This window comes from Frankiales bacterium (assembly GCA_016125335.1).
GTDB lineage: Bacteria > Actinomycetota > Actinomycetes > S36-B12 > CAIYMF01 > Longivirga.
The window spans coordinates 1-57671 of sequence record WGLY01000017.1 but is presented as its reverse complement, the minus strand read 5'-3'; the positions used below and the strand labels follow the sequence as shown (position 1 = coordinate 57671).

Genomic DNA, 57671 nt, shown 5'->3' with positions numbered 1-57671 from the left:
GGCCCAGGCCGCGGGGTAGCGCGCGCCGGCGGCGGCCCACATGTCCGACGCACGGCGGTGCTCGCCGGTGAGGCAGAGCACCTCCGGCTCGCGCATCCCCGGCGGTGGGCCGTCAAGGTGCCCGGCGCGCCAGGCGAGCAGCCCCAGGCGCGCGATCCAGTCCCGATCCCCGGCCTCGACGGCGCGCTCGTACCACGGCAGCACGAGGCGGGCCACGGCGTCGTCGTCGCCCTCGAGCAGGTGCGCCTCGCCGCGGGCCATCGCCACCGTGCCCTGGTAGTCGAGCGTCTGCGACTTCGCGATCCACGCCTGCATCTCGTCGAGCAGCTCCCACACGTCGTCGCGGTCGCCGCGTCGGGCGCCCACGAGCGCGAGCACCGAGAGCGGCTCGATCCGGCTGGCCCGGCCGGTGTTGCGCACGTAGAGCAGGTCGTGCGCCTCCGCCACGGCCTCGTCCCAGAGACCCATCTCCGCCTTGAGCGTGACCGTCGAGGCCAGCGCGCAGAGCAGGTCGCCGTTGAGGTCGTGGTCGTCGGAGTAGCGCGAGCCCTCCTCGAACGTCGCCAGCGCGTCCTCGTGGCGCAGCGTGAGCCAGTCGAGCCCGGCCACGGTCTGGTAGAGGCGCGAGGCCATCTCCACCTGGCCGTAGGCCGTGGCGTGGTCGAGCGCGGCGCGCGCCTCGGCGCGGCCCCGCTCCTCGTCGCCGAGCAGCAGCCGCACGATGGCGCCGTTGCCCCGGGCCCGCGCGACCACCGCGTGCTCGCCCACCTGCTCCGCGACCTCGAGCGCCCGCTCGAACCACGGCAGCGACTCCTGAAGGTGCGCGGTGAGCAGCAGCCGCCGCCCGCGTGCCTGCATCGCGCGGGCCAGCTGCGGCGTGGCGACGTCCTCGTCGAGCAGCGCGAACGCCTCGTCCACCAGCTCGCCGCCGCGGCTGGCGTCGCCGATCGTGTAGAGCGAGTAGTCGATCCCGATGAGCGCGTCCACGATCTCGAGGTCGCGGCCGCGGCCGCGCAGCAGCTCGATCTGCTGCGTCCACGCCTCGATCGCCTCGTCGTGCTGGTCGTTGATGCTGCACTCGCGGCCTCTCGCCGCCAGCAGCTCGATCCGGTCGTCGACGTCGAGCAGGTCGGCGTACGGCATCACCTGGCCGTACTGGTACGCCGCTTCACGGTGCGAGCCGAGCGCGGCCGCGGCGTCGCCGGCGGCCCGGGCGTACTCCACGATCGCGGCGGGATCGCCCGAGTGCACCGCGTGGTCGGCCAGCCGCGTGTAGGGCGCCGGGCTCATGGGCATGTCCCGCAGCCGCTCGAGCACCTGCCAGTGCAGCGCGCCGAGCCGCCCCGGCGAGATCCCGGAGAGCACCGCCTGGCGGATGAGCTCGTGCCGGAAGCCGTACGTCGGCGCGTCGAACCCGAGCATGCCGGCGTCGACGCACTCGTCGACGGTGAGCGCGGTGACGCCCGGCATGCCGTGCAGCAGCGACGGCTCGCAGCGCGCGCCGATGACCGCGGCCGACTCCAGCGACAGCCGGGCCTGTGCGCTGAGCCGGTGCACCCTCGCGAGGACGGCGTCCTGCACGGTGGGCGGCAGGGCGTCGCCCCCGGCGGCGATCAGCTCGGTGACGAAGAAGGCGTTGCCGCCGGTCTCGCGGTAGAGCCGCTCGGGGTCGATCTCGGTCTCGTCCGCGAGCGTGGCGACTGCCTGCACGGACAGCGGCAGCACAGGGACGCGGCTCACCGTGGCCAGCCCGCTGATGTCGCCCACCATCACCCGCAGCGGGTCCGCGGCGGCGAGCTGGTCGTCGCGGTAGGTCGCCACCACGAGCACGTCCGTGCCGCCCACGCGGCGGGCGAGGAAGCGCAGCAGGTCGAGCGTGGCGACGTCGGCCCAGTGCAGGTCCTCGACGACGAGCACCACGGGCCCGGCGGCGTCGAGTGCCTCCAGCGCCGCCTCGAACAGCCCGTCGCGCTCCCCGGACCCCAGGCGCTCGCCGACCACCGGGTCGAGGTGCGGGGCGACGTCGGCCAGCGGGCCGAGGGGGCGCGGCGACGACAGCGGGTCGCAGGCGCCCCACAGCACACGGGCGCGCTCGCCCACGGAGGCGGAGAAGGCACGGGCCAGGGCGGACTTCCCGACACCGGCCTCGCCGTGCACCAGCACGAAGCGGCCGTCCCCGGCGACGGCGTCGTCGAGGAGTCCGGTGAGGGCGGCGAGCTGGTCGGCTCTCTCGAGGAGCGCCACGGGCCCAGGGTAGGCGCGCCCCGTGGGCGCGGCGGGCAGGAACGTCGAGATGCCGATGGTCTCCAGCGACGGGTCCTGGGCCAGGATCAGCCGCTCGAGCTCCTGAAGGGCCGGGCCCGGGTCGACGCCGAGCTCCTCGGCCAGGGTCTCCCGGGCGCGCTGGTAGGAGGCGAGCGCGTCGCCCTGGCGGCCCGCCCGGTACTGCGCGGCCATGAGCAGGGCCCAGAACGACTCGCGCATCGGGTGCCACCGCACGAGCGCCTCGAGCTCGGCCACCGGCGGGGCGACGCCCGGCCGGGCCAGGTCGGCGGAGATCCGCCGTTCCAGCGCGTCGAGCCGGATCGCCGCGAGGCGCTCGGCCTCCGCCTCGAGCGGCTCGCAGCCGGCAAACTCGGCGTACGGCGTCCCGCGCCACAGGCCCAGCGCCGCGGCGAGGATCTCGCTGGCCTCCTCGGGCCGGCGGTCGAGCAGCGCGGCGCTGCCCCGGGCCAGCTCGGCCTGCAGCAGCAGGGCGTCGACGTCGTCGGGCGCGACGTCGAGCACGTAGCCGTGGCGCCCGGTGCGCACGACGTCGGCGGGCAGGTCGCGGCGCAGCCGGGCCACGTGCGACTGGAGCGTGGCCGACGCCCCCGGCGGCGCGTCCTGCCCCCACAGCCCGTCGACGAGGGTGTCGGCGCTCACCTCCCGGCCGGGCGAGAGCGCGAGCAGCGCGAGCAGCCGCCGGGGCAGCGGGCCGCGCACCTGCACGGGACGTCCGTCGTGGCTGACCTCGAGCGTGCCGAGAACCCAGATCTCCATGCCGACGACAGTAGGGAGCCTGCCCACGCGCGCGTGAGGGGAGAAATCCCCAGATTCGGGCCTTGCAGCGCCGTTGCAGCAGACCGGGGAGGCCGCCCCCTGTGCCCTCCAGCCCGCTGCCAGCGCCCTCGGCGAGCGTCGTGGCGTGCCACCGACCGGGTGGCAGCCCCCCGGACCACCGCTCCGGTCCCCGCCCCGCCCCAGCCGAGGAGAGCCCCCCATGACCACCACCCTGAGCCCCCGCACCAGCACCGCCACCGAGCCGACCACGACGCCGGCCACCACGACGTCCGGCCCCGGGCCCGTCGCCCCTGTGGCGCCCGGCACGGCGTCCTCCTCCCGTCGGCCCGGCTCGCCGGTGCCCGGGGCCGGTCACCTCACCGCCCGCTCCGCCGGCTGGATCGTGGCGGGGATCGTGGCCGTGGCCGCGACGTCCGCGGGCTTCGCGTGGGGCCAGCGGTCCGCCGAGACACCGGCCTCGGTCGGCTCCGCCGTCGTGGCACCGAGCACCACGGACGCCCAGGAGTCGCTGCACGGCTCGGGCACGTCGCTCTCGACGGGTTCCGGACAGCGCGTCGAGCTGCCGGCCGCCGAGTCGCTGCCCGCGTCGCTGGTCGCCGGCGACAGCGTGGGCATCGCCCACGGCCAGGCCGGCAGCCTCGTCTCCAGCCAGGGCCTGGCCATCGACCCGCACGCCGCGCCCGCGCCCCAGCTGGTCGCCGGCGACAGCGTCGGCATCGCGCACGGCGACGCCGGTGCGGTGACGTCGTCCACCGGCACCCGCGTGGCCACCGCCCCCACCGGCCCGCTGCCCCCGATGGCCGCGACCTCGCCGGCCGACTCGGTCGGCACCGCGCACGGCGGCGCCGGCGCGATCGCCGCCACCGACGGCACCCCGGTGCGCCGCTGACGCCCCCACCCCGCCGACGTCACTGGTGACAGGGTCGCTTCTCACGCCGGGAAGCGACCCTGCCGCCGGTGACATCGCGTCTCCGGCGGGGCGTTACGTCGTCGGGGCCGCCGTTGCTCCGTTCGGAGTCGGTCCGCAGGCCGATTCCGCCGCCGTCGTCCGCCTGCGAGGCTGGACCGCGGACGGGGGGTTGCGACGATGACGAGGGGACGGCGATCGGTCGGGGCATGGGCCTCGGCCGCGCTCGAGACCGTGCTCGGCGAGGGGCGGACGCCGCGGCTGCCGCGCGACGAGGACGCCGCACCGGCGCTCGACCCGCCGGGCAGCCTGTGCCGCTACGCGCTGCCGGGGCACGGGGCGCACCCGGTGAGCGCCGAGCGGGCCCGGTCGCTGCGGGCCGGCGGCCACGGCGACCGGATGAGCCTCGTCGGGCACCGCGTGCTCGACGCCGGCACGCTGGCGTGGTCGGACCGCTCGGTGGCCGGCGCGGACCCCACCCGGCCCGTGCTGAGGATGGAGCTGGCCCGCCAGGACGGCAGCACCGCTGGCCTGCTCACCCACCGCACCCACGCGGCCGCGGCGCTCGACGCCTGCGGCGGGGTGGGGCTGTGGTGGGTGCCGCAGTACTCGCTGCTGCTGGTGCCCTCGTGGGACCTCGACCTGCACGACGGTCCGCACCACGTGGGCGAGCCGACGAGCTGGACGAGCATCAGCGTCGCGTCCTGCGACGAGCCGTGGATCCCCTGCCCCATCGCCGCGGCCTGACCGGACCGGGCCGGCGGACCGGATCCCGGTCCCGACGCCGTCAGCCGGCGGCGCGCCACACGAGCTCGGACGGCGTCACCCGCGACAGCGGTGCGCACACCAGCACCCCGCCGGCGGTGTCGTGGGCGATCTCGCCGCGCACGTCGCAGGTGTCGCCCGCGGTCTGCGGCGCGCTGGGCACCACCCAGCTGTCGTCGCCGACGGGATTGCGCTCGGTGGAGCCCCCGCCCAGCACGGTGAGCACGAGCCCGGCCAGCAGCATCCCCACGCACACGATCAGCAGCACCCCGGCCGGGGTGCGCAGGAACGAGGGCCGTTCGGAGTACGCCGGGTCGTCGGCGTAGAAGCGCCCCGGGGGTGCCGGCCGGTCGAGCACCGGCGTCGACGTGCGCCGCGACAGCTCCAGCGCGGGATGGCGCGGCCGCGACACGGCCCCGGCCGAGCCGGACCTGGCCATGACGGGCATCCGGGTGAAGGTCTCGCGCTCCGCCGCGATCCGGCGCCGCACCGCGTCGCGGTCACGGTCGGCGTACCACCACTGCAGCCCGGTGTCCTGGTCGAGCGCCCACAGCGGCTCCCCGTCGGCCGCGACGGCGTAGACGAGGTCGCGGCCGTCGGCGAGCTCGCGCACGAAGAGGACGTCGTCCATGCGACCTCCCTCCGCGGCCGTGCCTGCGTAGTCCCACTGTGAGGCCATCGGCGCCCTGACGCACGCAGGATCGGCGCCGACTGCCCTGACCTCGCACGACGCTTGCCGCCCCTCCCAGGCCGGGACGGTCGTCACCGCGGCACGGCGCCCCCGCGGTACGGGTCAGCCGGCGAGCAGGTCGAGGAGGCGCCCGCCGTAGCGCTCGACCTTCACCGGGCCGATGCCGTTGACGGCGAGCAGCGCCTGCTCGTCGCGCGGGCGGGAGGCGACCAGCTCCCACAGCGTGCGGTCGGGCAGCACGACGTAGGCCGGCACCCCCTCGGCGTCGGCGAGCTCGCGGCGCAGCGTGCGCAGCCGCTCGAACAGCGCGCGGTCCTCGTCGGTGGCCTCCACCGGGGCCGCCGGCCCCCGCGAGGACGACCGCGAGCCGCGCACCCGCGGCGCCGGGGCCGTGGGACGCCGCAGCTGCACGGTCTCGGTGCCCTCGAGCACCGGCCGGGCGGCCTCGGTGACGATGAGCGCCCCCATCCGCTCAGGGTCCGGCACGAGCAGCCCGCGGGCCACCAGCTGCCGCACCACGCCGCGCCACTCGGCCTCGCCGACGTCGGCGCCGACCCCGAACGTGGGCAGCTCGTCGTGGTGCCAGCTCGCCACCTTGTCGGTGCGCTTGCCGCGCAGGACGTCGATCACGTGGCCGGCGCCGAAGCGCTGCCCCGTGCGGATCACCGCGGAGAGCACCTTCTGGGTGGGCACCGTGGCGTCGTAGAGCTCCGGCGGGGTGAGGCACGTGTCGCAGTTGCCGCAGTCGCCTGACTCCTCCCCGAAGTAGGCGAGCAGCACGCGGCGCCGGCACGTGGCGGCCTCGGCGTAGCCGAGCATCGCGTCGAGCTTCATCCGGTCCACGCGCTGGTGCTCGGGCGAGGCGCCGCCGCCGGCGATGAACGACCGCTGCTGCACGACGTCGGCCAGGCCGTAGGCCATCCACGCCACCGACGGCTCGCCGTCGCGCCCGGCCCGGCCGGTCTCCTGGTAGTAGCCCTCGAGGCTCTTGGGCAGGTCGACGTGGGCGACGAAGCGCACGTCCGGCTTGTCGATGCCCATGCCGAACGCGATGGTGGCCACCACGACGACGCCGTCCTCGCGGCGGAACCGCTGCTGCACGCGGGTGCGCTCCTCGGCGCCGAGCCCCGCGTGGTAGGCGACGGCGTCGAAACCCTTGCCGCGCAGCAGCTCCGCGAACTCCTCGGTGCGCTTGCGCGACTGGCAGTAGACGATGCCCGTCGAGCCGCGCAGCGAGGCGCCGTCGTCGCCCTGCTCGAGGAAGCGCAGCAGCTGCGCGCGGGCGTCGGCCTTCTCCTCGACCAGGTAGCGGATGTTGGGCCGGTCGAAGCTGGTGACGAACTCCTGCGCCCCGGTCAGCCGCAGGCGCTCGTGGATCTCGGCGCGCGTGAGCGCGTCGGCGGTGGCGGTGAGGGCGATGCGCGGCACACCCGGGAACCGGTCGGTGATCTCCGCGAGGCGCAGGTACTCGGGCCGGAAGTCGTGGCCCCACTGCGACACGCAGTGCGCCTCGTCGATCGCGAACAGCGCGATGCCCGACGTCGCCGCGACGCGCTCGAGCACCTCGAGGAAGGAGGGCACCATGAGCCGCTCGGGCGCGACGTAGAGCAGGTCGAGCCTGCCCTCGGCCAGGGCCCTGCGGACCTCCGCGACCTCGGCGGCGCTGGACGTGGAGTTCCAGTACGCCGCGCGGACGCCGATGAGGCGCAGCGCCTCCACCTGGTCGTGCATGAGCGCGATGAGCGGCGACACCACGATGCCGACGCCGGGGCGCAGCAGCGCGGGCAGCTGGTAGCACAGCGACTTGCCGCCGCCCGTGGGCATGAGCACGACGGAGTCGTGGCCGGCCACGGTGCGCTCGACGATCGCCTGCTGCGCGCCGCGGAACGCCGAGAAGCCGAAGACGTCGTGCAGCACCCGCAGCGCCTCGGCGCGCCGACCGTCGTCGACCACCCGAGGGTCGTCGGCGCTGCGCTGCTGCCCGTCCATGTCCCGACGACCCTAGCCGCTGCTCCCGACGCGGCCGGCGGGGCGCCCGGGCGGTCGGCGCCGGCTCGCGGCCGGCTGCCGGTCCCCGGGCCGGACGACGCTCACGCCCGGCCGGCCTGCGCGGCGTCGAGCAGCCGTAGCAGCGCCACGGCGCGGATGGCGGCGAGGAAATCCCGCGCCTGCGCCACGTGCGACGGCGCGACGTCGTCCGGGGCGGTGTGCAGCGCGCAGATCACCGCGTTCGCGTGGTCGAGGTGCAGCTCGGCGGCGCTCCAGGCGTCCAGCGCCGCGCCGGTGAGGGCGCCGGCGTCCGCGCGACCCTCGACCGCGGCGACCGCGGCCCGGCCCGAGGACCGCACCAGGTGGACCCACGCGCCGCGCAGGCCCGGGGTCGCGTCCAGGGCGGCCCTGATGGAGACCGCGTCCCGCAGCGCAGCACCCGCCTGCACGGCCACCCACAGCGACGACGACGCGTTGCCACCGGACGGGTCCAGCGCGAGGGACTCGGCCGCGGCGTCGCGGGCCCCGGCGGCGTCGCCGGCCAGGTAGCGGCACAGGCCGAGGACCCGGGAGTACCACGTGCGCATCATGACCAGGATCGACGGCTCGGCCCGGTGCGCCTCGATCTCGGCGAGCAGCCGGAGGGCACCGGGCGGGTCGCCCCGCTGGGCCAGCAGCATCGCGCGGCTGAGCGCCAAGCCCTCCGCCTCGTCGACGACGCCGGACGAGAGCGCCTCGGACTGCGCGAGCGCCTCCTCGGCCGTGTCGAACTCGCCGAGGTCGGCCGCGCCCTCGGCGACGTTGCTCAGCGCCAGGGCCTCGCCCTGACGGATCCCCGCGACCCGGAGCAGCCGCGCGCTCTCCAGCATGGCGGCGAGCGCGGCCTTCGGGTCGTCCTCGTTGGTGGCGACGCCATGCTGCATCAGCGCACGGGCGAGCGAGGCGGCGCTGCCGCTGCGCCGCGCCAGCTCCAGGGTCGCCTCCTCGTACAGCTGCGACTCGAGGTGCCGCCCGGCCATGTGCAGCGCGAACGCCCGCCCGCTGAGCACGTCGCGCAGCACGAGGTCGTCCTCGACGTCCACGCTCTGCACGAGCACGAGCGCGCGCTCGGAGTACTCCAGTGCCTGGGCGTGCTCGGCCGCGTGCGCGTGACCCGCACCCACGCTGGCCAGGCAGAGGGCGCGCTCGACGACGGCGTCCTCGGGCAGGCGCCGCTCGACGTCGAGCAGCAGGTCGGTGATCTCGAAGGTGTTGCTGCCGAGGGAGCCGACGCTGTAGACGAGCAGGGCCTCGTCGACGGGTCGCCCCAGGGCCTGGTAGTCCGCGCAGGCGGCGCGCAGGTGACCGAGGCAGGTCTCGACCTCGCCGGCGGCGAACGCGCTGCGCACGGCCCGGTCGAGCACCTTCACCCGCTCCTCGGCGTCGGAGACGAGGGTGAGCGCCTGCTCGGCATACGCGAGGGCCTGCTCCGGCGCGCCGAGCGACGACGCGCGCTCGCTCGCGCGCAGCAGCCACGCCGACGCGCGGCCCGCGATCTCCTCCGCGTCGGCCGCACCCGGCTCGGCGCGGTAGGCCTCGAGCCAGTGGCTGGCCACCACGCCGGACAGCTCCTCGTCGCCGATGCCCTCGAGCCAGCGCGCGACCGCCACGTGCTTCGCGCGGCGGGCCGCCTTCGACAGCGTCGAGTACGACACCTCCTGGATCACGGCCTGCACGAAGCGGTACTGGCCGCGCTCGGCGGATCGGGGGTCGACGTCCTGGTCGAGCACCTCCTTGCGGACGAGGTTGCGCAGCAGCGGCTCGACCTCGGACGTGGCGCGGCCCGACACGGCGGAGACGGCGCCCACGGTGAAGCTGTGCCCGGCGACCGCGGCGTCCTGCACGAGCGCGCGCTCCTCGTCCGGGAGGCCGTCGAGGCGCGCGGCCACCAGCGCGTGCAGGGTCTCGGGGATGTCGATCTCGTCGCCGAGGTCGCCGACGGCGACGTAGGACTCGCCCGTCTGCTCGAGCACGCCCCTGCTGGCCAGCATGCGCACGGTCTCGACCGCGTACATGGGCACGCCCTCGGCGCGGGCCACGAGCCGGCGCATCCCCTCGGCGGGCAGCCCGTCGACGTAGCCCTCCACCATCGCCTCGATCTCGCCGTCGGCGAGCCGGTCGAGGTGCAGCGTGGTGGAGGTGCGGACGCCGGAGCCCCAGGCGGCACGCCGGTCCGCGAGCTCCGGGCGCGCGAGGGTGAGGACCAGGATGGGCGACGAGCGGCTCCACTCCAGGAGGGACTCCACGAAGTCGAGCAGGCCGGCGTCGGCCCAGTGGAGGTCCTCGAAGACGAGCACCACCGTGCCCTGGTCTGCCACGTGCTCGAAGAACCGGCGCCAGGCCCCGAACATCTCGTCGCGGTCGCCGGCCGCGCCGTCGAGGCCGATGAGCTGCTGGAGGCGCGGCTCGATCCAGCGGCGCTCCTCCTCGTCCGGCACCAGCCAGGCCAGCGTCTCGGCGAGGTTGGCGCGCGCGGTGGCGTCGTCGTCGGTGTCGGCGATGCGCGCGCGGCTGCGCACCATCTCGGCCAGCGCCCAGAAGGTGACGCCGTCGCCGTAGCTGGGGCAGCGCCCCTGGTGCCACAGGAAGGTCTCGGTCAGCCCGTCGAGGTACTTCTGCAGCTCCCACACCAGGCGGGACTTGCCGATGCCGGCGACGCCGGTGACGTGCAGGAGGCGCGGGCGGCCCTCGCGCCCGGTCGCGTGCAGCAGCTCCTTGGCCAGCCGCAGCTCCTCGTCGCGCCCGCGGAACGGCGGCTCCGGCGCGGCACCGCGGTTGGAGCCGCGCATCTCGCTGATCACCCGGACGGCGCGCCATGCACGGACCGGCTCGGCCTTTCCCTTCAGGCTGAGCGGCTCGACGGGGACGCAGGCGATCGACTCCCCCACGGAGCGGTAGGTGCGGTCGCCCACGAGCACGGTGCCGGGCTCGGCCGCGCTCTGCAGGCGTGACGCCGTGTTCACCAGGTCGCCGGTGACGATGCCCTGGTCGACCGCACCCACGACGGCGACCGCCTCGCCGGTGAGCACCCCGGCCCGGGCGTCGATCGGCGTCCCGACGCTGGCCCCGAGGGCGCGGACACGGTCGACGATCTCCAGCGCCGACCGCACGGCGCGCTCGGCGTCGTCCTCGTGCGCGACGGGTGTCCCCCACACCGCCATCACGGCGTCGCCGATGAACTTCTCGACGCGCCCGCCATGGCGGGCCACGGCGTCGGAGGCGGCGTCGAAGTACCGCGTCAGCATCGCGCGGACCTCCTCGGCGTCGCGCCCCTCCGAGTAGGAGGTGAAGCCGACGAGGTCGACGAACAGCACCGAGACCAGCCGCCGTTCCGTGGCCGAGCTGTCCGTGTCGGTGCGGGTGACGGTCGGATCCCGCGGGGCCGCCGCGGCGGTCGCGGGGGCGGTGGACGAGGTGAGCACCGAGCCGCACTCGCCGCAGAACTTGTCGTCCGGGGCGTTGGCCGAGCCGCACGCGGGGCAGGCCAGGGCGAGGCGGGCTCCGCACTCCTTGCAGAACTTGCGGCCGACGTCGTTGACGACGCCGCACGCGGCACAGGCCATGGCTGCCTCCCCTTGCGGCGAGGGTAGTGCGTGCACGCGGCCGGCACGGTCCACTCGGACGCGTGGCCTGGCGCGTCCGGTGCGCGGAGCGGGGCCCGCGGGCACTGTCGGAGGGCGCTGCTGGGATGACAGCCTGAACGTCATGACCCTCGGCGCTCGGCCGCCGGGTCGAGGAGAGGAGATCCCATGGGCCGGGTGGTGCACTTCGAGATCCAGGTCGACGACATGGATCGCGCGAAGGAGTTCTACGGCAGCGTCTTCGGCTGGCAGTTCCAGGACTGGAGCAGCTCGGTCGGCGGCGCCGTCTACTGGGGCGCGATCACCGGCCCCGACGACGAGATGGGCATCAACGGCGGGCTGCTCATGCGCCCGGCGGCCACCCCCGGCCCGATGCAGGGCACCAACGCCTATGTGTGCACGATGGCCGTCGACGACTACGACGCCACCGAGAAGAAGATCCTCGACGCCGGCGGCGTGGTCGCGCTGCCCAAGATGGCGCTCACCGGGATGGCGTGGCAGGGCTACTACCTCGACACCGAGGGCAACACCTTCGGCATCCACCAGCCCGACCCCGAGGCGAAGTAGCGGCTGTGCCCGTGCAGCGGCCCGCCCCGCCCCGGCCGACGGTGGTCGCGTCGTGACCGCCGTCGGCTACGACCAGGTCGAGCACCTGGTGCGGATCCCGGTGGAGGTCGACGGCGTCGGGCCGCTGCCCTTCCTGGTCGACACCGGCATCGGCGTCTCCGTCGTCTCGCCCGTGGTGGCCGAGCGGCTCGGCCTCGAGCCGACCGGCGAGCAGCACACGGGGCGGCGCATGTCCGGTCAGGCGGTCACCACGCCGCTGGTGCGCCTGCCCGCGCTCTCGGTGGGCGGCCACGCGATCACCGGGCAGGTGGCCGGCTCGATCGACCTGGGCATCCCGCCGGACGTCGCGGTCGGGATCCTCGGCCTGCGCGCGCTCCCCCGCTTCGTGCTCGACGCCGGTGAGCGCACGCTCACCGTGCTGGCCGGCGACGACCCGCTCTCCTGGCCGCCGGACGACCACCGGGACGCGGCCGCCACCGCGGACGTCGAGCCCGCCGCGGACGGCGCGGGGGCGGGCCCCGCCGCCGCGGCGCGGGGCTGGGCGAGCGTGCCGCTGCACGTGGAGGACGACGGCCCCTCCACGGACCCGTTCGTCGACCTCGAGCTGCCCAGCGGGCGCGTGGTGAGGGTGGAGGTGGACACCGGGTCCGAGGCGCTGATCCTCGACACCCGGTTCCTGCCCGACTGCGGCATCGACCCGGACACCGTCGAGTTCGTCTCGGGCACCGACCAGACCGGGGCACCGTGGCGGCGGCACATCGCCGACATCGCGGGAGCCGTCGCGCTGGCGGGAGCCCCCGGCACCCGGCAGGAGTCCCCTCGCGTGATCTTCCAGGAGATCATCCACGACGGCCTGGTGGGCACGGCCTTCCTGCTGCGCACGGCGCTGGCCGTGGACGTCCCGGGCCGGCGTCTCGCGCTGCGGGTGCCGGCGTCCGGCGCCGAGCCGGACGCCTAGGGTCGCGGGTGTGACCGCGTACGACGACCTCGGGCAGGCGATGGAGCTCGCCCGCCCCGTGCGGCGGATCGTGTCGCTCGTGCCGTCGCTGACGGAGGCGCTCGCGGCCACCGTGCCGCAGCTGCTCGTAGGCGCCACCGACTGGTGCACGTACCCGCCCGGCCTCGACGTCGCGCGGGTGCGGGGCACGAAGAACCCGAACCGTGCCGCGATCGAGCGGCTCGAGCCGGACCTCGTCGTGGCCAACATGGAGGAGAACCGCGAGCTCGACGTGCGCCGGCTCCGCGATGCCGGCGTCACCGTGTGGGTGACCCGGATCGAGACCGTCGCGGACGCGTTCGCCTCGATGTCGCGGCTGCTCACCGAGGCGGTCGGTGTCGAGGAGCCCGCGTGGCTGGCGCAGGCGCGCGCGCTGTGGGACGCACCCGTGCAGCCGCTCGGGCTGCGGGTCGCCGTGCCCGTGTGGCGCGACCCCTGGTTCGTCGTTGGCGCCCGCACGTTCGCCGACGACGTGCTGCGGCGGATCGGCGTCGTCAACGTGTTCGGCGACTCGGCCGAGCGCTACCCGAAGGTCGACGTGGCCGCACTCACCTCGCGCGACGTCGACCTCGTGCTCCTGCCCGACGAGCCCTACGTGTTCACCCCGGACGACGGCCCCGACGCCGTCGCCGTGCGCACCGCGCTCGTCCCGGGCCGCGCCCTCACCTGGTACGGCCCCTCGCTGCTCACCGCCCGCGAGGAGCTGCTCGCCCCCATCCGCGCCGCCCTGGCCTGAGCCCGCCGGGTGAGCCCGCACGTTACTGCCCGAAAGCACGGATCCTGGGCCCGGATCCGGTCGTTCGGGCAGTAACGACGGAGGGGGTCCGGGCGGCTGGTGGCGCAGCGGCGGCATCGGCGTCGGGTGTGATGCCAGGATGCCGGGCGTGGCGACGACGACACGGCGGCTGGGGCGCGGCACCTACCTGGGCTACTCGCTCGGCTCGCTGGCCACCGGCACGTTCGGCACGGTCCCTGGCCTGCTGCTGCTCTACTTCCTCACCGACACCCTCGGGGTCGCGGCCGGCGTCGCCGGTGTGACGGTGCTGCTGCCCAAGCTGTGGGACGTCGTGTGGAACCCGCTCGTGGGCGGGTGGTCCGACCGCACCCACACCCGCTGGGGCGCGCGACGGCCGTGGATGCTCCTCGGCGCCCTGGTGCTGCCGGTGTTCTTCGTCGGGATGTTCGCCGCGCCGACGACGCTGTCCACCGGGGCGGCCGCGGTGTGGACCGGCGTCGCGTTCCTCGTGGCGGCCGCGTCGTACGCGCTGTTCCAGGTGCCCTACGTCTCGATGCCGGCCGAGATGACCGACGACTACCAGGAGCGGACGACGATCGTGTCGTACCGCATCGTGGCGCTCACGATCGGCATCCTCGCGGCGGGCGCGCTCGCGCCGGTGCTCGTCGAGGCCGCCGGCGGCGGCCGCACCGGATACCTCGTCATGGCGGTCGCGATCGCGACGTTCATGGCCGTGTCGATGGTCGGCACCGTGATCGGCACCGCCCGCGCACCGCGCACGTCGCGCCCGTCGGGCGCCGGCTCGCTCGCCGTCGCGGTGCGCGCGGCCCGCCAGAACCCGTGGTTCCTCAGCCTGTGGGTCACCTTCGTCATCCAGGCCCTCGCCTCGGCCGCCACGCTGGCCGCGATCCCCTACTTCGCCACCTACATCCTCGACCGCAAGGGCGCCACGACGATCCTGTTCGCGGGGCTGGTGGCGCCGGCGATCCTGGTGATGCCGCTGTGGACCCGCTACGCAGCCGGCGCGGGCAAGAAGCGCGCCTACGTGATCGCGTCGCTGCTCTACGCCGCGGCCTCCCTCGGCCTCGCGGCCGGCCGCGTGATCGGGATGGGCGGCGTGCTCGCGCTCGTCGTCCTCGCCGGCGTGGGCTACTCCGGCATGCAGCTGTTCCCGCTGGCGATGCTGCCGGACACGGTGGAGGCCGACGAGGCGCGCGCCGGCGTGCGCCGCAGCGGCCTGCTCACCGGGCTGTGGACCGCCGGCGAGACGGGTGCGTTCGCCATCGGGCCGGCCCTGGTCGGCGCAGTGCTCGCGGTGACCGGGTTCGTCTCCAGCGAGGGAGACACGGTGGTGGCCCAGAGCACCACCGCGATCACCGGCATCGTCGTCGCCTTCAGCCTGCTGCCCGCCGCGGCGATGCTGCTCTCGCTGCTGGTGCTGCGCCGCTACGACCTCTCGGCCGAGCGGCTGGCCCAGGTGGTCGAGGACGCCGGCACCGGCACCGGCGTCGCGCCGGTCGTCCCCGAGGACGCCGGCGCAGCGGGCGCCGCCGCCACGCACGAGTCGACCACGGAGGGGACCACGCCATGAGCCTGCCCGAGCACGGACGACCCGGCCCCGAGGTGCTCGACGACCTCACCGCGCGGCACAGCACCGACCTGCCGACCCACGGCGGCCGCACCTGGGCCTACGTCTACGACAGCGGCCTGGCCGGCCTCGACCCGGTGATGGACGCCGCCCGCGCGATGTACGGCGCGGTCAACATGCTCGACCCCACCGTGTTCACCTCGATCGTCGCGCTGGAGAACGACGTCGTGGGCACGGTGCTCGACCTCGTGCAGGCACCCGCCGGTGCGGTCGGCACGTTCACCTCCGGCGGCACCGAGTCGTGCATGCTCGCCGTCAAGGCCGCGCGCGACGCGCGGCCGGAGGTGGAGCGGCCCAACCTCGTGGCCCCCACCACCGTGCACGCGGCGTTCGTGAAGGGCTGCGAGTACTTCGGCCTCGACCTGCGCCTCGTGCCGGTCGACCCGGTCACCTTCCGCGCCGACCCGCAGGCGATGGCCGACGCCGTCGACGACAGCACAGTGCTCGTGGTGTGCTCGGCGGTGTCGTACGCCCACGGCGTGTGCGACCCGGTGCCCGAGATCGCCTCCGCCGCAAGCGCTCGCGGCGTCGCCTGCCACGTCGACGGCTGCATCGGCGGCTGGGTGCTGGCCTGGTACCGGCGCCTCGGCATCGACGTGCCGGCGTGGGACTTCGCCGTCGACGGCGTCACGTCGATCTCGGTCGACCTGCACAAGTACGCCTACGCCGCGAAGGGCGCCTCGACCCTGCTCTTCCGCGACCCGGCCATGCGGCGCGCGTCGTACTTCGCGTCGGCCGACTGGCCGGGCTACGCGATGATCAACACGACCATGCAGTCGACGAAGTCGGCCGGACCGCTCGCGGCGGCCTGGGCGGCCTTCCAGCACCTCGGGGCCGACGGCTACTCCGAGCTCGCGCGCCGGACCCACGAGGCCACGGTGGCGCTCGTGCAGCGGATCGGGACCGTCCCGGGGCTCGAGGTGCTCGGCGTGCCGGACGCCTCGCTCGTCGCCGTGCGCTCGACCGACCCGGACGTCGACGTGTTCGTCGTCGTCGACGAGATGCGCGAGCGTGGCTGGTACCTGCAGCCGCAGTTCGCCTACCTCGACCTGCCGCGCAACCTGCACCTCACGGTGACCGCGGCGTCGCCGGCCAACGTCGACCCGCTGCTCGCCGACCTTGCCGACGCCGTGGCCGCCGCGCGGTCCGCGCCGTCGGCCGCCCCGGCGCCCGAGCTGGTCGCCGCGGCGCAGTCGATCGACCCGGACGCGCTCACGCCGGAGGAGTTCGCCGGCCTGCTGGCCTTCGCCGGCATGGACCCCGCCGCCGTCACGGGTGGCGGCCTGCCGACGCGGATGGCCGGCGTCAACCACCTGCTCGAGTCGATGCCGCCGCGGCTGCGCGAGCGCGTGCTCAGCGAGTTCCTCGGCCTCCTCTACACCCCGCACCGCTCCTGACGCGGTCGCGCCGAACGCGGCCGGCCCGCGGGACCGGACCCCGGGGACGCGCAGGAGGCCACCCCTGGAGGTCAGCCTGCCGCGAAGAACTCCTCGTCGGCGCTCGGGTCGAGAGAGAGGTGCCAGTGCTCGGTGATCTTGCCGTTGCTCAGGTGGTACACGTCGACGTACTTGTTGCTCAGGGTGCACTCGCCCATGGTGCCGGTGGTCTCGTGAAGGATGACGGCGTGCTCGTCGTTGGCCAGGACATCGTGGACGTCGATGCTCATCTGCAGGCCGGACTCGACGAAGACCTGGCCCATGAATGCCAGCACCTGGTCGCGTCCGCGGTACTCGCCCTGCATGCCAGGCGTCGACTCGTGCCAGATGACGTCGTCGTCCAGGAGCGCCGCGTAGCCGATCGCGTCCCCCTTGCCCATCAGTTCGTACGCCGAGCGGATGATCGAGGCGTTCGGGTGCTCGTAGGTGGCCATCGGGTTCTCCTCAGTTCGTCGGGGCTGACGGATCTGAGTGTTGGTCGACCCCCGCCACGGCTCCAGGGGGAGTTCTCCCCTACCCGGAGACGGCCGAGGGCTGCAGCAAGCCGTGCTCGAGTGCGAACAGCGTGGCCCCGGTGCGGGTCGAGACTCCGATCTTGGGATAGATCCTCTGGAGGTGCCCGTCGACGGTCTTCGGCGCGATGCCGAGCTGCTTGGCGAGCTGGCGCATCGACCCGCCTCGTGCGGCGGCGACCAGGATCTCGAGCTCCCGTGCGGTGAGACGGGAGTCGGCGCCTGGGCGTGTCGAGCCGACTGCTGCCAGCACGGCGTCGACCGCGAGCCGGTCGAGCCGCCCTCCGTCGGCCTCGGCCCTGAGGTGGGCCGCCGCGTCCTGCGGGGCGAGCGCTGCCCGGTGCGGTCGGTCCTCGATCTTGGTGTGGTAGGCGTCGGCGGCAGCAAGGATCCTGGCGGGCGCACCCAGGGCCTGACCGGTGGCGCCGCGGAAGTAGCCGCTGCCGTCCAGCCGCTCGTGGTGGCAGGAAGCGACCTCGCTCAGCGAGCGCAGGTACGGCGAACGCCCCAGCACCCGTTGGGTGTAGTACGGGTGCATACGCACCTGCTCCCGCTGCTCCGCGGTGAGCGGCTTCGCGCTGTTCCAGACCCCCGCGGACACCGCCACCCGCCCGAGGTCGTGCACGTACCCGGACCTGCGCACCAGGTCGACCTCGGCGGCGGGCAAGCCGTACGCCTCGGCGGCGGCGCCTGCGAGGCGGGCCACGCCGCTCGAGTGCCCGACCAGGCTGGACGCGTGGAGGTCGGCGAAGTCGGCCATCGCGGCCAAGGCGCTGTCGATGTCGGCCGGGGCGGGGGTCGCGGCGGGCACCGGGTCGGCGGCCAGGACGGCCTCCCACAGCGACTCGGTCGCCGACAGCGGACGCAGGATCTCGTCCAGATTGTCGAGCAGCACGTCGACGATCGCCGGCGACAGGGCCCGGCCACGGCGGGCCCGTACCAGCTCCACAGCCGCCTGGGCGCCGAGCATCCGCTCGGCGTTCACAGTCAGAGTGGCCACCTGGGCCACCTGCACCGGTACGGGGATCTGGTCGCCCGCCAACCTGCCCGGCGTCCCCGACCCGTCCCAGCGCTCGTAGACCGCCTCGAGGTCGGCCAGGCACTGCGGGTCGTAGCCGCATCGCGCGCCGAGCATCCGGCCGGCCTCGCACACCTCCTCGGAGTTCGCCGCGATCCGTCCGGCTCCCACCACCATCCGTGCCATCGCCATCGGCCGCCCCGGCAGGGTGCTGACCCTGGCGGTGTGAGCGAACATGAAGCGCACCATGGCTCGCGGGTCGGTGAGGTCCAGGAGCGGGGTGTGCTCCCGCAGGACGAGCTCGTCACCCATCACGGCGGCGTTGTCCGACGACGAGGCCGTGCAACCGATGTGCTCGAGCAGTGAGACCGCGTACGTCCGGGACAGCTCGCCGTCGTCGAGCCCCGCCGACCGGGCCAGCCGCATCGCCGCGAGGCAGATCGCGAGTCCGGTCTCGAGCGGCAGAGCCATTGCGGTGTCGCAGGCAAGGGACATCGCTGCCATCAGTTCGGGCCAGGAGACGGTCGGTACCTCGGCAGGGTCTGACCGACCTTCGCTCACGCGCACACCCTAGCGGCGTGAACGGTCGCTGAGCCGGGCCCAGCTGCGCCGATCTCCCGCAGGTTCGCACCGTGTCGCCGTCACGGGCTACCGGGGCCGGCCCAGGGATCGGGGGCGGGGGGGGAGAACTCCCCCTGGTGGCCGACGACGGCCGGCGCCAAGGTCGACGAGGGACAGTTGACCAGCTCGTCTCCACCCACTCGGCAAGGAGTCGACGATGCTCATCTACCAGCACATGCAGCAGCGGGTCGTCCCGGCGGCAGCGAAGGCGGTCTTCGACGTCGTCGGCGACCTCGCACAGCACCCGCGCCTGGCCGGCAGCGGCGAGGTCAAGACCGTCCGGCTGCTCGGCGATCGCGTCGTCGGCGTCGGGTCCCGCTTCGAGGCGGACGAGGAGATCCGGATCGCCCGGAGGTGGCAGCGGTTCACCGCCGTGTCGACCGTCGTCGAGTACGACCCGCCGCACGTGATCTCGTGGACCTCGGTCGCACCGGACGCCCCGCGTGGGAGCCGTGTTCAGTGGTGGTACGAGATGACGCCGCACGACGAGGGAACGCTGGTCACCGAACGGGTCGAGGTAGACCTCGGCCTCGGTGCCCTCAGCGTCTTGGCGCGGCTGCCCTACCGCGCGCTGCGGGGCTCGGCCATCCGTGCCGGGATGGCCAGGACGCTGCAGAACCTCGAAGCGCTCACGGCGTCCGCGGACGCGTGACGCCCCGTCGCGCCCGCGCCGCGGCGGGGAGTGCGGACACCGGCCCCGGCCGGTCGCCGCTTCCCGGAGGCCGCCCGCCAGGAGCCGATCCAGCATCCATGCCGACCGCCCCTTCCGGGCTCGGCGCCGACCACCGGAGGACGCAGTGAAGACGATCGAGGTTCGTGTCTGGATCGACCGACCCGTGGAGGACGTGTACGACGCGGTCATCACGCTGGACGACTGGCCGAAGTGGCGCAGCGACGTGGTGAGAGGACACATGCTCACCGACGGCCCGCTGCGCGTGGGGTCGCAGGCGCGGGGGGTCGGCCTGCTCCTCGGGCGCGAGATCGCCATCGACGTGGAGGTGACAGCCCTCGAGCCCGGGGCGAGGTTCGGCTACCGGCCGATCAAAGGCCCCTTGCGGACCAACAACCTCTACCGGTTCGAGAGCCAGGACGGCGGCACTCTGGTCGTCCTCACCGACGACATCAAGCTCAAGGGCGCCCTGCGGATCCTCACACCCGTGATGCCGGCACTCGTGCGATCGGGGTACCGCAGGAACCTCGCCGGTCTGAAGACCCTCCTGGAGACCCACACCGCGTAGGCGCCGGCCCGGAACAGCCTGCCGTCGCAACGCAACCGGTCCCCGATGCCGAACGGCGCGGCTCGACCGGGTCACGGTCGTGTCGCACCTCGGTGCTCGGCGCGAGTGGGTGGCCCCCCGCGGCTACGGTCGGTCGGCAGGCGTGGGGAACGCCGGCGTCCAAGGGTCCGGGAGGGGCGATGAGGTCGGTGCGCACGGCGCTCGTGGCGGGCTGCGCGGTGCTCGTCCTCGGCGGTCTCAGCGGCTGCGGCGACGGCTCGATCAGCCTGCCGACGGCGCGACCGTCGCTGTCGGTGTCGGTCCCCACCTTCCCGTCGCGCACGTCCGAGCCGGCCTCGCCGACGCCGACCAGCGAGACGCCCACGGCGACCCCGACGTCCGAGACCCCGACCCCGACTCCCACGAGCGAGACGCCCACACCGACGCCCTCCACCGAGACGCCCACGCCCACGCCGACGTCGCCGACCCCCACGCCCACCACCGAGACGCCGACCCCCACGCCCACCAGCGAGACCCCGACGCCGACGCCCACGAGCGAGTCGCCGACGCCCACCAGCGCTTCACCGTCGTCCGCCTCGCCCTCGGTCGAGCCGACCTCGGCGTCGCCGTCCGCCAGCCCCGAGGCCGGCACCGGCGGCGAGACGTCCACCGTGTGGTGGCCGTGGATCCTCGCCGCGGTGGTCGTCGTCGCGCTGATCCTGTGGTGGTTCCTGCTGATGGTGCCGCGGCGTCGCTGGGACGCCGCCTTCGCCGCGGACCTCAGCGAGGCGCGGTGGGTGATGGACTCGCTCGTGCCCTCGGTGACCGACCGCACCCTGCCGGCCGACCAGGTGGGCCGGCAGTGGCTCGACGGCAAGCGCCGCCTCGACGACCTGCAGAGCGACCTCTACCGGCTCGGCGCCAACCCGCCGAACACCGCACGCGCCACGCACCTCGGCACGGTGTCCGGATCGCTGGCCGCGCTGCAGCAGTCGCTCGAGCGCGACGTCGCCCTGCGCACCGGCCCGGAGACGCCCACCACGGCCCGCGACCTCGACGCCAACCTGCAGACCATCGGCCACCAGCGCGACACGCTGCTCGCGGCCGTCGAGAACCGTCCGACGGGCCCGGGCCACGCCGCGGCCTGACGACCCACGCCCCCGAGGCCCCGTCGTTACTGCCCGAAAGCACGGAGAATCGCGCCGGATCCGGTCATTGCGGCAGTAACGTGCGGGACGGCCGGAGCCGACGGGGCTCCGGCCGTGGGCGACCCGGGTCAGCCCCGGGCCACCGGGATCCTCGTCGGTGCCGCCTCGGCGGCGCCGACCGGCACGCGCACCTCGAGGATGCCGTCGGCGTACGTCGCCGTCACGGCGTCCTCCTGCGCGCCGTCGGGCAGGCGCAGCACCCGGCGCATGGACCCGTAGCGGAACTCGCTGCGGTAGCCGGGCTTGCCCTGCTCGCCCTCGGTCTTCTCCTCGCGGCGCTCGGCCTCGATGGTGAGCAGCCCGCCCTCGACGGTGATCTCGACGTCCTCGTCGGGGTCGACGCCGGGCAGCTCGGCCTTGACGACGAGCGTGTCGCCGTCGGTGTACTCCTCGACGCGCATCGAGAGCACGTCGCGGACCGGCAGGTCCAGGGCGATCGCGCTGAACGGCCACGTGGACCGCAGCAGGTCGTCGATGCCCAGCCGGTCGTACTTCTCGAGAGTCGTCATGGGTGACCCTCCTGTCCTCTCCTCTCGCAACCGCCCGCCGGACGGCGGGTGAGAACCCGGTCCCCCACCATGGTCCCGCCGTCCGGCCCGGGAAGGAGCCCGAGCGACGGGCTCACTCCCACTCGCTGGTGAGCTCGTGCAGCTGGCCGAGGCCGCGCCGCACCACCGCCCGGCCCTTCTCCAGCAGCGTCGCGGCCAGGATGGCCACCAGGCCCACGCAGGCGAGCGCCACCCACAGCATCGCGCCGCTCCACGCCGGCAGCAGCCGCGCCAGCGGCACGGCCACGAGCAGCAGCAGGGCGAGCAGCACCACCGCGCTGCCGCCGAGCAGCCGCCGCCGCACCTGCGTCAGCACGCCCCACACCACCACAGCGACGCCGAGGCCCGCGGCGAGCACGGCGTAGGCGATCGAGTCCGTGAACGTCTGCACGAACGACGGCCCCACCAGCACCACGACGCCGATCGTCTCCATCAGCACCATGGCGGCGTTGGACGCCGGCAGGCCGCGCGAGCGCCGGTCCCTGCGCACGAGGCCGAGCGAGGCGAACAGTGCGAGCGCGGAGGGCACGGCGAACCACTGCGGGTTGCCGTCGAGCGCGCCCGCCGCCCACGACAGCCACGCGACGCAGGCGGTCACCGGCGCGAACGCCTGGAGCACCACGGCATGCAGCGCGGTGCCGGTCACCAGCAGGTACGCCGCGGCCACGAGCCACGCGGTCGCGAAGAGCGCGGAGTCCGGCAGCGCCGCGAAGGCCACGAGCACCCCGGCCGCGGCGGACGCGCCGCCCGCGGTCACGAGCACCGGCCGCCAGGGGGCGAGCCGCGCGTCGCGCACCAGCACCCCGACCGACGCCACGGCCGTCACCACCGCCAGGGCGATCACCTGCTGCGCGGGAGTGGCCCCGGCGACGACGACCCCCTCCGCCAGGGCGAGACCGAGCAGGGCCGCGGTGCCGTAGCGCAGGACGGCCGAGCCGATCACCGTCGCCGCCACGGCGAGGCAGCACGCCGCGACCGCGAGCGACGCGACGGTCCACCACGAGAGCAGCGCGAGCTCCGAGGTGGCCCCGACGAGGGCGGGCACGGCGGGTGCGAGCACCAGCGCGGCCAGCGCGGCCCCACCGCGCACCAGCGCGTCCTGCCGTGTGCCCACCCCGAGTCGCAGCAGCGCGGTGACCACCACGAGCGCGACGGCCGCCGCGCCCACCGTGACGTCGACCGCGGTGCCGGGCGCGAGCTCGAGCCACACCAGGAGCGACGCCCACGCCCCGAGTGCCGCAGCCGCGGAGGCGGCGGTGAGCTCGCCGCGCACCACCTGCGCCCGCGGTCTGGTCGCGAGCACCCCGAGTGCGAGGGCGAGCACCGCGAGCGCGAGGGCGAGCCAGCCTGGCCCCACCAGGCCCGCGCCCCCCACCACGGCGACGGTGCCGAGCGTGCCGTAGACGGCCAGGGCGGCGGTCCGAGCCCGCAGGCGGGCGGCCACGGCGAGGGCCAGCACGCCGGTGGCCACGAGCACCTCACCGGCCTGCGTCCCGCCGGCGACCGTGCCCAGCGCGATCAGCGCCGCGAGGTGCGCCGCGGAGAACATCGCGACGTCGGCCCGGGCCCACCAGTGCCGGTCGGCGACGACGCGGGCCGCAGCCTCCGCGCAGCCGAGCAGCGCGACCGCGACACCCAGCCACACCCACGGAGCAGTGGCCAGCCACTCCCAGGCGACCCACGCGGCCGCCCCGAGCACCAGCACCGCGACGCCGAGCAGCGCCCAGGCGCGCGACAGCGCCGCCCGCAGGGCGACCACGAGCCCGGAGGCGAGCAGCAGCCGGGCGGCCGGCTCCGCATCCAGCCCGAGCGCGAGCAGCGTGCCCAGCGCCAGCTGCACGCCGCCGAGGGCGGCGGGCGGCCACAGCCAGTGCCGGGCAGGCACGAGCATCGGGGTCCAGCGGTCCAGCAGCGCGCCGGTCCCGTAGGCCAGCACCAGCATCGCGCCGCCGATCACCACTGCCGACGCGGCGAGCTGGAGCACGGTGTCCAGGCCCGCGAAGCCGGTCGACGCCGCCCGCGTCCCGAGCACGAGAGCGGGCGGGACGGCCACCCACGCGGTCCACACATGGACCACCGAGCGAAGCGCGCGCGGCAGCACCAGCACGCCGGCCACGAGGGCAGCCAGGCCCAGCGCCCGGCCGAGGTCCTCGGTCTGGAGCACCAGACCGGCCTCGCCCAGCACCGCGGCGAGCAGCGCGCTCCAGGCCAGCGTCCTGCGCAGCGCGGCCGACGCCGGCAGCCACGCGCACGCGGCGTACGCCACGGACACGACCGGGAGCACGCCGACGAGCCAGGGCACGGTCGCGACCTGCGCCGCGTCGAGCGCGGCGAAGGCCGTCACCGGCACGAGCAGCCCGACGAGGGACGGCGCGAGGTAGTGCGCGGCACCGCCGGCGAGGCGCACCGCGTCGTCGACGAACGGCGAGGACCGCACCTCGGCCAGCACGAGGGTCAGCAGCCACTCCGCGAGCAGCACCCCGAGCGCCACCGCGCCGAGCACCTCGGACTGCGTGAGGCCGAGCGCCAGCAGGGCCACGACGTAGCCGGCCCCCGCCACCGCGGAGGCGGACGACCACCGCCCCACGAGCGCGGGACGGAGATGCGCCGCGACGACGCCGAGCGCCGAGGCGGCGAGCAGCACCGTGTCGCGCGTGAGGTCGCCGAGGCCGAGGGCTGCGACGAGGGTCAGCCAGGTGAGCGCGCCGAGCGTGCTGCTCGGCCACACCCGCCACGACGCCGGGATCGGTCCGATCACCACGCCCACGGTGAGCAGGGCCGCGGACGCGACGAGCAGCCACTCGCCCGTCGACGTCGCCGGCCGGCCGACCGTGGCGACGAGCAGGGCGGCGGCCGACGCCGCGACGGTGCCGGCGTCCCACCAGTAGAGCCAGAACCCGTCACCCGACGACGCGGACACCGCGCGCCGCACGACGGGGACCCGGATCGGCAGCAGCGCGCCGACGACGGCCACGGTGCCGATCAGCAGCGTCAGCGGCCCGTCCGTCGTCACGGCGGCGACCTCGACCAGCGCCCACACGCTGAACATCACCGCGGCGAGGTCGCGCACCGGCTGCGGCACCCGGGTGCGGATCCAGCCGATCACGCGGCGCACGTGCGCCCAGCCGGCCACCACGGCGGTAGCCACGAGCGCCCAGCCGGCCGACACCCCGGAGAGCGACAGCGCCACGACCAGGCCCACGGCGGGCAGGGTCAGCTCGAGCCAGGTCGCGCCGAGCACGGCCACGAGATCGAGCAGCACCAGGAAGCCTGCCGCGGAAACCGTTGCGGCCAGGGCGATCCCGCCTGCGTCCGAGCCGAGCGCGATCACCAGCGCCATCGACGTCACGGCCCACCAGAGCGGAGCGCCGACGCCCACGACGAGCCGCGGCACGTGGCCGCGCAGCAGCTCGAGCACGAGCAGCAGGGCCGTCCCGGCGACGAGCACCGGGCCCGTCGGCCAGCCCTCGGACACCCAGGTGAGCAGCGCGAGCAGTGCCAGCACCACGGCACCCACGCGGCTCGAGGTGATGCTCGGCCCGGAGAGCGCGGCCGACGGGCGCCACCGCGCCCAGGCCAGGGTGACGACGACCGCGGCCGACATCGCCGCGACCTGCCAGGCCGTGATGGACGCGACGTCGCGGCCGGCCGGGATCTCCCGCCCCGCGCCGGTGACGGCGAAGCCGACGGCGAGCCAGGCCACCGGGGCGACCAGGAAGCGCAGCGCGGAGTCGTGGTGCCGGCGGCTCCACCACCAGTACCCGAGCGAGGTGAGCGCGGCCTCGGCCGTGAGCGCCACCACGAGCGTCGTCCCCGACGGGTCCGGCGGCACGGCGACGCCGTCGAGCATCGACGTCGCGAGCATCACGGGCAGCAGGAGGCCGCCCGCGAGCTCGAGCGCGCGCCCGGCGATCTCCGCGCCGCGGCGCAGCAGCATCCACGACGCCGCGAACGGTGCGCGCACGATGCCGAGCTCGGCCACCGGCCGCACGCCCTCGGACACGTCGCCGAACGCGAAGGCGACGAGGCCGAAGACGCCGACGAACAGCAGCAGCACGCCGATGTAGGCGAGCCCGTGCGCGGCGAGGTCGGAGCCGACGGCGTCGGTCAGCCGGTCCCACCACCGGGAGAAGCGGCTCGGCGTGGGGGCCGGGGCCGTCGTCGTGCGCGGCTGCGTCCAGCCGGCCGCCGGCGTCGTGGCCGGGACCGCAGGCCGCGGTGCCGGCCATGCTCCGCGGCTCGGACCCACGGGTGCCGCCGCCGGCGCGACGGTGGCCGCGGCTGTCGTGGCCGCAGCCGTGGCCAGAGCGGGTGCCGGCACGGGCGCCACGGCCAGGTCCTGGAGCCGCCACGCCTCCAGCAGCAGCGCGTCGAACTCGGGGGGAGGCAGATAGAGGTGCTCGCGCGCCGCGGGGAGGTACACCTCGCGGACGAAGGCGAGCGCGTCGGTGTCCGCGGCGGTGATGGGTCGCGGTCCGGCAGGGCGCGGGTCGAGGCGGGTGACGCCGTCGTCGCTGACCCAGTCGGTCAGCGCGCGGCCGTCCCAGTAGCGCAGTCGTGCACGCCCCGTGGGGTCGAGGTACCACCCGGCGGGGTCACGGTCGAAAGGGTGTCCTCAGGACGAAAGTCTCCTCGCGCGGCTCGGCCGTTGCCCGCCGCGGCGAGGCCGTGACCCGCACGTGACCGGGCCGTTCCCGGTCTGCCGTCAGCGGCGTCCTGCCCGTCCCTGCACGGCGTGCCCGCGGCGTCGCTCGTCGTGGCGAGCAGGCGCCGACCGGGCCGCTGCGACCGACCGTCGGCCGCGTCAAGAGGGCGGTCTCGCGGCACGATGGTGACCGTGCTCCCCCGCTCCCGGACGAGGGCCGCGGGCGCCCTCGCGGCGCTCGCCGTCGCCGCGCTGCTGGCCGCGTGCGGATCCGCCGCGAGCAGCGGATCTGCGTCGGGGACGCCGGCGTCGTCCGCGGCGGCCGCGGCGTTCGACCCGGCCGCGAGCGCGGACGTGCTGCTCCCCGCGCGGACGCCGGCCCCCGGCGCGTCGGTCACGCTCGTGGTGCTCGTGCCGGGCGGTGGCTGGGACACGCACGACCGCAGCGGCCTGCTGCCGCTCGCACGCACCCTCGAGGGCGCCGGCTACGCCGTGGTGGCCACGGAGTACCGCGCGCTCAGGGACGGAGTCGGCTTCCCCACGACCGTGCACGACGTGGAGTGCTCCGTGGCCTGGGCCGCGGCGCAGGTGAAGGACGCCGGCTACGTGCCCGCGCACGTGGTGCTCGTGGGCCACTCCGCGGGCGGCCATCTCGCGATGCTGGTCGGCGTCTCCGACGGCGCGCTCACCGCGCCGTGCGCCGATCCGATGCCGCACGTCGACGGCGTCGTCGGCCTCGCCGGGGTGTACGACGTGCGCAGCTTCGCCTACGCGATGCAGGACTGGTTCGGCTCCGCACCGCTCGACGCCGCGCAGGAGTGGGACTCCGGCGACCCGACGTACTACGTCACCTCGGGCTTCGCCCCCCACGGCCTGCGCGTGCTGCTGCTGCACGGCGACGACGACGCCGTGGTGCCGGTGAGCCAGTCGCGCGACTTCGCCGACGCCCTGCGCGCCGGCGGCTACGACGTCCAGCTGCAGGTGCTGCCGGGCCAGACGCACCTGAGCCTCATCGAGCCTGGGGTCTCCGGCCCGCCGATCCTGCGCTGGCTGCGCGCCCAGGGCTGGTGACGCGTCGGGCCGCCCCTCGCGACCCGACGCGCGGGCGAGGCGTCAGTCGTCCTCGCCGCCCCAGCCGCCGTGCGAGTCGCCGTGCGAGTCGTCGTGGTGGGAGCCGTCCTGGGTGTAGCCGCCCTGCGTCGACCCCTGCTGCATGCCGCCGTGGTCGTCGTTGTCGTCGCCCTGCTCGTCGTCGTAGGCGTCGTCGCCGTCGTCGTCGTAGGACGACGCCGAGGTGCTCGGCCGGGGGGCGTGCGACTCGGGGGTCTCCGAGGGCTCGGGCGACTCGGTCTCGTGGTGCTGCGGGGCGGTCGTGCTCGCGGCGGACGTCGAGGTCGCCGGGGCGGGCGTCGAGTCGTCGTCGGAGTCGTCGATGAGCACCGTGGCGGAGGTGGTGGGCTGCACCGTGCTGGGCTGGTCGTCGCCGAGGCCGCTGCCGACTCCGGTGGCCGCCATCGCGGCGGTGCCGCACAGGACGACGGTGGCGACGGCCACGGGCAGCACGACCTTGGCGTTGCGGTAGCGGGTGGCGCGCATGTGGTCCTCCTGAGGATCGACTGAGTTCACGCTACGAGTCCGTCGTCGCGGGCCCGGGCGGGGCTGACCCAAGGAACGGACAAGAACGGCCCGGATCTGGCCGGGCCGTCACCCGTTCGCCGCACGGGAGAGCGGGATCCCGGCGTCCGAGCGGCCGGCGGGACGGTTCCCGCAGGTGGTCGGCGGGCCGACGCGCCGGGGTGCGCGGGCGAGCGGCGACCTCCGGATGCTGACGTAGCCTGACGGCCCCGAGGTGAGGAGGCAGCGTGCCGCACACGACCGTCGCGTGGTCCCGGATGACCGCGCAGATCGGCGTCGCGCGGGCGCTGCTCCCGTTCGCCGCCGTCGCCGCGGCCGCGGGGCTGGTCTTCGCCGTGCTGTGCGACGCCGTCGGCGAGCACGACGGCCTCACCGTGGTCGACCGTCCGGTCGCGCTGTGGGTCGCCGCGCACCGCACGCTGGTCGAGGGCGACGTCGCGCTGCTGCTCGCGAAGGTGACCTCGCCGGCCGTGCTGGTGGCCGCCGTCGCCGTCGCAGTGCTGCTGCTCGCGTGGCGCGGCCGACGCCGCGAGGCGCTGGTGCTCGGCGCGAGCGTGGTGCTCGCCTACGCCCTCGGCGGCGCGGCCAAGTACGGCGAGCACCGGGCACGCCCCGCCGCGCCGATCAACCTGGCGCCCGAGACCGAGCCGTCGTTCCCGTCCGGCCACGTGCTGGTGATCACGACCGTCGCGTTCGTCGCGCTCCTGCTGGCCTGGCGCCACCTCGGCCGGCGCGCCCGCGTGGCCGGGGTGCTGCTCGCGGCCGCGGCGTCCACCGTGGTGGGCGTCGACCGGCTCGTCGCCGGCGCGCACTGGCTCACCGACGTCGTCGGTGCCCTCGCCCTGGCGGTCGTCGTCGTGGCGCTGGCCGCGGCCGCGCACGCCTGGCTGCTCGCGCGCGACGCCGCCCCCTCGGCGCCACCGGGCGACTGAGCCGCGTGGGCGGGCGGGCGCACGGGGCGGGCGTGGACACTGGGCGCGTGGACGAGCAGAGCGGGCCCGCGACCGAGCAGCGTCAGCAGCACTGGGACCGGCGTTACGCGACGTCGGCCGACGACGAGGTGAGCTGGTTCCAGGTGCGGCCGGACGTCTCGCTCGCGCTGCTGGCCGCCGCCGTCCCCGACCGGACCGCCGCCGTCATCGACATCGGCGGCGGATCGGGACGGCTCGTCGACCACCTCGTCGCCGACGGCCGGCAGGACGTGACGGTGCTCGACATCTCCGAGGTCGCCCTCGCGAGGGCGCGGGCTCGCGTGGGGGCGGACGCGCACGTGCACTGGGTCGTCCACGACCTGCTCACCTGGGAGCCGGACCGGCAGTACGCCGTCTGGCACGACCGGGCGGTGTTCCACTTCCTGGTCGAGGAGCCCGACCGGCTCCGCTACCGCGAGCTGCTCGGCCGGGCCCTCGCGCCGGGCGCCGTCGTGCTCGTGGGGACCTTCGCCGACGACGGCCCCGCCCAGTGCTCGGGCCTGCCGGTGGCCCGGTACTCGCCGGACGAGCTGGTCGCGGCGCTCGGCCCGGGGTTCGAGGTGCTGGAGACACGCCGCGAGGAGCACCTCACCCCGAGCGGCGCGGTGCAACCCTTCACGTGGGTCGCGCTGCGGCGGGCGTGAGCGGGTGGCAGTCCCCCTCGGGCGATCTCGTCGGGAGACGGCGGATGCCCGGTGACGCAACGGTCGGGACGAGCAGGGAGAGCACACGATGAGCAAGCCCCCGGAGCGGTCGACGAAGGCGAAGGCTGCCGAGCTGAGGGCGGCTGACGTGCGCGCCGAGCGCCAGCGGCGGACGACCGTCGTCGCCGTCACCGTCGTGGGTGCGCTGCTCGTCGTCGGTGCGGTCGCGTGGGGTGTCCGTGCGGCGGGCAGCGGCGATGCGACCCCCACGGCGTCGCCGTCGACGTCGGCCATCGCGGGGCTCACGACCTACCCGGACGAGTCGCGCAACCACGTCGACGGCCCGGTGACCTACGCGCAGAAGCCGCCGGTGGGTGGCGACCACTCCCCGGTGTGGCTCAACGCCGGCATCTACGACTCGCCCGTGCCGGACGTGAACGCCGTCCACACGCTCGAGCACGGCGGGTTCTGGATCACCTACCAGCCGGGGCTCGCAGCCGACCAGATCGCGATCATCAAGGCCGCCGTGAAGGGGCAGCCCTACGCCGTGGTGTCCCCCTACCCCGGGCAGCCGGCACCGGTCGAGGCGACGGCGTGGGGCGTGCAGCTCCAGCTGGATTCCGCGTCGGACCCGCGCCTGGCGCAGTTCATCGCGGCGTACGCCGACGGCACGAAGGCGCCCGAGCCGCGGGGCGAGGTGACGGGCGGGATCGGCACCCCGACCGGCTGACCCGCACGGTGCGCCCGGCGCGGGTGTGAGCAGCCTCACCGGGGTGTCGCCGCGCCGGCGCGGCCCCGTGTGGACTCGCCCGTCGGGCCGTCCTCTACTGGACGGGTGACCCGCACGCGTACTGCCGTCGTCGCCCTGCTCGCCGTCGTCCCGCTGGCTCTGGCGGGCTGCACCACCGTGAACGTCGCCGGGCACGGCGGCGCCATGATGGGCGGGTCCGGCACGACCGACGGCAGCGCGGTCGGGCCCGGATCGATGATGGGCTCGGGAACGGGCATGGGCGCGGGGATGGGCTCGGGCATGGGGTCCGGCACGATGATGCGCACCACGCTCACCTGCTCGGCGCCCGCGTCGCTGCCGGGCACCACGGTCACCGTCGTGCTCGGCGACATGGGCATGCGCGGCCTCACCACCGATCCCGCCCCGCTCGGCGTCCCGATGATGCTGCGCGCGACCCCGGTGTCGGTGCCGGCCGGGCAGGTGTCGTTCGTGGCCGAGAACGTCGGCTGGCGCGCGCACGAGCTCGTGGTGCTGCCGCTCGCGGCCGGGCAGGCGGCGGGCAGCCGCGTGCCGGGGCCCGACGGCACGGTGGACGAGTCGGACAGCCTCGGCGAGTCGTCCGCGCCGTGCGCGCAGGGCGCGGGCGACGGCCTCACCGCGGGCACCGTCGGCTGGGTCACGCTCGACCTCGCGCCCGGCCGCTACGAGCTGGTGTGCAACAAGTCCAACCACTACGCCGACGGCATGTGGCAGGAGATCGTCGTCACCTGAGCCCGGCGCGCGCCCATCTCCGGGCGCCGACGCGGTGCTCAGCCCTCGAGGTGGCGCAGCAGGTCGTGGACGAGGAACGCCGGCCACACCACGGACTTGCCGACCGCGGCGGCCTTGCCCTTGCCACCCTCGGCGCGCTTCCAGAAGTAGACCAGCGCGCCGATCATGCCGAGCCCGTACACCGGGCTCCCTCCCCCGCCGCGCATGGGCGTGCGCGACGTGTCCCGGCTCTCCCACTTCTCGGTCATGCTCGTGCCCGCCTCCCCGGGATCCACGATCCCCTCGGGCGAGCCGTCACTCGCGGCGGTGCGAGCGGCGACGGCTCGCGTCCACGTCCACGCTAGGCGGGTGGCGGACGCCGTTGCCCGTCGAGCCGCCGTCAGCCGCGGTCGATCGTCTCCCGGCCGTCGACGACGCCGAAGCTGCCGGCACCGGCGTAGGCGGTGGGGCGCAGCGCGGTGTAGACGGCGCCGGTGCTCGTGGTGCGGGTGGCGAGCAGCTCGAAGCCGCGCGGCGGCGCGTCGACGGGGAAGAGCCGCTTGCCCGCGCCGACAGTGACCGGGAACGTGATGAGGCGGTACTCGTCCACGAGGCCGGCCGCGTGCAGCGAGGCCGCGAGCCCGGCGCTGCCGTGCACCTGGAGCTCGCCGCCGTCCTGCTCGCGCAGCCGGCGCACGTCGTCCAGGCTGCGCAGGATCGTGGTGGGTCCCCAGTCGGCGTCGGCGAGGGTGCTGGTGACGACGTACTTGGTGCCCTCGTTGAGCACGCGGGCCACGAGGTTGTCCGGGTCGGTCACCTGCGGCCAGAACGCGGCCATGATCTGGTAGGTCGTGCGGCCGTAGAGCAGGGCGTCGGTGCCGTGGAACCAGCCGTCGACGATCTCGCCCATGTCGTCGTCCGCGTAGGGCACGAGCCACCCGCCGGCGGTGAAGCCGCCGCTGGGGTCCTCGTCGGGCGCGCCCGGGCCCTGCACGACGCCGTCGAGGGTGAGGAAGGCGTGGACGGTGATGCGCATGGCGGCCTCCTGGCTGGGTGGGGGTGTCACCCTGTGCACGAACCGGGTCGCCGGTGTTCGACTTTTCCCGACGCCGCGAACCCGAGGAACCTAGCGCGACCGTGATCTTCCGCGTCCGCCGAGGCCTGCGGTGCCCGATCCGGCGCCGGACCGGCATCGCGCGAGCGATCGGGCGAGGATGGACGGGTGCGGTTCACCGACCGCGTGGACGCGGGACGCCGGCTCGCACCGCTGCTCGAGGGCGAGCGCGGCGAGGGCACCGTGGTGCTCGGCATCCCGCGCGGCGGCGTGCCGGTCGCGGCCGAGGTGGCGCGGGCCCTCGGCGCCCCGCTCGACGTGATCGTGGTGCGCAAGCTCGGGGTGCCGTGGCGCCCGGAGCTTGCCATGGGCGCCGTGGGCGAGGGCGGCGTCACGGTGCTCGACGAGCGCATCGTGACGCAGATGGGCGTGAGCCAGGACGAGGTCGCCGCGATCGAGCTGCGCGAGCGCACCGAGGTGCAGCAGCGCGTCGGCCGGTGGCGGCGCGAGCTGCCCCCGCACGACCTGTCCGGCCGCACGGCGGTCGTCGTCGACGACGGGATCGCCACGGGTGCCACCGCACGCGCCGCCTGCCAGGTCGCCCGCGAGCTCGGTGCAGCGCGCGTGGTGCTGGCGACGCCGGTGGCGCCGTCGTCGGCGCCGGAGGAGTTCCCCGAGGCCGACCGGTTCGTCGCCGTCGCCCTGCCGCGCGACTTCGAGGCGGTGGGCTACCACTACCGCGACTTCACCCCCACGACCGACGACGACGTCACCGCGATCCTGCACGCCGCCGCGACGTAGGCGAGTCCTCGACGGGCACCCGGTTCGCGCGGCCGCGTGCCCGCGTGGATGTCCAGCGTGCGTACGTCGGTCCTGCCGGACGTCGGGCAGGTCCTGGCCCGAGCCCTGTGCACGCTGGGTCTGGGCTCAGCCGGAACGACGTGCGCGGTCGAGGGCCTGCGCCACGGCGTCCTCCGGCGTGGTCGCGGCCACCGGTGCGGCTGCGGGGTCGGGCGCCGGCGCGCCGGGCAGCGGCCAGCCGGCCAGCACCACCACGGGCACGCCGGTGCGCACCGCCAGCGCGATCTCGCTCGCCGTGCCCCAGCTGCCGCCCACGGCGATGACGGCGTCGGCGGCCCGCACGACGAGCCCGTTGCGCAGCTCGCCCAGGCCGGTGGCGACCAGCACGGTGTGCGCGGGGTGGCCCGCCTCGCGGTCGAGCCCGGGCAGCAGCCCGACGGCGGTGCCGCCGGCCGCGGTCGCCCCGGTGGCGGCCGCGCCCATCACGCCGTCGCCTCCCCCGGTCACCACCACGCACCCGGCCTCCGCGAGCAGCCGGCCGACCGCGCGGGCGTGCTCGAGCTCGGAGGCGGAGGCGGCCGACGGTCCGACGGCGGCGACGTAGCGCGGGGCCATGGCCCGACTATGCCGCCGTCGGCCGTCCGGCGTCGCGTGGGTGTGGTGGCGGCGACGCTGGATGCGCGTGCGGCCACGGCCGCGAGCGCGTCGGCGTCCGGGCGATCCGGCGTCCCCCCGGGTTACGCCCGCGACAGAGCGGGCAGACGGGTCCCCGGGCCGGAGCGGGGGCAGCCGTCGGCCCGGGGACGTGAGGGGTCAGGTGGTCGACGCGCGGTAGATGCTCGCGATGGAGGCGTCGAGCATGTGGTCGAAGTCCGCCTGGCTCTGCTGGGCGGTGAGGCCCTCGGTGAGCGCGCGGGAGAAGCTGGCGATCACGCCGGGCTGGTCAGCCAGGCGCTCGACGGCCTCGGCCCGCGGGTAGCCGCCGGACAGCGCGGCCACGCGCAGCACGCGCGGGTGCTCGACGAGCTTGGTGTGGAAGCCGTTCTCCTCCGGCAGGGTGAGCTTGAGCATCACCTGCTGGCCCTCGGGGATCCGGTCGAGGTGGTGCAGCAGCGACTCGCGGAGCAGGTCCTCCGCGGCCTCCTTCTGCGCGCTGTGGATGTCGATCTCCGGCTCGATGATGGGGACGAGACCGGCGTCGAGGATGCGCTGCGCGAGGTCGAGCTGCTGGTCGACGACGGCCTCCACGCCCGTGCGGTCGGCCAGCCGGATCACCGAGCGCAGCTTGGTGCCGAACACGCCGTGGCCGACCGCCTCGGCCAGCGTCGCGTCGAGGTCGGGGATCGGCTTCATCAGCTTCGCCCCGTGCCGCTCGCCCTCCAGGCCGAGGTCGACCTTGAGGAACGGCACCACGTGCTTGACCTGCCACAGGTACTCGGCCGCTCCCATCCCGGCCACAGTGCGCCGCATCGTGTCCAGGAACAGGATCGCGCCGAGGATCCGCTCGCCGGTGAACACCGGGCTGGTCATGATCCGGGTGCGCATCTCGTGCACCAGGTCGAACATCGCGGCCTCGTCGGCGTACGCCGTCGACGGGATGCCGTAGCACTCCAGGGCATGCGGCGTGCTGCCACCGCTCTGGTCGAGAGCCGCGATGAAGCCGTGTCCGCTGCGCATGCGTTCGAGCTGCTCGATGCTCATGCCGATCCCTCCTCACGGGTGACGACGTAGGGGACTCGACGCCGGCATCGGGACTCCGCGCACACCACCGTGGCCGACGGCCGGCAGGCCAGGACGACGGCGTAACGGTGAGCAGGGCGGGCGCGGCACCAGCGCAGGTCGCGCGGCGGGATGCCAACGGCGGCACAGGATTCCCGGCGTACGACGGTGTCGATCAGGGTCGTACGTCCCAGGCGGCCGGAGGCCGTCGTCCGGGTCGTTCCGTCAGTCCCACCACACACGCCCAGTGTCCCACCCGCGCCCCCGGCAGTCGCGGCTAGCGAGGTGGCTGACCCGTCGGTCGCAACTCATCTCGCGTGCTGTTCGCCATCGCCCCCATCGACTGCCGACCGGGTCCGTCGTGGCGCCACCTGCCGCGACCACCTCGCGTTTGGATGACTGCCCCTTGCCCGTGAAGGTCCGGCCCCAGATGCTGGAGACATGGTCTCGTTCCTTGACGCGTACCTCGTCACCTCGCCGGCGAAGGCGGAACCGCTCGGCGTCGTCCGTCGTGAGGGAAAGGTGTGGCGCGTATTTCTGCTACGCGACGGGCCCCAGCCGCGCGACGTGTTCGCCACTCGCCGCGACGCTGGGGTCTGGCTGCTTTCCCAGGCTTCGTGACGAGCGTGATCGCCCTCCGTGACGCGCACGAGGGGCGGTCACTCCCTACTTGCCGACCTGCAGGACTGCGGCTCCGCTGAAGGTTCCCGCAGCCAGGTCGGCGAGGGCCTGGTCGGCATGGTCGAACGGGTAGGGCGTGGTCGTGGTGCGGACGCCGTACTGCGCGGCGAGGCGCAGCAGCTCCTCGCCGTCCTCGCGGGTGTTGGCGGTGACGCTGCGCAGGCGTCGCTCCTGGAACAGGTCGCGGTCGTAGTTCAGCGAGGGGATGTCCGAGAGCCAGATGCCGGCGCAGGCGAGGGTGCCGCCGCGGTCGAGGGCGCGTAGCGCGACGGGCACCAGCTCGCCCGCGGGCGCGAAGAGGATCGCGCCGTCGAGCGGCTCGGGCGGCTCGTCGGTGGCTCCGCCCACGGAGTGCGCGCCGAGCTCGCGGGCGAGCTCCTGGTTGGCCTCGCCCCGGGTGAGCACGTGCACCCGCATGCCCTCGGCGAGGGCCACCTGCGCGGTGATGTGGGCCGAGCCGCCGAAGCCGTAGATGCCGAGCACTCCCCCGGGCCGTACAGCGCTGGCGCGCAGCGAGCGGTAGCCGATGATGCCGGCGCACAGCAGCGGCGCGGTCGCCTGCGCGTCGAGGTCGTCGGGCACGGCGTAGGCGAACCGCTCGTCGACGACGCACAGCTGGGCGTAGCCGCCGTCGACGTCCCAGCCGGTGAACGTGGGCTGCAGGCACAGGTTCTCGCGGCCGGTGAGGCAGAACCGGCAGGTGCCGTCGGTGCGGGCGAGCCACGCGACGCCCACGCCGTCGCCCTCGGCGAAGCGCTGTGCGCCCTCGCCCAGGGCGTCGACGTGGCCGACGATCTCGTGCCCGGGCACGACCCCGTGCCGCCGGGGCGGCAGGTCGCCCTCGGCGAGGTGCAGGTCGGTGCGGCACACGCCGCAGACCTCGATCCGCACCCTCACCTGGCCGGGGCCGGGCACCGGGTCGGCCCGGTCGACCGGGACCACCGGACCACCGGCGATCGGTCCCGGGACGTCGACCACCCACGCGCGCATGCGACCACCTGCTCCAGCGGGAACGCCGTCCAGTCTCGTCCGAACGCCACGGCTTCGCAGGCGCAGGGCGACGTCGACCACGGGGAACGTCGCGGCTGCTCGCGCGGCGACGGGCCGCACGACCGCAGTAGCGTGGACGGTGGATCGAGGTTCCACCATGGACGAGACCACCACCGGCACCACCCAGCGCAGCGGAGCATCGCGGCGGTTCGGCTACGTCGTCGCGGTGGCGGTGAACCTCGTGCTGCTGTTCCTGGTGAACATCCGCCCCGGTTGGGATGTGGTCCCGTTCCTCACGCCATCGTTCACCGACGTGCTGCCGCTGGTGAACCTGTCGATGTGGGTCGCGGTCGCGGTCAACGTCGTCACCCTCGTGCACGACCCGCCGTGGCTCGTGGACGCCGGCCAGCTCGTGAGCGCGGTGTTCACCGTGGTGGTCGGCTGGCAGCTGCTCGAGACCTTCCCGTTCGACTTCACGGCGTACTCCATCGACTACGCCGCGCTCACCCGCGTGCTGCTGTGGATCGCCATCGTCGGAGGCGGCATCGCAGTGGTGGTGTGGCTCGTGCGCCTGGGCCGCGACGTCGGACGCCGAGTGGCCACCGGCTGACGCTCGCCGCGGTGGCAGTGGGTCACCCGAACGGCGCATACTGGCGACGGAGGAACCTGGTGCGCTGGTCGCGCGGTCCTTCACCGCGTGGCCTGCCCGCCCCCTCGACGGCCGGACCTGATGACCCGCGAGGGACACGGTGCCTTCAGGCGCCGCGTCGCCATCGACCACCCGAGCCGGTGGAGCGCGTGGCGCAGGAGGAGGCGTGGACGATGTCCATGCACGCAAGCGAACGCCTCAGTGAGCGCGGCACCGGCGGCGCCGTGTTCGCGTCGGTCCTCATGATGGTCGGTGGCGCCATGAGTGCGCTGCAGGGCATCGCCGGGATCACCAAGAGCACCTTCTTCGTGGTGCCGTCCGACTACTGGATCACGCTGAACCCCACCACGTGGGGCTGGACGCACCTCGTCGTCGGCGTGATCCTCTTCGCGGCCGGCCTGGCCGTCCTCACCGGAGCGACGTGGGCCCGCTGGCTCGGCATCGCCATCGTCGCGGTGTCCGCCGTCGTGAGCTTCCTGTTCATCCCGGTGCAGCCGTTCACGTCGCTGGCGCTCATCGCCATCGACCTGTGGATCATCCACTCCCTCGCGGTGCACAAGCGCGAGCAGATGATCTACCTCGACCCCGGAACCGTGTCCGGGGCCCTGCGCTCCAGCGAGGGCGCTCACACCACGACCTAGAACTGCCTCGCCGGAGGCAGACCAGAACGTGAAACGCCGACCGTGGCTTAGGTCCGAATACCACCCACGGTCGGCGTTTCACGTTCTGGCACGTGACCGCGGTGCGCGAGGCCATCAGGCGATCAGCACCTGACTCCTGTGGAACTCGAGGAAGTGTCGTTGATCCACATTGAACGCGCGGGGGGCTTGCAGCTCAGCGATGCCCCAGGCATCCAAGACTTCCGGCTCCATCGCCTCGCTCACGATCAGACTGCCATCACCTTCGAACGAGATGAATCCGCGATCGAACAAGTGGTCGACGTGCGGCGCCAACAGTAGACCGTTGCAGCCGTGGAGCTTCTCTACATCGCTTGACTCGCGCCAGGGCTTGATGTGGCTGGCCCGTAAGTGATGCAACTGACGCACTCCGGTTACGCGACAGGCCTGCTCATTGAGCCGCACATTGTTGCGGAACAGACCCTGCCCGACACGTGCGTTGATCAACTGTCGCTTCTCGGTTGCAGGCAGGTCGACACGGCCGATGAGCGATTCAAGCTCGACCTCCAGCAACGAAAGGGGATCCGGCTTTGCCAGGACGTCGTTGGCTGTGAGTTGGGCCTGCTCGCCGACCATGGCATCCAGCGCCGACGCAAGCCGAAGGGGCAACTCCGTCAGGTAGACCCCTTGAAGGCCGTTGCCGTTCGCCTGAAGTGGTGCGTACTTGGACGGCAGGAGCGGGGCTAGCACGGCCATGTGGTCCTTGGGTCGGATGGGCTTGTCCAACTCCTGAAACTCGACCTGAACGAGCCAGCCATAGTTCGCCCAGCTGTCTCCGGCGCCGCCGAAGTCGGGCTTGACCGACGGCTCGGCGGCACTCGTTGCGATCCCGACGGCCTTGATGAACGTGTCACTGAACGAGTAGATGACATCGCCGGGCTGGACTTCCGTCATCGTGTCGTAGAAGTAGTTGCGAACGCCATCTGCTCGCGTCACAGGCGACCAGAGGTAGCCGCCCGGGACCTCATGGCGATAGGTCTGGTTCTGATTCACCCACCAGTACCGCACGTAGGCAGCTTAGCCACGGGCAGCGCGCCTACAGGACTATCCGCGACAGACGCAGACGGCCTTCTAGGCCTGTCGCAAACCGCAAGCTGCCACCGAGGGACGCTCAAGGACCTACTCTCGAGGCCGATGACCACAGGGTGACGGGGGTCTCGATGATGGCGACGAACGACGCTGGTCGATCGGCGTTGGAGCAGGCGGCGCTCAGCGACGAGCTGGCCGACGCCGTCGAGTGGCAGTTGCGGACCCTCACCGAGATCCTCGGGGACCTCCGTCGCCGGTCGGCGAGCTTCCGAGCCGGGGCACAGGGCGAACGCGCTGTCGCCGATCGAGTGGAGCAGGTGCTCGTCGACCTCGGCTCCACGGACTGGCACGTCCTGGCCGATCGGCGGTGGCCGGGGAGCCGGCACGCCAACCTCGATCTGCTCCTGGTGGGACCACCCGGCGTCCTCGTGCTCGACTCGAAGAAGTGGGCACATCCCCGGATCGAGCGGGGAAGCTTGTGGAACGGAGACGCGAACGAGGACGACCAGCTCGACTCGCTGCGGGACCAAGCCGAAGCCGTCGCTCATGCGTTGACAGGCACGGGGCTCTCGGCGGCGGCTGTCGAGCCGTTCCTCGTGCTGGCCGGTCGCCTGCTGGCACCCGTTCTCGTTCGAGGCGTGCATGTCGTCGGGGAGCGCAGCATCCACCGCAGCCTGATCCGGTTGCCAGTGCGACTGGGCACGGATGAGATCGCCGCCGTCGTCACCGCGCTCGAGAAGACGTGTCCGCCTGCGTCACGAGGCGCGACGCCCGACCGGCGCACCATCAGCGGTCCCGCTGTACGACGCGAGGTTCCGTCACACGGGGGCGACCGACCCGGTGGCGAGCCGTTGGCGCTGCTCGACGAGGGGGACGTCTGGCAGGAGCTCATCGCGGCCGCCGAGCGCGAGCCGATCGAGAGCTGGATGACATGGCTGCACCCTCTCCAGGCGCAGCTGGTGACCCGCCCCTACAACGGGCCTGCCCGCATCCGCGGAGCGGCCGGCACGGGCAAGACCGTCGTCGCCCTGCACCGGGCCCGACTGCTGGCCCGGCGTCCCGGCTCGAGGGTGCTCGTGACCTCGTTCGTGCGCACGCTCCCCCAGGTGCACCGGGGCTTGTTCGCACGGCTCGCGCCCGCGGAGGCCGCACGCGTCGAGTTCGTCGGCGTGCACGCCTGGGCGACCCGTCTCCTCCGCGGGCGCGGAGCGATGCCCGCGGAGATCGCACCCAACGGCGGACGTGGCTGCTTCCGCGAGGTGTGGACCAGGTCCGCGGACCGTGCGGCGCTGCTCTCCGTCGTCGACTCCGAGGACTACTGGTGGGACGAGATCCACGCCGTCATCAAGGGGCGCGGCCTGCGCTCTGAGGCGGAGTACCTCGCGCTCACCCGCGTTGGCCGACGCACTCCGCTGCAGGAGCCGACCAGACGCCAGGTGTGGACCCTCTACCAGCGCTACCAGCAGGCGCTCGCCGAGCGCGGACTCATCGACTTCGCCGACGTCATCGACGCCGCGTTGGCGTCGGTGCGCGCCGAGCCGATCGACCCCGCCTACACGTCGGTGATCGTCGACGAGGTGCAGGACCTCACCTGCCAGGGGCTGCGCCTCCTGCACGCCCTCGTGGGCGACGCCGACGACGGCCTCCTTCTCGTCGGCGACGGACAGCAGGCCGTCTACCCCGGCGGTTTCACCCTCCGTGAAGCAGGCGTCTACGTGCCCGGTGGCAGAGCAGCCGTCCTCTCCATGAACTACCGCAACGGCGCCGAGATCCTCAGCCGCTCCCTGCAGCTCCTCTCGTCGGACGCCTTCGACGACCTCGACGCCGTGCCCGAGCCTGGAGCTCGCGAGGTCGAGGTGGCACGGCCGGGTGGTCGAGTGCTCGAGGTCCGGGCCGACGACGAGCAGTCCCTTGTCGCGGCCCTGCACTCAGCGCTGGGCTGGGCCGGCCGCGAGCACCGGCGCGGCGACATGGCCGTGCTCGTCCGTTCCAACGTGCAGGCACGTCGGTGGCGGGACCTTCTGTACGGGCTCGGCGTCCCCTCCGTGCTCCTCAGCGACTACGACGGCGTCACCGTCGACGCCGTGAAGGTCGGGACCTATCAGCGCGCCAAGGGCCTCGAGTTCGCCGCGGTCTTCCTGCCGGACCACGACGCCGCCGTCGAACCTCAGCGCGCGGGAGAGAGCGACGCCACCTACGCGGAACGCGCCGAGCTGCAGCGCCGCCAACTCTTCGTGGCTATGACGCGCGCAAGGGACCGCCTCTGGCTCGGAACACGAACTCGATCCGCGCCCCGCGACGACCGCCCGGACGAGGAGAGTGTGCTCTCCGCTCAATTTTGAGCGGTTCGTGGCGGCGGATCCGCTTGGCATCTACACCCAACACCTATCACTGGATGAGGCGCCGGCAGACCTCGTCGCCGCAGGTCTCTCGGATGAGATCGAGGTCGCCCACGACGACGAGCTCGTCTCGGGCGCGGGAGAGACCGGCGTACATGACGTCGCGGGCCACGCCGTCGTGGAAGCCGTCGACGGCGAGCACCACCACGGGGCGTTCGAGTCCCTTGAAGCCCATCACGGTGGCGTAGAAGATCTCGTCGCCGAGGCCGAAGGTCTGCCAGTAGCCGTCCTTGCCCAGCTCGGCCTCCTGGCCGAGCTGGTAGGTGTGCCGGTGCTGCGTGGTAAGCAGGGCGATGTGGCCAGGCTCGTGGCCGGCCTCCATGAGCCGTTCCGCCTCGCGATCGGCGACGTCGTGCGCCTCCTCGGTGCGGCAGGGGACGAAGCGCACAGGCGGGCCGTCTCCGCCACGGTGCCGCTGCTTGTCCGGCGAGAGCGGGGAGAAGACCGAGACGATCTGGCTGGTGTTGCGCAGGTTCTCGTTGAGCACGAAGGGCAGCAGCTCGACGTCGGGGGCACCGTTGCGCCCGGCGAACACCGTCTGGTGCTGGTCGCCGGCGACGAACAGCCGGCGCCCGCGCGAGGCCGACAGCAGCACCGGCCACCATCCCCCGGCGAAGTCCTGCGACTCGTCCACGACGATCGCGTCGTAGTCGGCGGTGATGTGCGGCGCGGCGAGCTCGGGGAGCACCGTGTCCCACCAGCTCTGGTCGGCGCCCTCGGGCACCTGCGCGCCGCTGAGCCGCACGAGGTACGCCGAGAACGTCGAGACGTCGACGCGTCGCTGCACCTTCGGCCCGCGCGCGGCGATCGCCTGCTGGATCCACTGGGCCAGGCCTCGGGAGTAGCACACGAACAGCACCCGATGACCCTCGTCGGCCCATCGCCGGGCCTGCTCGATCGCGAGCCAGGTCTTGCCCGTGCCCGGGCCGCCGATGACCTGCACCCGCTGAGCCACGCGGAGGTTGTCGAGCACCGCGTACTGCGCCTCGGTGAGCAGCCGCACGTGCTCCTCGCGCGCCACGGCGGTGCCCAGCAGCTCGCGAGCCGGCTCGGGTCGCCCTCCGAGCAGGTCGGCCAGCTCGGCGACCCAGGCGGCCGACGGTCGCCTCTTGTCGGTGAGCCGCTTGTCGAGCGCGTCCCACACTCGGCCGGCGGCGTCCTCGAGGTCGTTCTGCGCGATCAGCTGCCAGCGCGGCAGGTCCGGTGCCGGCGACTCGGCGTCGAAGTCCTGATCCGGGAAGGCGACGAGGTGCTCGAACCGCAGAGGGCCGTGCGTCCAGTGCCGACCGCGGACGTAGGTGTCCAGGCACCGCTTGACCCGGTCGGCCTGGTACGCCGGGTCGATCGCCTTCGCGCCCTCGCGGGTGTACTGCACCCAGCCCGAGTCGGTGTGCGCCACCCGGCCGCCCTTGACCTCGATGACGGCGAAGCCCTGCTCCGGCAGGCCCACCACCAGGTCGGCCTCGTAGAAGTCCTCGTGCGAGCTCACCCGGAGGTTCGCCGCAAGGAACGCCTCCGGGGGCAGGGCCGACTTCAGCGCCTGCCACAGCTTGCGCTCCGCCGGCGAGCGGAAGTCGGGATCGGGCGGGATCAGGCGCGGCGTCACGGGGCCACCAGGGCGGCCGCCCGCTCCCCGAGCTCGACGCCGGAGATGCCCGGCCAGCCGTGCAGGATCTCCACCCACTCGCCGGGCACGGCGTCGACGCCGTACGCCGCACCCACAAGCTGGCCGGTGATGCAGGCGACCGTGTCGGTGTCGCGCCCGGCCCGCACGGCGGCCTCGAGAGCCCGACGCACGTGGTCGTCCCCGTGCGTCCGAGAGATGGCCGACCACGCTGCCTGGAAGGCGTGCACCACCCACCCGTTGTTCTCGAACCCCACCGGCGGCACCGCCTCCGCCTCGGCGATCAGCGAGGCCCAGCGGTCCCGCCTCTCTCCCGGCAGGTGGTCGAGCCCCGTGCGGACGTCGAGATCACCCGTCTCGATCGCGTGGTCGATGGCGAGGCACCACAGCACGCAGGCGTCGCCGGCGTCGGGCTCCGCGTGGGTGAGGTCGCTGACGGCGCGGGCCGCGGCGGCGATGTCGTCGCGGCGCCCGAGGTAGGCCAGCGCCACCGGGGCGGTGCGCATGAGCGACCCGTTGCCTCCGGCTCGCCCCGTGGCGCGGTAGAGGGCATGTGCGCCTCGCTGCAGCGCGTCGGCCGTGAGGTCGCCGTCCTGCCACGCGCCGCCGAGCACGGCCCGGGTTTGGTAGCCGACGTCGGGGGCGGTGAGCGCCCAGTCGCACCAGGCGCCGGCCACGTCGTCGAGCCCGTCGAGCAGCTCGTGCCCCGCCGCGTGTGCGCTCTCGGCCGCCTCCAGCAGCGGAACCGCCATGGAGGTGTCGTCGGTCCACTCCCCCGGCTCCCAGCCGAAGGACCCGCCCCCGCTCATCACCACCGGCTGCGTCGCCGGCAGCGGCGGCCGGAACTCGTACGGCGCCCCGAGCGCGTCGCCCGCCGCCATCGCTACCAGCGACCCCGCGGCTCTGGCGGAAGTTGTGTCCATCCTCGTCCCCCTCGTGATCCGAGCCTGCCAGACGACACCGACGCTGGGGTCTCCCGGCACGACGTCGTTGGCTGTCACGCGTCCGATGCGGCGGTGGCCACCCACGACCGATGGACCTCCTGGTCGGTGTCCAGCGCCGCGTGCCGCATGAGGGCCCGGAGGCCCACCAGATCGTGCCTGTTGTGCCCCAGCACGCGAGTCCAGTGTCGCTTCGTCCCGCTCGTCAACGCCGTGGGATCACCATGCGTCCGCTCCAGTCCCCGCCGCACGCGCCTGAGACCAGGACCCGCGACGTTCCGCCCCTGAGCGGGCGGGACTCGATAGCCGATGAGTCTGAGGTAGGAGGCCAACGTGCCGTCCGGCGCCCACGTGGGCAACGCCACGGCTCGACCGCTGTTGACCCAGCGATCTGCGACGAGCTTGGCGTTCACGAACCGGCCGTGCCAGCGCAATGTCGTGGTGGGCTCGGCGAAGTCATCGATCACGGTGCGGTCGTGCCACGTGTAGGCCAGAACGGTGCGATCCTCGCCGTAGCGCCGCACGACATCGGCGAGGGCGTCCTCGAGTGTCAGGGCGATGGGTCCACCGGGCCCGTCGTGCTGCATGGCCCACATCGCCGGCTCCACGACGTACTGGACGAGTTCGTCGTCGACCAGCACTCCGAGCAGCGACGGCGCGGAGTCGACATTGCCCTCGAAGTCGAGGTAGATGGCGTGCTCCACCTGGTCTCGCCGCAGGGTCTTGACGGGCTTCGCCCGGGCCTGACTGGTCGTCGTCATCGCGACCCCCTCTCCGCCGCCCACAGGCGGTACAGCTCGAGCGCCAGCGTCTCCAGCTCGTCGCGGAACTCCAGGTCGTCGCCGGTCCAGCGGGCGGGGAACGCGTCGAGGCCGTGCCGGGCACCTGCGAGGTTGCCGCACATCGCCGCGATCGTGTCGGCGTCCCGTCCACCACTCACGGCCTCGACGAGCAGCCGCTCCGGGTCGTGGCCGTAGCGGAAGAACAGCCACAGCGCGCACGGCAGGCTCTCGGTGACCCGCGAGCCGTTGAAGAAGTGGTCGAACACCTCGTGGGTCGTCAGGTGGAGCATCGACTCGATCGAGCGCACACTCTCGACGAGGGTGGCCGTCGCCGGCCCGGCGCCCACCGGGTGCCCTTCGAGCCGGACGCCGTCGAGCCCGCTCACGGCTGCGTCCAGCGCGGCGGCGACGTCGGGCTCCTGGCCATCACCGGCGAGGAGGTGGCTCACCAGCGAGGAGATGATGACGCCGCCGGCCACACCAGTTGTGTGCCGGTGCGTCGTCATGCCGGACCTCGCGACCGCCTCACGGATCCGGCCGCCGTCGCCCTGGTAGCGGAGACCGATCGCTGCGGATCGCATCGCGACGCCGTTCCCGATGGTGGGGCGACCCGACAGCCACCACGGGTCACCCGCGGCGAGTCGGCGAGCGGAGCCCTCGGACCCCTCGCCGGCCATGATCGCGACCGGTCCCCAGGCAGCCACGCGGCGGCCGAACTCTGCGGCATCCGGCACATCGTCGACGCCACCCGCCACGAGCCAGCGGGCCACCTCCAGCGAGAGCTGAGTGTCGTCGGTGATCGTCCCGGCCGGGCCGGAACCGTCTCCCGGGCTCCTCACGTAGTCGCGCAGCCCGTCCGGGTAGGTGGAGGCGACATCCTCGCGAGCCCAACGCTCGACGGGACGGCCGAGCGCATCCCCCACCGCGCCTCCGACGATCGTGGCGACGAACCTGTCGCGCAGACCGTCGGACGGTGTCGCCGCGGCCAGCACCGGAGGAGGCGAGCCCGGCCCCGTGCCGGTCTCCGCCAGAAGGTAGGCCCAGGCATCGGTGGGTGCAGCAGCGGTCATGACGTCCCCCTCGGTGATCCGGTGTGACTTTGAGCAGTATTGCGCTATTGCTGGAGTTAGCGCAACTCTGCTTAAATCAGAGCCGTGAAGGATCACCTGAACGGCGCAGAGCGACCGCTCACCGACTTCCCGCGCCCGAGCGTGGCGGTCGACACCGCCGTTCTCACCGTGGCGCCAGGAGACGTCCTGTCGGTGCTGCTGGTTCGACGGCCGGCCGGCATGCGCCCCGCGTGGGCGCTGCCCGGCACCTTCCTGCACGAGGGTGAGCGGCTCGCGGACGCCGTGCGACGGTCGCTGCGCGACAAGGCCGGTGTCACCGGCCTCTCCCCCCAGCAGCTCGTCGTGCTCGACGACCCACACCGTGACGCCCGCGGCTGGGTGCTGTCGGTGGCTCATCTCGAGACCTCGCCCTACGAGTCGCTCGCCCCGCAGCTCTCCGACGGCGACGACGTCCGCCTCGCGCCCGTGGATTCGCTACCGCGCCTCGCGTTCGACCACGCCGAAGTGGTGCGACGCGCGGTGGATGCGCTGAGGGACCAGTACGCCGAGCACCCCGACCCGCGGCGTCTCGTCCCCGAGCCGTTCTCCCTCGCCCAGCTCCGTCGGGTGCACGAGGCTGTCGCAGGACGCGAACTCCAGCGCGACACCTTCCGGCGACTCATGGAGCCGCAGCTGCGACCGACGGGAGAGCGCACCGCCGGCGAAGTCGGCAGGCCCGCACGCATGTTCCGCCACTGATCCGGAGCGTTGTCACCGGTGCCTGTCACAGTGACAGCGACAAGGAACGGGGAGACCAGTGACACCTTCACTCATCGACGTCGGGTTCGACACGCGTTCGGACAGCGACGGGCAGGATCCCGATCGCTACAGCGCGACTCTCCGGCGCTACCACCAGATTCTCTGGAGCCGGCCGTTGCCGAACGGCGTCGTCTTCGAGCTGAGCGACACAATCCCGGACGCCTACCTGCATCACAGCTCGACAGTCGGCGAGCACTACCTGTCGAGCGACTCGATCGTGCATACCTACTCCTACTGGGAGTCGATGCATCCGATCGTCAGCGAGCTCGATCCAGCGGAGATGGAGCAGTTCGAGACACTCGCCTGCACGATCGGCGGCTACATCGTGTTCCCGGGGAACAAGATCGACGGCATGATGACGATCAACGGTGCGCGAGGGTTCAGTCGCACGATCGCCGACCGCTTCGACCTCACGCTCGAGTGCATCAGGCGTCACTACCGAGGCGAGCCCAGCCCCTTGGACTCGGTGCTCGCCCGGTACCGGACCTTCTTCGACCTCTTCGTCGATTTCCACGGCTACGTGGACTTCTTCCTGCTCCAGGATCTCGTCGACGAACGAACGGGCACGGTTCGGTTCCTGATGCCCTTCGACGACTTCCGCCCCCCAGCGGTCCCTCACGACGTGGATTCCTACCGTTCCTACCGCGACGCAGCGATGTGCTTCACCACTAACAGGAACGCCCGCATCGCCCAGTTGGGCCTGTGAGCTCTCGACTAATGCGACGGGTCGAGGACCCGACATCCTCGCGGAACGCCCGATGCCCCGAAACCGTCAGCGGACGGTGGATCGATGACGCACCGGATCGCGCCTTGGGGTCAAGCCTGCAGCCTGAGGAAGGCGCCGAGTTCCTCCAGGCCAGTTACCGTCGCCGGCAGGTAGTGCGTGAGACGAGGTGAGCGGATCACGATGGCGAGCCACTGGGCACGGGATACCGCGACGTTCACCCGGTTGCGAGAGAGCAGAAACTCCATGCCACGAGGTACATCCTCTGGTGAGGAGGCCGCCATGGAGACGATGACGATGGGCGCCTCCTGGCCCTGCAGCTTGTCGACCGTGCCAACGCGCACCCTGGTCAGGCCTGCCGCTGCGAGGGCTTGACTCACGGTCTTCACCTGCGCGTTGTACGCAGCCACTACGAGGACCCCCTCCTCCCCGAGGGCACGGTCGACACCCACGGCCGGGTCGAACCACCGGCGACCCAGCAGCTCCCGGACTCGTCGGACGACGACATCTGCCTCCTCCGGGGACGACACCGCGTTCCCGAGGTGATCCACCGTCACGACGCGCAGCCCGGGATCGACGCCGTCGAGACTCCTGCCCGTGGTCTGCGGCTCCTGAGACCGCAGTTGACCGTCATACGACAGCAGGGAGACGCGTTCGCACAGGGCCGGGTGCATGCGCCATGACTTCTCGAGGAAGTAGCCGCGTTCAGCCGGCAGCACAGCGTGGCCCTCGTTGAGCCAGCCCAGCGCAGAGCCGTCGACCGGCTCGGGGTGGGTTCCCTGGCTCACCTGGGGCAGCTGCTGCGGGTCACCCAGAAGCAGTAACCGTTGAGCCGCCACGGACACGGCCAAGGTGTTGGCGAGGGAGAACTGTCCCGCCTCATCGATCACCAGCAGGTCGAGAGATCCTCGGGGCACCCGTCCGGCATGGCACAGATCCCAGGCAGTGCCGCCGACGACGCAGCCGACGCGCGCGTGCTCGTCGAGGTAGCCAGCCAGCTTCTCGGCGCCGCCGAGCGCGGTCCACGCAGGAGCGGCCGTGTGCTTGGCCACGCCTTTCCCGACCTGATCGCGCGACACCCCGGCGTCCACCACCGAGTCGAGGAAGTGCTCCACGACAGCATGCGACTGCCCCACGACGCCCACGCGCCAGCCACGCTCGACGAGCGCGGCGACAACTCGGGCGCCGACGTAGGTCTTACCAGTACCGGGCGGCCCCTGAACGGCGATGTACGAGCGATCGAGAGACGCAACTGCGGCGCAGATGACGTCGACCATGGATCGCCCCTCGCCGGGCCGAGGAAGAGACCCCGCCTCTGTCCGCGGGCGACGCCGGAGGAGCACATCGAGGCCGGGCGAAGGCACAAGGCCATCGACGATCACCAGGTCAGCGATCTCCCGAAGGGCGCCCTCGATATGGCCGGTTCCGGGCGGAGCGTCCGGCGTGACTGCCATAGGCATCGAACCGTACGTGCCGACATCCCTGGCGATCCGCTCGCGCAGGACGATGTACTCCTCACCCTCCACGTCGATCCCGACCTGCTCGATGTCACCGTGGCAGAAGCCCCTCACTCCGCCGACCGGAACCTCGTGGCAGCCGGGCACGGGCGGGTCATGGAGAACGAAGACACCACGACTATCGGCAGTGCTGCCTGGCCCCCACGACCCCACCAGCCGAAGCACTCGATGCTGTGTCCGGGCACGTGCCGGAACGTGCCAGTCCTGCAGCACCTCGCCCCGCTCGACCACGAACACATCGCGTGAGAGCGACCAGTCGCCCACTGGTGTGCTGAACCGGTCGAAGTGGCTCCACCAGAAGGGCTTGCGCTCGCGTCGGTGGTAGCCGAGAGCGGAAGCCAGCATCGCGTATGCCGTCTGCTCCGGCGTGCGCCGCGACGCTGGCTCCTCACCGGCCAGCGCGCGGAGGTCGAGCTCGCGCTGGTCGGGCTGCTCGGGCTCGAACTCGTCATCGGCGACGCTCTCCACCGGAACAACCCCGATCTCGCGCGCCCTCTCGAGAAGCCAGCCTCGCAGTCGCAGAGTCGAGCGGCAGTCGTAGTGGTTGTAGTCGGCGATGGCCGCGATGAGCCGGTCAAACTCCGCGTTCTCGCCCCGGTCGCGGGCCTCACAGGCAAGTCGGTACTGCTCGATGGAGTCACCCGCTGTCGTCACGCCGTCGTCGTCACGCAGGTCGTCGCCCATGTAGAGCGGCTCGAGCTTCTTGATCGAGTACGACGGTTGAGATACGCGGATGCTGTGGCGCACCGTGGAGTAGAGATCCACCAGCACACCAGCGCGCAGCAGGTCGTCGACTGCCTCTTCCCCTACTGCGTGGCGGGCAGTGAGCCTGAGCAGTGCCGTCTTCTCGTAGGAGGCGTAGTGGTAGACGTGCATGCCGGGAAACCGAGCACGCCGGTCGGCTAGGTAGTCCAGGAAGTCGATCAGCGCCTGCCTCTCCTCGACTCTGTCATGGGCCCAGAACGGCAGAAACGCGCCTGTGTCCCCCTCAACGACGCCGAAGAGATACTCCAGGCCCCAGTCCGACGAGCCGTCCTCTGACCAGAGCGGGTCGCCCTCGAAGTCGAAGAAGATGTCGCCTGGGTCCGGGGCCGGCAGGGCCTCGAGCGCGGCCTTCGAGTGCACCACAGCTCGGACTTCGGGGTAGCCGTCCTCGCGCAGTGGCCGATTGTCCTGGGCGACCTGGAGGGCGGCCTGCTCCTGCAGGGTCGCCAGCGTGGATGCGGTGATTCCGTCGACAGGGACGGTGGTCGCGGCGAGGTCCTCGATGGTGTAGATCCCGGCCTCGCGAAGCTTGGCCCGTTGCGTCATGCGCATGCCGGCCACCAACAGCACGTCACGCGCAGCCGCCACTTCCGACTGGCACACACCGCAGCGGCCGCACGCGCTCCAGCGATCGTCTCCCCAGGCGACTGCGTCTGTCTCCCCGAGATGCAGGTCGAGGATCTCCTCCAGTCGGGTCCGCCTCTCGACGTAGACCGGCAAGATCTCCTGCGTCGGGTGCATCGACTCAACCCTGTCGCCGAGCACTAGAACGACCTGGTTCGACACAGGCACCCCCTGTCGCGCGAGCTGGTCGGCGTACGCCGCGACCTGCAGCAGGGCCTCCACCTTGGCGTGACGGGCCAGCTTCGTGTCTTGGACGACGTATGCGCCGTCACGTCGGACGAGGAAGTCGGCACGGCCGTGGAACCGACCATCGAAGAATGAGCCTTGATACACGACGTCGGCACCGTCCTGGATCGCCACGAGGGTGGCCTCGCGGGCTGCTGTGAGGCCGAGAAGGTCGTATCGCAGGGGCGGGTCGATCGTGGCTACCCCGCCCTGCCTTCCGGGAGCGTGGACGCCGTAGACCGCGAGGTAGTCGCCAAGCACGCGCTGCTCGTGCGCCTCACCGAGGCGGGCCGTGCGCGCGAGCATCGCGTCGTCGTCGACGAGCGCCGCCGCACGCTTCAGCTTCACGTCGAGTGCCCGGAGGGTCGCGAACTCGCACCGCGCGGCCGTGGCCAGGTCGCTGGCAGAGTGCACCACCGTGCCGTCAAGCAGGAACACCATGTCCCCCTCGTGGTCCGGATGAGACCGTAGCCTGGACCTCCGACAGAAGCCGGTGTTTCCGGTCTGACAGGTACCGCCTCCGGGTTCGACCAAGGGCCCCCGACCCAGTTCCCGTGGCCATCCGGCCCTCTAGGCCTTGGGATATGAGCCGGCGGTGGGTTGTCGCTTCCCCACGACAACCCACCCCGGGTCTCGGTCCGTCCGACTCACACTGTGAGTCGGACGTCTGGGGCGGTCAGCTGTCCTCCGTCAAGCAACGACCATCCATCGGTCACGAGGACGTGTGCTGAGCCAAACCCGGCGCCACAGCGACCCAGCCGATCGCTGGCCCGTCAGGCGTGTCGAGAGCCGGCCGCACCTTGACGTGGCCGCTAGAGCACCTTGCGTGCCCGATGGCTGCCCACACCGAACTCCGCGCCGCCTGGTGAATGACAGACAGCCAGGGCCTTGCCGCCGGCCAGATCTCGGCCTACCCCTGCACCCCGGGAGTCGGTGTGTCGCAGATACTCCTCGTTCGACACGGGTGCGCCTGGAGACAGCGCAGTGACAGCAGCCTTACGGAACTCGAGTGACTTGGCCCGAACGCCGGACCCCGACGCCAGTCCCATCGGGAACTGGAACCCCTACACCGAGACCGAACTCGCGGTCCCGCGCGGAGCAACGTCACCTCCGATGGCAGACCGGGCCTAGCGGACCTCTGTCGAGACAGGCTGCAAGAAGAACAGACACTGGTCCCGGTTCATCTCACCCACGATCGCGACCAGATGAAGTCGGTCCCCCACACCGACAGCATCCGGGATGTTCGCGCCCGTGAGGTTGAGGTCGAAGACGTTGACGTTCTCGTACTTGAAGGCTGGCCCGATGGTTGAGTTGGGCCCCCTATCTCCGGGAGCGATCAGGATGTCGTATCGCGTCTTGTAGTCGCCATGAGGGTCCATCGCCATGATGGACCCATCGAACTCAATGGTACGCCCGGCGTAGGTGGTTGCGAATGCTGCGATCTTCTCGTCGCAGTAGTCCGGCGCCTTCAGGATCGCGGCGAGGGCCTTGCTGTTCTTGGCCGTCAACACCTGGTCGGCGACGGAGTCCCCGCTCTCGGAAGCCGCCGGGTCGCTCGTCTCGCGGGAGGGCTGGTCGCTGGGCAGTGCAGGGGCCGGTGTAGGCGTTACTGTCGGCGTTACCGTGACGGTGCTCGTCACAGTCTCGGCAGGGCTTGCGGCTCCACCGCAGCCGGTGAGTGCGGTAACGATTGCGCAACCAAGCAGCACAACTACCGCAGGCGTGCGGTTCCTCATCTGTTCTTCTCCCCGATTAGTAGAACACCGAGGAGGATCGCACGGCGGGACGTCCGATGCGCGCAGCGATGCGGTCGATCGTGTCGCCTTCACTTCGGCGCAACGTCAGCGCGACGCCCGTCAGTGCAGAGAACCCTGCCTTTCTGCGGCGGCTGCGCCCTCGCCGCCCCGACAACGGTCTGGGGGTTGCCCAGCGAGAGTGCCTTGTACACCGCCCTCGGCGGGTCGCGCCAGGCGGGCCGGAGCAAGGGCGGTACCTTCGTGACCGCAAAAACCCGATACTCGCGTCGGTCGTGTCACGTTCAATCATCTTGTGAGCGTCAGGCAGACGGGGGATCGCTTCATCACCAGGGGGAAGTCATGCGCCGCACCGTTCGCCTCATTGCTCTGGCCTTTGTGATCTCTAGCGTCACGGCCGCATGCGGCGGCACTGCCTCGCCCGCAGTCACGGTCACACAGACCACGACCGCAGCTGCCGTCACCCCAGAGTCCTCCGCGCCAGCGCCCGTCTCGTCGAGCCCAGAGACTGCGACCAGCAAGCCCGCTGAGACGGCGGCAGCGGACACGATCACCGTGCCAAACGGCGTGGGCATGGACTACCAGTCAGCTCAGGACCTCTGGCGCGCCGCGGGCCTGCACGTGGCTCCGGCGACCGACGCGACCGGTGCCAATCGACTCCCGATCATCGACTCGAACTGGGTGGTGCTGGCCCAGGACCTCAAGCCCGGATCTAAGGTTCCCGCGGACTCCTTCATTACGGCCACCGTGAAGAAGTACACCGATAAGTAGTCGACCTCGCGGCAGTGAACTCAGCCGCACCATTTGCCCATGAATCACGCGGCGAACCTGTCCGGGAAACCCAGGTCAGGCTCCTCCGGTCCTCAGGTGCCCGCGACTCGCTACTTGGCCAACGAGTCGGCCAGCGCTTCGCCGCACTTTGGGCAGACGCCGGATCGCTTCATCGCTTGTTCGTCTCGCGTGGTTCCGGGTTCCAAGTAGACGACCTCACGAGACGCAGCGAGCCCGTGCGCGTTGATCCGCTTCGAGGGAGTCTTCTGTTGCGTCCATCCGACGTAGTGCCGGATTGCCGTCGCAGACAGATAGCCACGGTTGTCCACGCTCGGCGATGGTCCGGCGTAGTCGGAACTGACCGACCTAACGACCTGCGGAATCTCATAATGCAGCACGTAGACATGCCCCGGGATCTGGTCCAGTGGAAGGCCGTGCTTCGCTTCAAGTTCGTCTTCCCATCCCATGGCATCGCAGGCTAGTCCTAGCCTCGGACACCACGGGGGGATGGGTCCGCGTTTGCGTCGTTGAACCGCGATCCTGCACCGAGCCTGTAGGGGCGACCGACTCTTCCCCGCTGACGTGACCGATGAGACGTGAGTGGCCAGGACACCGAGGTGGTGTCGGGCCAACCCTCCCGGGAGTCAGGACGGAATGAGGCGATGCGATCAGCGGTGAGATCCTCGCCAGATGGTCGGCTGGTGTCGTCGGTCAATCAATGTCCATCCGACTGTCACGATGACATTGGTGGGGATCTGGCTAATCGGACGCCGCAGGAAACGCGCGGTGAAGGACGTCGAGGGTGAAGGAGCTCCTCAACCGCGTGGCGGAGTTCTGGTTCGCGAACATGCCCTTCTGCCAGACCGCTTCGCTTCGAGACCGGGTCTGGAGCCAGTTGACGGGCAGGACCCATTCGTCCTCGCCATTCGCGTGAGAGTACGACGCGCGAAGACGCTGGCCAGCGAAGCGGGAACCGGTGAACGGCTCGGCGTCGCCGGCCACCTCGCCAACGCCGACATAACCGGTCTTGGGTATGCAGACCCAGATCCACGCTCCGACCGGGACCGAGCGCAGAGATCTGCTGTACCACTCTCCTCCGCCGGCTGCGACGAACCCGTGCTCCCGCGCGTCCTCCCAGTCGCGGGTCTCCTCGTCACCGAATGAGATGTACCAGTCCTTGCCGTTCCAAGATTCCTTCAGCTTCCTGCCGCCGCCTGCCTTCGCGACGGGATCCGAAGCCTGCTCCCGCAACCACGTCCGAGCGACGTACTCGCGATCTCCGTCGCGGAAATAGCGGAAGAAGACGGCGTTGATGGGGACACCGAAAGTTCCGGCCAGGAAGTCCACGATCCGTTCGCTCTCCGAGTCGAGCTCGGCCGCGACGATGGTGAGGGTCTGCTCCACATTGAGCTCGTCAGGCGGTGCTACGCCGAACGTCTCCTCGAATGCCTCTTCGAACGCCTGCTCGGGACCCCGGTACTTCTCGTAGACCTCGCGCACGTCGTCGTGCGAGAGGGTCTGAACCCACGAGCCGTAGTCAAGGGTCTGCGCTACGACGTCGCGGGGCGTCCTGTCGCGTTTGAGCTCCAGAACGTGCAAGGCCCCGTCACCATCGATCGCGAGGAGATCCACAAACTTGCCGTGCGGGGTCGCGACTTGCCGTCCCAAGATCAGAAGCGGAGTGCCCAACACAGAGGGGTCTGCCTCGATGAGATCCTCGAGTCGCCTCTCCGTTGGCATCCCTGAGGCCTCGAGGCGGCTGAAGCCCCCGTCGACACGCCACAACCCCACATCGAGCGGCATCCCGCCTCCTCTGACTCCGACCCCAGGTTAGTCAGTCGCTCCGACCTTGAGCACGGTGGCCGCTGAATAGAAGGCGCCGCTTCTTGGGTTCAGCCCGGTGGTGTCGCTCGCTCCTGAGATTCGTCGAAGCACAGAGCCAACCTGTCGTTCCACGTCTGTAATCGACTGGGCCAGGTCGACGGTGTGGGCAACCAGTTGCACACCGGCCCCAACGATCTCGTAGGGCTCGGGCTGCGCGTCGCCTGCGGCGTAGATGAGATGGCCGGTGGTGAGCCCGAGGCGCCGGCAGTACGTCACCAGCTGGTAGGCGTCGGCGTTGGGGAACTTGCCCTTGTCGTCGAGCAGCTTGTACTTGGTATCCGCGACCGCGACGACGACGCGCCCGTCCCTAATCTCGATGTCCGGCTGGATGCTCAGCCGGCCTCGTGTGTCCAGGTCGTGCGTCTCTTGAGCCATGACCTGGAGCGAGCCCTGGTTCTCCTGGAGCAACTTGGTCACGAGGCGCTCGAACAGGGTCCACATCGACAGGACAAACCCGTGCACCTGGACGTCACCAACCCGGTGCTCCACGGTCGCCTGGTCGAGGACGAGGTCGGCAAGGTGGAGCAGGCGGTGCAGCCGAGTGTTCAGGCGTGTCGGTGTCCAAGGCGCGACCACTCCGCCCCGCGGCGCGACATGGACGACGGCGAGGAGGCGGTCGACATGGCTGAGGCGGTGCCGAACACTGTCGGGCAGGTCGGGGATGCTCAGCAGTCGCCGCGTCGCCGCCCGGATCCGACGGTTGTCGTCGCTGTCGGTGGTCCACTCGTCGACCGTGACCTCGAGTGGCACGAGCGCCCCGAACCGGCGCAGCTCCTGGTCGCGCAGGCGGATCCGGCCCCGCAGCACCGGCAGGGTCTGGTCCTCGGTGCGGTAGCCGCGCATGGGGCCGCCGGCCAGCGCTGAGGCGGCTTCGCGTGCGAACAGCACCGCCAGGACCGTGGTGAGGTCCGTGTCGTCGGTGAGCCCCACGCGAGCGTCGTCGAGCGCGATCAGGCTGATCCCGTGGGAGCGGGCCAGGAGCCGGAGTACCTGCAGCACGCCGACCTTGGGCCGAACCCGGACGGTCAACTCGCCGCACTGCAGCGCGCCGACCGCGTACGCCGCCGTCACCCTCCAGCCATGCGCGCCAGGTGCGACGCTGACCAGCTTGGTGGCGTTGAGCGCGACCGCCTCGGCCCGGTCGAGGGGTACGTCGTCGAGGACCTGTCCTTCGGCGAGGCGTTCGAGGTCAGCGCGGCTGGCCATCGCCGGCCAGTCCGAACTCGCTGCACCACTGGTCGAAGCGGTAGCGCTTGAGAGTCTCGTCGTCGCCGTAGTGGTGCTCGCGCAGCATTGGCAGCAGCTCACGGCGCCACAGCCGGCCGAGAGCCTCAGGGTCGGTCAGCGAGGGGCGCATGAAGTACGACGGTCCGAACGCCAGGGCGGGTTCAAGTCCAGCGTCCCGCATCGTCGCGTTGATGCGGTCCTGCAGGTCGGCGATCGCCGTGGGAACGCCGTTGGCCTGGCACCACCGTCGCAGCACTCCGTTGAGGGCGGGTTCGTCGGAGTCCATCCCTAGGAACACGAAACGCCGACGCATGGCTGCGTCCAGCAGGGCGATCGACCGGTCTGCCGTGTTCATCGTGCCGACGATGAACAGGTTGTCGGGCAGAGCGAACCGCTCACCCTCGCTGTAGAGCAGCTCGATCTCCCGGTCGCGGTACTCGAGCAGGAAGTACAGCTCGCCGAAGACCTTGGCGATGTTGGCTCGGTTGATCTCGTCGATCACCAGCACGTGCGGCTTACCGGGGGCCTTGCCGGCTTCCTCGGCGATGCGTCGCAGAGGCCCCGGCACGACGGACAGCCTCGCACCGGACTCGTCCGTCCCCGTCGGGCGGAAGCCCTCGACGAAATCCTCGTAGCTGTAGGTCGGGTGGAACTGCACCAGCGCCCACTGGTTCTCCGTGAGTCCGCAGGCCTCGACGAGCCGCTGGGCCACGTACGTCTTGCCCGTTCCTGGAGGGCCTTCGAGGATGACCTGCTTGCGCTCGTTGAGACTCACGAGCAGCTCGCGCAACCAGGAGTCGTTCTCATGGTGCAGCAGGGCCGCCAAGGACACGGTGTCGCAGGAGAGCCGCGCCACGGCGAGTACGGGCTCGTCGAGAGGGACGTCCGGTTGATCGGGCTCCTCGGGCGCCGGCTGGTCTCCGGATTCCAGGTTCTCGAGCTCGTCGAGGATGTCGGTGAGGTTGACGACGTCCTCGCCCTTGAACCGCAGCCGGGTGCGCACTGGTCCCGGGAGGTCCGTGATCGCAGGCCCCTCCCCCACCGACCAGGTCACCGGGCGCAGCAGCACCGAGGTGCCGCCCACCGAATCCAGCGTCACCTCCCCCTCCTGCACGCGGCCGAGCAGCAGGTGGCCTCCGGCATCGGTGGCGACGATGTCGCCGGGGCGTACGCCCAGGGTGAAGGCGAGCACGTCGCGACGTTTCGCCTCGCGCTTGACGACCGGGAGGTCCGAGTAGAGGTCGTCGACGAGCTGCCCGAGCGCTCCCTGCGTGAGGTCGGTGGGCAGCGAGCGGACGCGCCCGACCGTGAGGCTGACGTTTCCAGCCCCCACCCAGGTGGGCACGCGATCGCGCTGGTCGACCTGGCTGCGCACCAGCCAGGCGCCGCCGTTGTCGACACTGCCGCTCCAGGCGGTCGACCAGGGCGGGGCGTCGAGGTCGACGCCGCGTCCGTCGTTCTCGGCTTGGAGTGCGAGCACGATGTCGCGGAGGTCCTTGTCCGTGTCGCCAGTGGTTGACGCCAGCCGATCTCCGAAGGCCTCGACGATGCTGAGACGGTCTTCCGGCGCGAGCACCGTCGTGAACTGGTTCGGGTGCGCGGCGAGGCAGAGCATGGCGGCCACTCGAGGGTCGGCCTGAGCCTCGCTGACCAGATCGCGGAATGCCCAGGGGTCGGTCCATGCTGTGTCGCGTCGGGAAGTCGGCACCGACCACCAGTGGGTCAGCACAGTGAGCAGGGCGCGCAACCGCGCGAAAGGGTCGGCCTGGAAGGACTTGCCAGCCCGGACGAACCCATGCTCGAGGTCGGCCGACAGCTGCCGCGGAAGACCTGGCGGATCGCTGGCGAGCAGGAGAGGCGAACGGACCCTACTGCGCTTGGTCGAGCCCACCATGTCGGACAAGGGGCCGAGCAGCAGCGCGAATGCCTCTGCGGCCAGCAATCGGGCTGCGTCATCGTCGAGACCCTGCAGCTCGGACGGCGAGGCCTGCGTCTGTGCAGCCAGGAACTGCGCGAGCCTCTCAGTCGAGGCGGCGGTCCAAGCGCCG

General features: G+C 72.6%; 47 protein-coding genes and 1 pseudogene (1 of these 48 running past the window's edge). 23 read left to right on the top strand and 25 right to left on the bottom strand.

Going from position 1 to position 57671, the window contains the following annotated elements; genetic code table 11:
- Positions 1-3264, bottom strand: partial view of an AAA family ATPase gene (locus tag GC157_10160; protein ID MBI1377829.1) — the 5' portion only. Its footprint begins 351 nt before the window's first position; 3264 of the gene's 3615 nt are visible here — the first part of the coding sequence; it begins with the start codon at positions 3262-3264; the stop codon falls past the left edge of the window.
- Here GC157_10160 and GC157_10155 point away from each other — a divergent pair.
- Together GC157_10155 and GC157_10150 are read left to right on the top strand one after the other, a co-directional pair.
- Positions 3263-3952, top strand: coding sequence for a hypothetical protein (locus GC157_10155; GenBank protein MBI1377828.1), 690 nt, complete (start codon positions 3263-3265; stop codon positions 3950-3952). The genes GC157_10160 and GC157_10155 overlap by 2 nt on opposite strands.
- A 198-nt stretch (positions 3953-4150) precedes the next feature.
- Positions 4151-4717, top strand: a complete 567-nt coding sequence (locus GC157_10150; protein ID MBI1377827.1) for a hypothetical protein — start codon at positions 4151-4153, stop codon at positions 4715-4717.
- Between the two features lie 40 nt (positions 4718-4757).
- Here GC157_10150 and GC157_10145 read toward each other — a convergent pair whose 3' ends face one another.
- From GC157_10145 to GC157_10135, 3 genes are all read right to left on the bottom strand, one after another.
- The gene (locus GC157_10145; protein ID MBI1377826.1) at positions 4758-5366 is read right to left on the bottom strand and encodes a hypothetical protein; all 609 of its coding nucleotides are present in this window, start codon (positions 5364-5366) and stop codon (positions 4758-4760) included.
- A 162-nt stretch (positions 5367-5528) separates the two neighbouring features.
- Entirely contained in the window at positions 5529-7415 is a 1887-nt protein-coding gene (gene recQ / locus GC157_10140; protein ID MBI1377825.1) for a DNA helicase RecQ, read from the bottom strand.
- A 101-nt stretch (positions 7416-7516) separates the two neighbouring features.
- Positions 7517-11161, bottom strand: a complete 3645-nt coding sequence (locus tag GC157_10135; protein ID MBI1377824.1) for an AAA family ATPase — start codon at positions 11159-11161, stop codon at positions 7517-7519.
- Between the two features lie 42 nt (positions 11162-11203).
- Between GC157_10135 and GC157_10130 the strand changes: the two genes are divergently transcribed.
- From GC157_10130 to GC157_10110, 5 genes are all read left to right on the top strand, one after another.
- Positions 11204-11602: a VOC family protein gene (locus tag GC157_10130; GenBank protein MBI1377823.1), complete on the top strand. Its 399-nt coding sequence runs from the start codon at positions 11204-11206 to the stop codon at positions 11600-11602.
- A 52-nt stretch (positions 11603-11654) separates the two neighbouring features.
- The gene (locus GC157_10125) at positions 11655-12560 is read left to right on the top strand and encodes a hypothetical protein (GenBank protein MBI1377822.1); all 906 of its coding nucleotides are present in this window, start codon (positions 11655-11657) and stop codon (positions 12558-12560) included.
- A gap of 40 nt (positions 12561-12600) precedes the next feature.
- The gene (locus tag GC157_10120; protein MBI1377821.1) at positions 12601-13335 is read left to right on the top strand and encodes a cobalamin-binding protein; all 735 of its coding nucleotides are present in this window, start codon (positions 12601-12603) and stop codon (positions 13333-13335) included.
- A 139-nt stretch (positions 13336-13474) separates the two neighbouring features.
- On the top strand, positions 13475-14926 hold the full coding sequence (locus GC157_10115) for an MFS transporter (GenBank protein MBI1377820.1): 1452 nt from the start codon (positions 13475-13477) through the stop codon (positions 14924-14926).
- Positions 14923-16380 (top strand): aminotransferase class V-fold PLP-dependent enzyme, encoded by a 1458-nt coding sequence (locus GC157_10110; protein ID MBI1377819.1) that lies wholly within the window; start codon positions 14923-14925, stop codon positions 16378-16380. Before GC157_10115 ends, GC157_10110 begins: the two co-directional genes overlap by 4 nt.
- A 71-nt stretch (positions 16381-16451) precedes the next feature.
- On the opposite strand, the gene GC157_10105 is transcribed toward GC157_10110, so the two are convergent.
- Positions 16452-16853 (bottom strand): hypothetical protein, encoded by a 402-nt coding sequence (locus tag GC157_10105; protein MBI1377818.1) that lies wholly within the window; start codon positions 16851-16853, stop codon positions 16452-16454.
- 79 nt (positions 16854-16932) lie between these two features.
- Positions 16933-18453 (bottom strand): HD domain-containing protein, encoded by a 1521-nt coding sequence (locus GC157_10100; GenBank protein ID MBI1377817.1) that lies wholly within the window; start codon positions 18451-18453, stop codon positions 16933-16935.
- 274 nt (positions 18454-18727) lie between these two features.
- On the opposite strand from GC157_10100, the gene GC157_10095 reads away from it, so the two are divergent.
- From GC157_10095 to GC157_10085, 3 genes and pseudogenes are all read left to right on the top strand, one after another.
- Positions 18728-19222 carry a hypothetical protein gene (locus GC157_10095; GenBank protein MBI1377816.1) on the top strand — a complete coding sequence of 165 codons (495 nt, stop codon included), beginning with the start codon at positions 18728-18730 and terminating at the stop codon, positions 19220-19222.
- Positions 19104-19808, top strand: coding sequence for a hypothetical protein (locus tag GC157_10090; protein ID MBI1377815.1), 705 nt, complete (start codon positions 19104-19106; stop codon positions 19806-19808). The genes GC157_10095 and GC157_10090 overlap by 119 nt, the downstream gene beginning before the upstream one ends.
- 335 nt (positions 19809-20143) lie before the next feature.
- Positions 20144-20341 (top strand): annotated as a pseudogene (locus tag GC157_10085) (peptidase).
- Positions 20342-21063: 722 nt separating this feature from the next.
- Here the strand turns inward: GC157_10085 and GC157_10080 are convergent.
- Both GC157_10080 and GC157_10075 read right to left on the bottom strand, forming a co-directional pair.
- The gene (locus GC157_10080; GenBank protein MBI1377814.1) at positions 21064-21504 is read right to left on the bottom strand and encodes an Hsp20 family protein; all 441 of its coding nucleotides are present in this window, start codon (positions 21502-21504) and stop codon (positions 21064-21066) included.
- Between the two features lie 112 nt (positions 21505-21616).
- Positions 21617-25966 carry a hypothetical protein gene (locus tag GC157_10075; protein MBI1377813.1) on the bottom strand — a complete coding sequence of 1450 codons (4350 nt, stop codon included), beginning with the start codon at positions 25964-25966 and terminating at the stop codon, positions 21617-21619.
- Positions 25967-26380: 414 nt separating this feature from the next.
- Here GC157_10075 and GC157_10070 point away from each other — a divergent pair, with 414 nt between their 5' ends.
- Positions 26381-27259, top strand: coding sequence for an alpha/beta fold hydrolase (locus GC157_10070; GenBank protein ID MBI1377812.1), 879 nt, complete (start codon positions 26381-26383; stop codon positions 27257-27259).
- A gap of 42 nt (positions 27260-27301) precedes the next feature.
- Here the strand turns inward: GC157_10070 and GC157_10065 are convergent, their stop codons facing one another.
- Positions 27302-27784, bottom strand: coding sequence for a hypothetical protein (locus tag GC157_10065; GenBank protein MBI1377811.1), 483 nt, complete (start codon positions 27782-27784; stop codon positions 27302-27304).
- A 266-nt stretch (positions 27785-28050) separates the two neighbouring features.
- On the opposite strand from GC157_10065, the gene GC157_10060 reads away from it, so the two are divergent.
- The 4 genes from GC157_10060 (at position 28051) to GC157_10045 (ending at position 30939) form a co-directional block, all read left to right on the top strand.
- Positions 28051-28755, top strand: a complete 705-nt coding sequence (locus tag GC157_10060) for a phosphatase PAP2 family protein (GenBank protein MBI1377810.1) — start codon at positions 28051-28053, stop codon at positions 28753-28755.
- 47 nt (positions 28756-28802) lie between these two features.
- Complete coding sequence (locus GC157_10055) at positions 28803-29438, top strand: methyltransferase domain-containing protein (protein ID MBI1377809.1); 636 nt, start codon at positions 28803-28805, stop codon at positions 29436-29438.
- A gap of 88 nt (positions 29439-29526) precedes the next feature.
- The gene (locus GC157_10050) at positions 29527-30168 is read left to right on the top strand and encodes a DUF3105 domain-containing protein (GenBank protein MBI1377808.1); all 642 of its coding nucleotides are present in this window, start codon (positions 29527-29529) and stop codon (positions 30166-30168) included.
- A gap of 105 nt (positions 30169-30273) precedes the next feature.
- Positions 30274-30939: a hypothetical protein gene (locus GC157_10045; GenBank protein MBI1377807.1), complete on the top strand. Its 666-nt coding sequence runs from the start codon at positions 30274-30276 to the stop codon at positions 30937-30939.
- 38 nt (positions 30940-30977) lie between these two features.
- Here the strand turns inward: GC157_10045 and GC157_10040 are convergent, their stop codons facing one another.
- Both GC157_10040 and GC157_10035 read right to left on the bottom strand, forming a co-directional pair.
- Positions 30978-31187 carry a hypothetical protein gene (locus tag GC157_10040; GenBank protein MBI1377806.1) on the bottom strand — a complete coding sequence of 70 codons (210 nt, stop codon included), beginning with the start codon at positions 31185-31187 and terminating at the stop codon, positions 30978-30980.
- Positions 31188-31318: 131 nt separating this feature from the next.
- Positions 31319-31954 carry a dihydrofolate reductase gene (locus GC157_10035; protein MBI1377805.1) on the bottom strand — a complete coding sequence of 212 codons (636 nt, stop codon included), beginning with the start codon at positions 31952-31954 and terminating at the stop codon, positions 31319-31321.
- A 186-nt stretch (positions 31955-32140) separates the two neighbouring features.
- Here GC157_10035 and GC157_10030 point away from each other — a divergent pair, with 186 nt between their 5' ends.
- The gene (locus tag GC157_10030; protein ID MBI1377804.1) at positions 32141-32773 is read left to right on the top strand and encodes a hypothetical protein; all 633 of its coding nucleotides are present in this window, start codon (positions 32141-32143) and stop codon (positions 32771-32773) included.
- Between the two features lie 126 nt (positions 32774-32899).
- Here the strand turns inward: GC157_10030 and GC157_10025 are convergent, their stop codons facing one another.
- Entirely contained in the window at positions 32900-33388 is a 489-nt protein-coding gene (locus GC157_10025; GenBank protein MBI1377803.1) for a TIGR00725 family protein, read from the bottom strand.
- A 198-nt stretch (positions 33389-33586) separates the two neighbouring features.
- A complete protein-coding gene (locus GC157_10020) occupies positions 33587-34474 on the bottom strand; it encodes a fructose bisphosphate aldolase (protein MBI1377802.1) in 888 nt (295 codons plus the stop codon).
- Positions 34475-34933: 459 nt separating this feature from the next.
- On the opposite strand from GC157_10020, the gene GC157_10015 reads away from it, so the two are divergent.
- Positions 34934-35113: a hypothetical protein gene (locus tag GC157_10015; GenBank protein ID MBI1377801.1), complete on the top strand. Its 180-nt coding sequence runs from the start codon at positions 34934-34936 to the stop codon at positions 35111-35113.
- 45 nt (positions 35114-35158) lie between these two features.
- Here GC157_10015 and GC157_10010 read toward each other — a convergent pair whose 3' ends face one another.
- On the bottom strand, positions 35159-36163 hold the full coding sequence (locus GC157_10010; protein MBI1377800.1) for a zinc-binding alcohol dehydrogenase family protein: 1005 nt from the start codon (positions 36161-36163) through the stop codon (positions 35159-35161).
- A 157-nt stretch (positions 36164-36320) separates the two neighbouring features.
- Here GC157_10010 and GC157_10005 point away from each other — a divergent pair, with 157 nt between their 5' ends.
- A complete protein-coding gene (locus GC157_10005) occupies positions 36321-36773 on the top strand; it encodes a hypothetical protein (protein ID MBI1377799.1) in 453 nt (150 codons plus the stop codon).
- Between the two features lie 212 nt (positions 36774-36985).
- The gene (locus GC157_10000) at positions 36986-37453 is read left to right on the top strand and encodes a hypothetical protein (GenBank protein ID MBI1377798.1); all 468 of its coding nucleotides are present in this window, start codon (positions 36986-36988) and stop codon (positions 37451-37453) included.
- Between the two features lie 114 nt (positions 37454-37567).
- Here the strand turns inward: GC157_10000 and GC157_09995 are convergent, their stop codons facing one another.
- Entirely contained in the window at positions 37568-38497 is a 930-nt protein-coding gene (locus GC157_09995; protein MBI1377797.1) for an HNH endonuclease, read from the bottom strand.
- A gap of 152 nt (positions 38498-38649) precedes the next feature.
- Here GC157_09995 and GC157_09990 point away from each other — a divergent pair, with 152 nt between their 5' ends.
- Positions 38650-40860, top strand: coding sequence for an AAA family ATPase (locus GC157_09990; GenBank protein ID MBI1377796.1), 2211 nt, complete (start codon positions 38650-38652; stop codon positions 40858-40860).
- Between the two features lie 46 nt (positions 40861-40906).
- Here the strand turns inward: GC157_09990 and GC157_09985 are convergent, their stop codons facing one another.
- The 4 genes from GC157_09985 to GC157_09970 all read right to left on the bottom strand — a co-directional run bounded on the left by GC157_09985 (position 40907) and on the right by GC157_09970 (position 45334).
- A complete protein-coding gene (locus GC157_09985; GenBank protein MBI1377795.1) occupies positions 40907-42751 on the bottom strand; it encodes an AAA family ATPase in 1845 nt (614 codons plus the stop codon).
- Positions 42520-43464, bottom strand: coding sequence for an ADP-ribosylglycohydrolase family protein (locus GC157_09980; protein ID MBI1377794.1), 945 nt, complete (start codon positions 43462-43464; stop codon positions 42520-42522). Before GC157_09980 ends, GC157_09985 begins: the two co-directional genes overlap by 232 nt.
- Before the next feature lie 74 nt (positions 43465-43538).
- A complete protein-coding gene (locus GC157_09975; GenBank protein ID MBI1377793.1) occupies positions 43539-44243 on the bottom strand; it encodes a hypothetical protein in 705 nt (234 codons plus the stop codon).
- The gene (locus GC157_09970; protein ID MBI1377792.1) at positions 44240-45334 is read right to left on the bottom strand and encodes a hypothetical protein; all 1095 of its coding nucleotides are present in this window, start codon (positions 45332-45334) and stop codon (positions 44240-44242) included. Before GC157_09970 ends, GC157_09975 begins: the two co-directional genes overlap by 4 nt.
- Positions 45335-45418: 84 nt before the next feature.
- Between GC157_09970 and GC157_09965 the strand changes: the two genes are divergently transcribed.
- Complete coding sequence (locus GC157_09965; GenBank protein MBI1377791.1) at positions 45419-46072, top strand: NUDIX domain-containing protein; 654 nt, start codon at positions 45419-45421, stop codon at positions 46070-46072.
- 58 nt (positions 46073-46130) lie between these two features.
- Positions 46131-46838: a hypothetical protein gene (locus GC157_09960; protein MBI1377790.1), complete on the top strand. Its 708-nt coding sequence runs from the start codon at positions 46131-46133 to the stop codon at positions 46836-46838.
- Between the two features lie 110 nt (positions 46839-46948).
- Here GC157_09960 and GC157_09955 read toward each other — a convergent pair whose 3' ends face one another.
- Together GC157_09955 and GC157_09950 are read right to left on the bottom strand one after the other, a co-directional pair.
- Positions 46949-50425, bottom strand: a complete 3477-nt coding sequence (locus tag GC157_09955) for a TM0106 family RecB-like putative nuclease (GenBank protein ID MBI1377789.1) — start codon at positions 50423-50425, stop codon at positions 46949-46951.
- Between the two features lie 689 nt (positions 50426-51114).
- The gene (locus tag GC157_09950; GenBank protein ID MBI1377788.1) at positions 51115-51723 is read right to left on the bottom strand and encodes a DUF4839 domain-containing protein; all 609 of its coding nucleotides are present in this window, start codon (positions 51721-51723) and stop codon (positions 51115-51117) included.
- Between the two features lie 360 nt (positions 51724-52083).
- On the opposite strand from GC157_09950, the gene GC157_09945 reads away from it, so the two are divergent.
- On the top strand, positions 52084-52512 hold the full coding sequence (locus tag GC157_09945; GenBank protein ID MBI1377787.1) for a PASTA domain-containing protein: 429 nt from the start codon (positions 52084-52086) through the stop codon (positions 52510-52512).
- Between the two features lie 110 nt (positions 52513-52622).
- Here the strand turns inward: GC157_09945 and GC157_09940 are convergent, their stop codons facing one another.
- From GC157_09940 to GC157_09925, 4 genes are all read right to left on the bottom strand, one after another.
- A complete protein-coding gene (locus GC157_09940) occupies positions 52623-52979 on the bottom strand; it encodes a hypothetical protein (GenBank protein ID MBI1377786.1) in 357 nt (118 codons plus the stop codon).
- Positions 52980-53271: 292 nt separating this feature from the next.
- Positions 53272-54315, bottom strand: coding sequence for a hypothetical protein (locus tag GC157_09935; GenBank protein MBI1377785.1), 1044 nt, complete (start codon positions 54313-54315; stop codon positions 53272-53274).
- Between the two features lie 27 nt (positions 54316-54342).
- The gene (locus GC157_09930; protein ID MBI1377784.1) at positions 54343-55602 is read right to left on the bottom strand and encodes a restriction endonuclease; all 1260 of its coding nucleotides are present in this window, start codon (positions 55600-55602) and stop codon (positions 54343-54345) included.
- The coding region (locus tag GC157_09925; GenBank protein ID MBI1377783.1) for an AAA domain-containing protein at positions 55586-57671 on the bottom strand (2086 nt) is incomplete at its 5' end. The genes GC157_09930 and GC157_09925, both read right to left, overlap by 17 nt.

Bases quoted from the DNA above. Each gene is read 5' to 3' on its own strand.
- GC157_10050 (MBI1377808.1), top strand. From the start codon at position 29,527: ATGAGCAAGCCCCCGGAGCGGTCGACGAAGGCGAAGGCTGCCGAGCTG.
- GC157_09945 (MBI1377787.1), top strand. From the start codon at position 52,084: ATGCGCCGCACCGTTCGCCTCATTGCTCTGGCCTTTGTGATCTCTAGC.
- GC157_10080 (MBI1377814.1), bottom strand. From the start codon at position 21,504: ATGACGACTCTCGAGAAGTACGACCGGCTGGGCATCGACGACCTGCTG.
- GC157_10145 (MBI1377826.1), bottom strand. From the start codon at position 5,366: ATGGACGACGTCCTCTTCGTGCGCGAGCTCGCCGACGGCCGCGACCTC.
- GC157_10005 (MBI1377799.1), top strand. From the start codon at position 36,321: ATGGACGAGACCACCACCGGCACCACCCAGCGCAGCGGAGCATCGCGG.
- GC157_10150 (MBI1377827.1), top strand. From the start codon at position 4,151: ATGACGAGGGGACGGCGATCGGTCGGGGCATGGGCCTCGGCCGCGCTC.
- GC157_09975 (MBI1377793.1), bottom strand. From the start codon at position 44,243: ATGACGACGACCAGTCAGGCCCGGGCGAAGCCCGTCAAGACCCTGCGG.
- GC157_10035 (MBI1377805.1), bottom strand. From the start codon at position 31,954: ATGCGCATCACCGTCCACGCCTTCCTCACCCTCGACGGCGTCGTGCAG.
- GC157_10025 (MBI1377803.1), bottom strand. From the start codon at position 33,388: ATGGCCCCGCGCTACGTCGCCGCCGTCGGACCGTCGGCCGCCTCCGCC.
- GC157_09990 (MBI1377796.1), top strand. From the start codon at position 38,650: ATGATGGCGACGAACGACGCTGGTCGATCGGCGTTGGAGCAGGCGGCG.
- GC157_10000 (MBI1377798.1), top strand. From the start codon at position 36,986: ATGTCCATGCACGCAAGCGAACGCCTCAGTGAGCGCGGCACCGGCGGC.
- GC157_09950 (MBI1377788.1), bottom strand. From the start codon at position 51,723: ATGAGGAACCGCACGCCTGCGGTAGTTGTGCTGCTTGGTTGCGCAATC.
- GC157_10095 (MBI1377816.1), top strand. From the start codon at position 18,728: ATGCTCATCTACCAGCACATGCAGCAGCGGGTCGTCCCGGCGGCAGCG.
- GC157_09970 (MBI1377792.1), bottom strand. From the start codon at position 45,334: ATGACCGCTGCTGCACCCACCGATGCCTGGGCCTACCTTCTGGCGGAG.
- GC157_09930 (MBI1377784.1), bottom strand. From the start codon at position 55,602: ATGGCCAGCCGCGCTGACCTCGAACGCCTCGCCGAAGGACAGGTCCTC.
- GC157_10105 (MBI1377818.1), bottom strand. From the start codon at position 16,853: ATGGCCACCTACGAGCACCCGAACGCCTCGATCATCCGCTCGGCGTAC.
- GC157_10120 (MBI1377821.1), top strand. From the start codon at position 12,601: ATGGAGCTCGCCCGCCCCGTGCGGCGGATCGTGTCGCTCGTGCCGTCG.
- GC157_10040 (MBI1377806.1), bottom strand. From the start codon at position 31,187: ATGACCGAGAAGTGGGAGAGCCGGGACACGTCGCGCACGCCCATGCGC.
- GC157_10020 (MBI1377802.1), bottom strand. From the start codon at position 34,474: ATGAGCATCGAGCAGCTCGAACGCATGCGCAGCGGACACGGCTTCATC.
- recQ (MBI1377825.1), bottom strand. From the start codon at position 7,415: ATGGACGGGCAGCAGCGCAGCGCCGACGACCCTCGGGTGGTCGACGAC.
- GC157_10015 (MBI1377801.1), top strand. From the start codon at position 34,934: ATGGTCTCGTTCCTTGACGCGTACCTCGTCACCTCGCCGGCGAAGGCG.
- GC157_10110 (MBI1377819.1), top strand. From the start codon at position 14,923: ATGAGCCTGCCCGAGCACGGACGACCCGGCCCCGAGGTGCTCGACGAC.
- GC157_10010 (MBI1377800.1), bottom strand. From the start codon at position 36,163: ATGCGCGCGTGGGTGGTCGACGTCCCGGGACCGATCGCCGGTGGTCCG.
- GC157_10155 (MBI1377828.1), top strand. From the start codon at position 3,263: ATGACCACCACCCTGAGCCCCCGCACCAGCACCGCCACCGAGCCGACC.
- GC157_09935 (MBI1377785.1), bottom strand. From the start codon at position 54,315: ATGCCGCTCGATGTGGGGTTGTGGCGTGTCGACGGGGGCTTCAGCCGC.
- GC157_10130 (MBI1377823.1), top strand. From the start codon at position 11,204: ATGGGCCGGGTGGTGCACTTCGAGATCCAGGTCGACGACATGGATCGC.
- GC157_10065 (MBI1377811.1), bottom strand. From the start codon at position 27,784: ATGCGCGCCACCCGCTACCGCAACGCCAAGGTCGTGCTGCCCGTGGCC.
- GC157_10135 (MBI1377824.1), bottom strand. From the start codon at position 11,161: ATGACGTTCAGGCTGTCATCCCAGCAGCGCCCTCCGACAGTGCCCGCG.
- GC157_09980 (MBI1377794.1), bottom strand. From the start codon at position 43,464: ATGGACACAACTTCCGCCAGAGCCGCGGGGTCGCTGGTAGCGATGGCG.
- GC157_10100 (MBI1377817.1), bottom strand. From the start codon at position 18,453: ATGGCAGCGATGTCCCTTGCCTGCGACACCGCAATGGCTCTGCCGCTC.
- GC157_09940 (MBI1377786.1), bottom strand. From the start codon at position 52,979: ATGGGATGGGAAGACGAACTTGAAGCGAAGCACGGCCTTCCACTGGAC.
- GC157_10115 (MBI1377820.1), top strand. From the start codon at position 13,475: ATGCCGGGCGTGGCGACGACGACACGGCGGCTGGGGCGCGGCACCTAC.